Below are 57,671 nucleotides of genomic sequence, written 5' to 3'. Positions count from 1 at the left end.
GACCCGGCCTATCTCAACTACACGCTCGGCAAGCTGATGATCCGCAAGCTGCGCGACGACTGGACCGCGACGCACGGCGGGCGCAAGGCGTGGAAGGCGTTCCACGACCAGTTCCTGTCCTACGGCGGCCCGCCGATCCCGCTGGTGCGCGGCGCGATGATGGGGACCGAGGCGAAGGCGGTTTTCTGACGGCATCCCTCTCCTGCGCACGGGGAGGGTAGTTTACGACGCTCGGTGGAGCGTCGCGCGGAAAGACGAGCGCCGATTTTCCGCCAAACGTCGCCAACGCGATGTTTTGGGGCGAGAGTGCGCGATTCAGAAATCGCGCGTTCCCACTCTAGCCCGCCAACGCCGCCAGCGCGTCGTCGTGCGAGGGGAAGTTCATCGCGCACCGCGCAACGAATTCGTCGATCGATGCCATGTCGGTCGGCGGCCTCGGCACGTCGGCGGATAGTCGCGCGGGGTCCGGAAACAGACCGTATCCCGCCAGCAGGCAATGCCAAGATTGCGGCGGATAATAAGCGGCGATGCCTTGCTCGATGACTTTCTTCTCGAGGTCGTTGCCGGTGAACCAGCAGGTGATGAGGGCCTTGAGCGAGTCCGAAAGGTGATTGTTGGCGGCGTTGTCGCGCCAGTAATCGGTGTCGGTGCGCCGGTTCATGCGAAAATGGCAGACGATATAGTCGCGAATGCCCTCGTAGCGTGCGGCGATCATCCGGTTGAACTCGGTTCGCAGCTTCGGCGTGTAGCCCCCGTCGCGCCACGCGTAGAGGAACCCCTCGACGGTAACCTGGACGATATGGAGCGCGGTCGCCTCGAGCGGCTCGATGAATCCTTGCGCCAGCCCCAACGCGAGGCAGTTTCCGGCCCAGCTGTCGGCGACGCGCCCGACTTTCATCTTCAGGTGCCGCGCCGCGACCGGCGCGTCGAGCAGGCCGAGACGCTTGCGCAGCTCCGCCTCCGCTTCATGCGCCGAGCAATAACCGCTCGCATAGACATAGCCGTTGCCCGTTCGGGTCGTGAGCGGGATGTCCCACGCCCAGCCGTGCCGCATCGCGATCGAGAGGGTCTGGCAATTGGTGCCGCGGGGGTCGGGCTCGGTCGGTATCACCACCGCACTGTCGTTGAACAGATTGTCGGCGAACGACAGGAACTTCACGCCGAGCGCGCCTTGCGAGATGATCGAGCGGAAACCGCTGCAATCGACGAAGAAGTCGCCGGCGATGGAGGTGCCATCGTCGGCGACGCAATGGCTGACATCGCCGTCGACGACCACGACGTCGACGACACGCCGCTGCAGATGACGGACGCCGAGACCGACCGCATGATCGCGGAGGAAGGCGCCGACGAGATGCGCGTCGAAATGATAGCCATAGCCGATGCCGAACGGAAAATGTCGCGGCGCCAGAGGGGCCAGCCGCCGTGCGGCGAGCGTTGCGGGCAGGAAGAAGCGGTCGGGATGCGCCCAGACGTCCGCATCGTGCCGCCGCGCGTAAGCATTGACGAAAAAGGCTGGCGCGGTGAAGCCGTCGAGCTCGGTCGGGAAGGGGTGGAAATAGCTGTCGAACCCCGGCATCTCGGACCAGCCGTGAAATCCGATTCCGGTCTTGTAGGTCGCGTTGCAGCGCGGCATCCAATCGGCCTCGGCGATGCCCAACGTGTCGAAGAACGCCTTCAATTGCGGAGTCGACCCTTCGCCGACACCGACGATCCCGATGTCCGGCGACTCCACCACAGTGACGGCAACGGCCGGTCCCAGATGATGCGCCAACAGATTGGCCGCCATCCATCCGGCTGTGCCGCCGCCAAGGATCACGATGTTGCGCGGTGCTTCGCTCATGCCGCCGTCATGCCGATTTTGGATGAGCGCGCAATGGCCGGGCCGGTCGATCGCGGAGGTGCCGGAGCGGGGATCGCGACGGCTGCCGCTACCGCGTCGTCTTGAGTGTCGGTACGTCCTCGAGCACTTCCTTGCGGCTCGGGTTACGGATCGAGGGACGCAGGCGGGCGACGCTGCACAATCCGGCCAGTACCGCCAGTCCCACCGCGACGAAACACGGGACGCGCCCTGCGCCGATCCCGAGTGCCAGCAGCATCGCGACTAGCGTCGCACCCGTGGTCTGCCCGGTCAGGCGCACGGTCGAGATCAGCCCGCCAGCGGCCGCCGCCCGCTCGCGCGGCGCGCTGCCGATGATCAACCGGGCGTTCGGCGGCAGAAAGGTCCCGAAGCCCGATCCGCACAACGCCATCCGCCAGGCGATGTCGAAATAGCTCGGATGGTCTGGCAGCAAAGCGAGCAACAGCAACGCGGCGATGCTGATGCACATCCCGATCCCGCCGAGCAGGCCGGCCGGGATACGGTCCGACAGCCAGCCGGCCATCGGCGCCACGATCATGTTGGTGAGCGGCCAGGGCGCGATCGCCGCGCCGACCGCCGCCGCGCTGAAGCCGAATTGGCTGGTCAGCCGGAACGGCGTCGAGAGCAGCAAGGTCATCGAGGCGATGAATGCGGTATAGGCCCCAATCACCGACAGCGCGATGACCGGGCGTTCGAGCAGGTCGAGCGGCAGGATGGGATTGGCGTCGTCGCGCTCGCGTCGCACGAAATGATAGCCGATCAGCGCGCCGGCGCCGACGATCGCGGCCGACACCACCGGGCTGTTGCCATGGACAGCGCTTTCCGCGCCGCCGATGACGAGGCCGAACGTCGCGGCGCACATGCCGGCCCCGAGCAGGTCGAAATGCGCGTGGCGCGGCTTGGCGTCGGGCAAGGCGCGCCCGAGCGCCAGGCTGAGCAAGGCGAACGGGATCGCGCACGCGAACACCCAGGGCCAGGGCGCCACCGCCAGCACCAGTCCGCCGATGGTCGGCGCGGCGGCGGCCGAACTCGACACGATGACCGAATTGATACCGAGCCCGCGCCCCAATTGCTGCGACGGATAGGTCGAGCGGATCAGCGCCGACGACACTGCGAGCGCGCCCGCGGCGCCGATCGCCTGCGCCGCGCGTACCACCAGCAGGAAGGGCAGGCTCTTGGCGAAGAAGCACAGGAGCGTGGCGACGGTGAAGATCATCTGCCCGACCTGGTACATCCGCTTGAGCCCGATCCGCTCGCCCAGGCCGGCAAACGGCAGCAACAGCATGACCAACATCAGCTGATAAACAGTGACGATCGAGACCACCGCGCTCGATCCCACGCCGAGATCGTGGGCGATCGAGGGAAGCGCGACATTGGCGATGCCGCCGTCGATGATGACCAGCGCCGTCCCGGCGCACAAGGCGCCGATCGCGAGATAGCGGCGGGGCAGGGGAAGGCCGTCGTTGGGCGCCGGCTCGATCTCGGGATCGCGGAGATCGACCGCTTCGCTCACGCCGGCGTCCATCCTGGCGGCGCCAGCTCGAACCCCGCGAAATCGAAGCCCGGCGTCACCACGCAACTGACCAATGCCCAGCCGTCGCGGGGTTCCGCCGCTTGCCAGGCATGCGCCGGGACGAGCACCTGCGGCGTGTCGAGTCCGAGCCGATGTTCATGCGTGCCGTCCTCCTGGTGGATCAGCAACGTCAGCGGATGCCCGTCGTTCCAGATCCACAATTCGGCGGCGTCGACGCGATGCCAATGCGAGCGCTCGCCGGCATCGAGCAGGAACAGGATCGCGGTGGCGAGATCGCGCCCGCCGCGCGGGTCGCGCTGGCGCAGCGTCTCCCGGAACCACCCACCCTCGGGATGCGGGGCAAGGTCCAGACTGGCGACGAGCGGATGCGGCATGACGGAGGGTCATGCGCCCGAGGATTGGGGCAGGACAACCCTAAAACACGCACGTGCGACATGGACCGAATGCATGCGTGTTTCGGTTCACGCGCAGGCGCGGAGACGCGGAGTCTTTGTTCACGCAAAGGCGCGAAGGCGCGAAGATGAAAGAAGAGAGAAGTCGCGCGTGAACCTTCTTCCCGATATGGTGGGTAATCGAAGGCTGCTGGCGCGGCTAGGCGAGTCACGTCCGCGTCCCCGCGCCGCCGCGTGAATCCAACACTCTTTGCGCCTTCGCGCCTTTGCGTGAACCAAATAAATCCGAACCAGACCAGGCTGGTCGCCAGCGTGACGTGGTACGAAACTCACCCTGATCTGAATTAGCGCGATTCTTTGGAACGGGGAGAAGGATGTGCGGGTTGATCCGATAACGAAACGACCGCGAGAGGAGGGCGACGATGGGCAAGGGCATCCTGCTTTGGCTGCTCGGGATTCCGCTCCCGATCATCATCCTGCTATTGCTTTTCTGGCACTGAGCTTTCCGAGACAACGGCCGCCTTGGCGTGAGGCGGCCGTTGTGCTTTGACGGCGGGCATGTCGATGCTCTTTGCGCGCCGTCTTCTCGCCCTGCTCGCCGCTTCGGGGCTGGTCCTTTCCTCGATCGCCCAGGCCGCGCCCGCCGGCAGTCCCGTCGCCGCGGTCGATCCGTTCATCGGTACGGGCGGAGAGGGGCATACTTTCCCCGGCGCGGTGTCGCCGTTCGGGATGATGCAAGTGTCGCCCGACACCGACGCGACCTGCGTGATCCGCGCCTGTTACAGCCATGCCGCCGGCTATCGCTATGAAGACCCGACCATCCAGGGATTCAGCCAGACGCATTTCTCCGGCTCGGGCCATTCCGACCTCGGCGATTTCCTCGTCATGCCGGTGTCGGGCGATACCGTGCCGCTCGAGCCGGGCGATCCCGCCAAGCCGGGCAGCGGCTATCGGTCGCGCTTCAGCCATCAGGGAGAAATTGCGTCGCCGGGCTATTATGCGGTCAACCTGACCGACGCCGGCGTCCGCGCCGAGCTGACCGCCGGCACGCGGATCGGCATCCATCGCTATACGTTCGCGCGCGACAAGGCCGCGCATCTCGTGCTCGACTTGCGGTCGAGCCTCTACAATTATCCGGGCAAGATTTCCTGGTCGTCGGTCCGGCTGCGTGCCGACGGCACGCTGACCGGCGGCCGCGAGACGCGCGGCTGGGCGCCGGGGCGCAAATTGTTCTTCGCGATGCGCTTCTCTCGGCCGGTCACCGGGCACGATTTCGTCAATCGCGAGACCGACATTCCCTACAAAGGCTTCAAAGGCCCGGGCCGCAGCGGCAGCGATATCGCCGAGATCAAGGGCAGGGCGCTGGTCGCGCGGCTCGACTTCGGCCGGCTCGCTGCGCCGCTCGAGGTCCGTGTCGCCATCTCGAGCGTCGACGAGGATGGCGCGATCCGCAATCTCGACAGCGAGCCCGGCGGGTTCGACGCGATCCGCACCAAGACCCAAGCAGCCTGGGCGAAAGCGCTGGGCGCGGTCGACATCCAGGCCGAGCCGGGGATGCGCACGTCGCTCTACACCGCGCTCTATCACGCGATGATGGCGCCGAGCATCGCCGGCGACGCCGACGGCCGCTATCGCGGGCCCGACGATCAGGTCCACAAAGCCGAGGGCTTCACCTTCCGCTCGACCTTCTCGCTGTGGGATACGTTCCGCGCCGAGCACCCATTGCTGACCATCATCCAGCCGCCGCAGACCTCGACCGACGTGGTCCGCTCGCTGCTCGCGAGCAAGGACGAGAGCCCCTACGGTATCTTGCCAGTCTGGCAATTCCAGGGGCAGGAGACCTGGTGCATGATCGGCTATCACGCCGTGCCGATCATCGCCGACGCTTACCTCAAGGGCATCAAGGGGTTCGATCCCAACAAGGCGCTCGACGCGATGGTCGCGAGCGCGACTTATGCGCCCTATGGCGGCCTCGGCGATTACATGAAGCTCGGCTACGTGCCGATCGACCGCGAGCCCGAGGCGGCGTCGAAGACGGTCGAATATGCGTTCGACGATTGGACCATCGCGCGGATGGCACGCAAGCTCGGCCGCAACGACGTCGCCGCGACGTTCGAGAAGCGCGCGCAATATTGGCGCAACAGCTTCGATAGCCAGACCGGCTGGCTGCGCGCGCGCAAGAGCGACGGCAGCTTCCGCGTGCCGTTCGATCCGACCGCGATCAATTACGGGTCGGATTACACCGAGGGCAATGCCTGGCAATATTCCTGGTTCATGCCGCAGGATGAGGGCGGGCTGATCCGCCTGCTCGGCGGCGACGCCGCGACCGTGAAGAAGCTCGATGCGATGTTCGACTTCGACAATTCGAAGCTCGACTATAGCCATGCCGAGGACATCGCCGGGCTGATCGGCCAATATATCCACGGCAACGAACCGAGCCACCACGTCGCCTATCTCTACGATTATGCCGGTGCGCCGTGGCGGACGCAGGAGCGGCTCAAGCAAATCGTCGACAGCCAGTACAAGCCGACCCCCGAAGGCCTCGCAGGCAATGACGATCTCGGCCAGATGTCGGCCTGGCTGGTGTTCACTGCGCTCGGTTTCTATCCCGTCGCACCGGGCAGCGGACAATATGTCATCGGCCGCCCGTTCGTGGATCGCGCGACGCTCAACCTGCCCAACGGCAAGCGCTTCACGATCGTCGCCGACGGCCTGTCGCCGGCCAATCGCTACGTCGGCTCGGTGATGCTCGACGGCAAGCCGCTCGATCGCGTGTGGATCGGGCATGACGAGATCATGCGCGGCGGCACGCTCCATTTCACGATGTCGGCAAAACCCAACAAGGCCTGGGGAGCGGGCTCCGCGTCGCGGCCGTATTCGATGACCGGTTACTGAGCGCGGTCGAACGCCCATTGAGTGCGGGCGGTCGCGATCCCATCTGACGGGCGATCCCCAGGAGGACTCGCCATGTCCGATACCGCCACCGCCCGCCGCACGCTGATGCCCGGGCCCGACCATCCGTTCACGATCGCGCGCAATCCCAAGCGCGTCGTGGTCACCGCGGGAGATCGGGTCATCGCCGATACGCGCGACGCGCTGACGCTCCAGGAAGCCAATTATCCCGCCGTCCAGTACATCCCGCGCGGCGACGCCGATCTGACGGCACTCGAGCGCACCGCCCATCATAGCTGGTGTCCGTACAAGGGCGAGGCGTCCTATTTCTCGATCCTCGGGCTCGATCGCGGCGAGAATGCGGTCTGGACCTATGAGGAGCCGCACGATGCCGTCGCCGACATCCGCGAGCATCTTGCTTTCTATCCCGACCGCGTGACGATCGAGCAGCGCGACGACTGACGTCTCCGCTTCGCGAAACGCACGGTTTCACCCATTCAATCTTGCTGCAATGCAGCATTTGTATTACTGAAAGCCCATGTACCTGAGCGACAAGCCCGAGTCCGCGCCCAATGGCGGCGCGCCCGTCATCCTGGAAGGGATCGTGCGCAAGAAGTGCATCTCGGCGACGTACAATCGCCTGCACGTCCTGCTCGCGCCGCACGTGCTGTTCACCAAGAACGACGCGCTCTACGTCGCGGCGGTGACGATCGAGCGCGAGGGACAGCGCCCGCGCGAGGAGAAGGTCGGCTTGTTCAAACTCGACGGCCTCGTCGGCCTGCAGCTGGACGATCGCGATTTCGTGACGAGTTCGGTTTACGAGCCCGAGGACGAGCGCTTCGTTTCCTCCAAGCTGATGGCGGTCGAGGCCTGAGCGACCGTCATTTGGTCGCGGCTGCGTCGGATACCTTCTTGGCATAAGCCGTCCACAGATCGGCTTGCTGGTTGCGCAGCGTGGCGATCGCGCCGTCGATCCCGCCGGCTTGAGCCGGGAATTTCTTCTTCTGCGCCTCCAGCGCGGCGATTTGCCGATCGATCGTGTCGGACGCGGTCTGGGTCACGCCGGCCGGCGTCTCGGGCGCCGGCTTCGTCGCGTCGACCGCGTCGTTGACCAGCGAGATCCCGCGATAGAAGGAGCAGATCTGATGATAGGCGTTCACGTCGCGGATCATCTGATCGAGCGTATAGACGCCCACATCCTTGCTCGACAGGTTTTCGCGGATCGAGGCGAGTTGCTTGCCACGCTCGTTCTCGATCGCGCGGGCGATCGCCGTCGCCAGCGCGTTGCGATAGACTTCGGCATTAATATGCGCCCGAGTCGCGTTCGCCGCGCCGGCCAGTCCCGACAGGATACTCTTGGCCTGCTCTCCGGTCACGATCGTCGATGTCGTCGAGAACAACGTGTCGAGCGTCGATAGCGCCGTGTTGGTCGTGCCCTCGTTCGCGACCAGCGCGCCCATCTCGCGCGTGCAAATCGTGTCGGCATGGACGATCAGGATGTCGCCCAACCGATTGCGCAGGATCCTCGCCTTGGCCTGATCCGGTTCCCCCGCGACCCTGGCATAAGCGGTGAGGGGGCGGTCGCCCATCGCGAGCGCCCTGCTGTCTTCCGGGAAATAGAAACAATCCAGATTGACCGCGCCGCCGTTGAAGTCGCCAGGGATTTTCGCCGGACACGCGGTCGACCGCGTCTCGCCTGCCCTGGCCGATGCGGTATCGAATTTGCCGGGATTGTAATAAGCGACCGCTTGCGGATCGACGCGCGATTGCGCCTGCAGCCTCGCACACCCCGATTGTATCGCGCCGATCGCGGCCAGCATCGCGAGCCGCGCGACGACAATTCCGCTACCACGGACCTCGAAAATTGTCATGTGAATCCCCCCGAAGCTCAGCAGACCGGCCCGATGATTCGCGACAATCGCGAGACGAGGCAAATCTTTTCGCGTCCGGATCGGTTCTATTGTTGAACTGGCGTCGATCCTGCACTGGAATCTCTCTATCGACGCCGCAGTTAATCACCGTAACGGTATTATTTTATTGCGCTTGACCTGTCGCAATTGCCTGGACCCGGCGCCACTATGCCGCGCTTGTCTCGGGCGGCCGCATCAGCGACGGCAATAGACGCGCGGGGGGAGGCGGGAAGCTCGCCAAAAAGCTGTGACCCAATCCCCCTCCCGTTTACGGGAGGGGCTGGGGGAGGGCGTGTCGCCCTGACGGGAAGGCACAAGCCCTCCCCCGACCCCTCCCGCAAGCGGGAGGGGAGAACTAGCTCCTACAATTGAATCCCCAGCCGCGGCGCCAGCGCGGTCATCGCGAGGTACAGGATCACGGTCAGCACGCATCCGAGCGCCAGCGCCAGATGGAATTGCACGCCCGCGCGCAACATCGCCGGAATCGCCAGGAACATCGGCAGCGAGGGCAGCACGTACCAGAAGGTCGCCTGAGCATGCGCGGCCATGTTGGCGGCATCGGGCTTCTCGCTCCACAGCCACAGCATGCCGAGCACGGAAACCAGCGGCAGCGACGCGATCAACGCGCCGAACCCGGGATAGCGTTTGGCGAGGGTCGAGGCGGCGGCGATCAGCACGCCGGAGATCGCGGCTTTGAGGGCTAGCTGCAGCATCGTCATCCGTTCCCGGTCATGCGCGGCATCGGTCGCGCAGCAAGGTGAAGGTGTCGCGCACCGTCTGTGCTTCTTCCGGCGTCGCCAGGGTCAATTCGCCATATTCGTCGGGCGTCATGTGCGCGGCGGTGAACTTCACCCGCGAGCCGTTTGAGGAGACGGCGCCGATCAGGGCCCAGTCGATCTCATAGGCCTTGGCGATATCGCCGACGGCGATGCCGCTGTTGGTCAATACGGTCGGTGCGCCAAGCCGGGTGTAGCAGCGCCGCACCGTTACCGCGCCCGACAGGCGTCGCACCATGTCCCACTTGCCCTTGCCGGCATCCCCGCTCCGCCAATTGTGCAGCTGGACCGATTGCGCCGCGTTCAAAAAGGCGTTGAGGGCATTCTGCAGGCTGTCGATCGACGCAGAAGGCGCCGAGGGGGCGTCGTCGGTCGTGCCGTGACGATTCTGTGCGGAGAGCGGCGCGGCCACGATGACGGCGATCAGCAGGGCGACCCCGCCGCGCAAAGAATGAAGCAAAACAGTCCCCCGGGTTCGGTTCGCGATGTCGGCCCAGCCTAACCGACGCGCGAGCGCAAGCAAGCGCTCGCTGAAGCCGCTTGCCGGCCGGACTTGCCACCGGGAGGCAGCGGCGCCGCTTCCTAGCTGCCACGTGCGCGATGTTGCGCGAGGAGCGGCGCCGTCTTTCCTGGCGGAAATTCCCGCGGCGTGTCAGCAGACGCGCATCCAGCGGTGATGGCGCTTCATCATGTGACAGCGGTTGCGCCAGCCATAGTGGTGCCCGCGCCAGCCATTGTTCCAGTCGCGGCCGCGACGGTCGCTGCGATTCCAGTCCCGACCACGGCGGTCGCTACGATTCCAATCGCTGCGGCTGCGGTCGCTGCGGTTCCAGTCGGAGCCGCTCCGGTCGCTGCGATTCCAATCGGCGCCGCTGCGATCGCTACGGTTGGCATCGCGGTCGCCCCGCATCTGATCGCTCCCGCGCATGTCGCGGTTCGTATTGGTCTGGCCGTTGCGCTGCTGCGCGGCGGCAGGGGCGGCGGCGATCGGCGCGGTTCCCAGCATGGCGGCGATCACTCCGGCCGCGATCAACATCTTTTTCATGTCGTCCTCTCCAGGCCCGAAAAGGGCCACGGCGGGGGATACGGTCGAGCGCACCAGATCGTTCCGGAATTGGCGAATTGTAACGTGACGCGCGCGCGGGTCTGGCCCCAACCGGGCAGCCATGCGAGGCTGAGCGCGTTGGAGGACCATGGACGGGACCGAGGCACAGGGAAGAATACGCGCCCAGGCGCGGCGATTCAGCTGGCTATGGCCCGCCGTCGCCTTGTTCGCGGTGTCGCTGGTACTGCTCGGCGCGCATGTCGCCGACGAACTGATCGAGGGCGAGCGCTTTTCGTTCGACGCGCGCCTGCTCCTCGCCTTGCGCGTGCCCGGCCACCCACAGACGCCGGTCGGCCCGGCCTGGCTGCTCCAGTCCGCAGTCGATATCAGCGCGCTCGGCGGCTATACCTTGATGTGGCTATTCGGCATCGCCGGGCTCGCCTGGCTGATCGCGGCGGGCAAGCGCGCGGAGGCCGGTTGGATCGCGGTATCGCTGGTCGGCAGCTCGGTGATCGACGGCCTGCTCAAGAACTGGATCGCGCGACCGCGCCCGGAGCTCGTCCCGCACCTCGTCCAGGTGACCAACGCCAGCTTCCCCAGCGGCCATGCGATGATCTCGTCGGCGGTGTACCTGACGCTCGGCCTGATGCTGGCCGAGGGGATCGACCGCGACGGATGGCGGGGCAGGGCGGGCCGCGTCGCGGTGGTCGCGTTCTTCAGCGGCCTCGCGGTGCTGATCGGCATGAGCCGGGTGTATCTCGGCGTCCACTGGCCGAGCGACGTGCTCGCGGGCTGGTGTTTCGGGACCGCCTGGGCATTGGCGGTGTGGATGGCCGATCGCTGGCTGACGAGGAGGCGATGATAACGTCAACCCCGCCCATGAAGGCACGGAGCGGGTGATGCATAACCGTTGATGTCAGCTTTAACCGTCATGCCGGCCTTGTGCCGGCATCCACCGTGCCGCACGCCCATCGGCCGCTGGTAAAGCTGCAGGGTGGATCCCGGGACGAGCCCAGGATGACGCTGGATGTGGTGGATCAAACACAATTCCAAGGGGCGCCTGGAGGAGTGACGAACAAGCCCCGCCCTACGATGTCGGCGCGTCACCCGAGCGCGGCTCGCCCGCCATCGTCGGATCGACGAGATCAATGCGCTCGCCGGGCTCGATGCCGAACAATGCCTGGAACTGCGCGGGCTCCAGCAGCAACGCCGCCTGATCGAGCAGATGCTGGTTGCGCGCGTTGAGCATCTCGGCGGTCGGCGGGGTGAAGCCGGGGATCGCCGTGGACAGGTAGCTCTGGACGTTGCCCCTCAGCGCCAGCAACGCGCTCAACCGCTCGGGATCATCCCCCAGCACGGTGCGGGCCCGATCGGCAAAATCGTCGCGAAGCTCTGGCATGGGCGGTTCACCCAATCTGGTCTCGCCGAGCTTCATCGGCAAGCCCGACAGCGGCGTCGCCTGCGCAGCGCACCCCTGGATCTTGGCCAGCCAGGCGGCGTGCTGAAGCCCGTAAGTGCCGTACAGGAAGCTGCTGGCGCCATAGCCGCGCGCGTTCTTGACCGTCGCCGGCGCCTGGCTCGCGCTGCCGGTCGCGTACAGCACCTGATTGGCGAGCTGATGACACACGCCGTCGACGCCATAGGTGAAGATCGTCCCCTGGGCCGCCGGATTGCCGTTCGATTCGGCGTTACCCTCGACCAGGCATTGCGCGAGCGTGCCGCTGCCGCTCTGCACCGCGATGGGATCGGGCGGATTGCCGTCGACGTGGAAATCGCCCCAGCAATACCAATTGATCTGGCCCGCGGCGATCACGTCGCCGATGTCGGAATAGGGCGTGGCTCGGCTGTCATAGCTGGTGACCCAGGTATGATCGACCGGCGCATGGCTCCAGAACGCGGGATTGACCCAGGCGCAGAATGTCAGGCTTGCCATCGTCGCTCTCCCCCCGGTGGCGGTTCGGGAAGCGTCAGTGGATGATGACGAACTGGGCCGTCACCGCTTCCGCCCGCCCTGCCCGACACCGAACTTGACCTTGTCATCCTCGATCTCGGCGACGCTACGATAGCCCAATTTTCAGCGGAATACGCGCATTGCTAGGTTCAAATCGGACCGACCTTTTGCCGAGTTGAGCGCATTCGCTCGCTCGTTCCCCGATCTCGTCGGCGGTATACTTGACGCTCGGCGAGATGCTGGGGGAGAGCATCGACCGCGACGGCTGGCAGGGCGCGCCGCGGTAGTCGCGTTCTTCAGCGGCCTCGCGGTCCCGCTCGGAATGAGCCGTGTGTATCTCGGCGTGCATTGGCCAGCGATGTGCCGGCGGGCTGGTGTTTGGGGACAGTCTGGGCGTTGCTGGTGTCGATGGCGGATCGGTGGTTATCGATCCAGCAGCGTTAGAGGAGCGCAGAGGCCAGTCGCAGCGCAAGCTTCACTGACTTAGTTTTGCTTGTCGCGTTCCCTCAAAGACTTCTCAACAGCACGCAGTTCGGCTGATGATAGATGATGCTTGATCAGCGCTTGCAAGGACTCAGTCTCTTCTAACAGACCGGCGAATGTACGAGCCGTAACGGTCCGGTTCACAAGCGATATCGTCTCGTCGGGCGAGAATTTCATCCCATACGACGCAGCAGCCTTCACCATGTCCCCATAGGAAGCCCCCGTCGATGTCACGAGACTGACAGCTGCCTTGATCAACGGGCTCAATAAGCGCTGCACTATCGCAAATGACCGTAAACGACGCTCTTCCTTCGACATCCTGGAGTAAGGCACGATGGCGTCGAATGAGGACGTAATTCTCGCCATGCGCCTTTCGAGTTCGGCTTGAGTGATCGATTTGTGGAGTAGATCGTTAAACTCCCGAAGCTCGCCTCGCACTGGCTTCAATTCTGATCTAAGATCTGTCAGAATGGCCTTGAGGTCTTGGCGGTTGTTCAGTCGGTCTAGTGCGATAGCCAAAAGTGGTGGTAGAGAAAATGTACAGTGGATAGCAGGCTGATCTTTGGTTGCGCTCGACCAGGATTTTCGCATCCTCTGGTAAAATGTTTTTGAGAAATCATCTCCTAAACGAGGATCAGAAAATTTTCTATTTGCTATATATGCCGGTACTGCGTGCATATCGAGACAGACATGTACACTTTCGCAGACTGCTGGTGAAAGATATTCGTCTAGAGAGATATCGAGTCGAGCATTGGTTCCACCAGCATGTGGCGCTCCGTTGATTGCACTACCGACAAGTTTACTGCCCGATATCACCCCATCCCGAACCACTGCATATTCAGGACAGATTATCCATTCTACTCCGCCGACCAACTCAAAGATAGCAAGCGCTGCCGATGAGAGATTTGCGTCGCGAGGCTTGGCATAAGCTAGGAAGTCGTCTTGGTTGAATATTTTTGGCGCCGCGTGAAAAACAGGAACAAAATCATGTAGAAGTACGGCCTGAAGGGCGAGTTCGGCCGCCTCAATATCTTGATAACTTTCGATGCCACCGGAAAGGATTTTTCCTAGTGCATTGGCCGCTTCAATGTCGACTAATGCCGTCCCGATTTCATTGAGGTTGGATTGGGCGATATCAAAAGTACGGTATTGATCGATTGCGGAGCCGCGTACCGGAATTAGAGGTGATGGCTGCCAGTTTGGCTTCTCTTCCGGAACGCCGACATATATTACTCGATCTAGCACTTGTAGTTCCCCATCTGAGCGCAGATTCCGGTGATCATACCGCCGTCACAAAGCTATCCATCACCCGCTTCCGCCCGGCCTGCTCGAAGTCGATCTCGAGCTTGTTGCCCTCGATCTCCGCGATTTCGCCATAGCCGAACTTCTGGTGAAACACGCGCATGCCGACCGACAGGTCACTGCGACCTTTATTCCCCAAGCTCACCGCGCTCGCGCGGCTCTCCACCACCCGCGCTGGCTCGCGCGTGAAAGTGCGGCTCTGCCATTCCCCGCCCGGCTTGGCCGCGTTGAGTGTGCCGGCCGCCCTCTGCCAGCCCGGCCCGCGCCCGGTCCCGCGCCCCACATCCGCGAACGGATCACTCCGTTCGCTCCAGTTCGCACGCCACAGGCTTTCGCCGCCCGACATGCTGCTTTCGCTCTCGATATGCGCGTCGGGCAGTTCGGCGACGAAGCGGCTCGGGATGCTCGAGGTCCATTGGCCGTAGATGCGGCGGTTGGCGGCGTGGATGATGATCGCGCGACGGCGGGCGCGGGTGATCGCGACATAGGCGAGGCGGCGTTCCTCCTCGAGGCTGGTCAGCCCGCCCTCGTCGAGCGCGCGTTGCGAAGGGAACAGGCCTTCTTCCCAGCCGACCAGGAACACGGTGTCAAATTCCAGGCCCTTGGCGGCGTGGATGGTCATGATCGTGACCTTGGCCTCGCTCGCCTGCGCCTCGTTGTCCATGACGAGGCTGACATGTTCGAGGAACGCGCCGAGGGTTTCGTATTCCTCCATCGCGCGGACGAGTTCGCTGAGGTTTTCGAGGCGGCCGGCGGCTTCGGCGGATTTTTCGTTCTGCCACATCGCGGTGTAGCCTGACTCATCGAGAATGACTCGAGCTAGTTCCGAGTGGGGCACGCCCCCTCCACCAGTTAGCTCTGCTAACTGGTCCCCCTCCCCGCTGAGCGGGGAGGAGTTTAGCATGCCGCGCCATCTCGCGATGTCGCCGACGAGGTTGCCGAGCGCGCGCCTCGCCTGGGGCGTCAGTTCGTCGGTGTCGAGAATGCGCGCCGCCGCCGTCGTCAGCGGGACCTGTTCGGCGCGGGCGAGCTGGTGGACCTTGGCCAGCGCCTTGTCGCCCAGGCCGCGCTTGGGGGTGTTGACGATGCGCTCGAACGCGAGGTCGTCGGCCGGCTGCGCGACGACGCGCAGATAGGCGAGCGCGTCGCGGATTTCCTGGCGCTCGTAGAAGCGGAAGCCGCCGACGATGCGATAGGGCAGGCCGATCGAGATGAAGCGGTCTTCGAACTCGCGCGTCTGGTGCTGGGCGCGGACCAGGATGGCGATGTCGTCCAGGCTCGCGTTGCGGATCTGTTGCGCCGCCTCGATCTCGTCGCCGACGCGGCGCGCTTCCTCGGGCCCGTCCCAGACGCCGAGCACCTTCACCTTCTCGCCCTCGTCATGCTGGGTCCACAAGGTCTTGCCAAGCCGGCCCGAATTGTTGGCGATCACGCCCGACGCGGCGGCGAGGATGTGCGGGGTCGAGCGGTAATTCTGTTCGAGCCGGATAACCTTGGCACCGGGGAAGTCCTTTTCGAACTTCAGGATGTTCTCGACCTGCGCGCCGCGCCACGAATAGATCGACTGGTCGTCGTCGCCGACGCAGCAGATGTTCTTGCGCTCCTGGGCGAGCAGCCGGAGCCAGAGATACTGAACGCTGTTGGTGTCCTGATATTCGTCGACCATGATGTAGCGGAACCGCTGCTGGTAATGCTGCAGCACCTCGCGGTCGCTCTTCAGGATGGTCAGCATGTGGAGCAGCAAGTCGCCGAAGTCGCAGGCGTTGAGCGCGCGCAACCGGTCCTGATAGTCGGCATAGAGCTGCGCGCCGCGGCCATTGGCGTAGCGCTCGCCTTCGCCGGCATCGACGTCCTTGGGGGTCAGCCCCTTGTTCTTCCACTCGTCGATCAGCCCGGCGAGCTGGCGCGCCGGCCAGCGTTTCTCGTCGAGATCGGCGGCCTGGATGAGCTGCTTGAGCAGGCGCAATTGGTCGTCGGTGTCGAGGATGGTGAAATTGGGATGCAGCCCGACCAGTTCGGCATGACGGCGCAGCATCTTGGCGCCGATCGCGTGGAAGGTGCCGAGCCACGGCATGCCCTCGACCGCGTCGCCGACCAATTTGCCGACGCGCTCCTTCATCTCGCGCGCCGCCTTGTTGGTGAAGGTGACGCTGAGAATCTCCGACGGATAGGCGCGGCGCGTCCACAACAGGTGCGCGAGCCGCGCGGTCAGCGCCGCGGTCTTGCCCGTGCCCGCGCCGGCCAGCACCAGGACGGGGCCGTCGGTGGTCAGCACGGCTTCACGCTGCGGCGGATTGAGGCCGCGCAGATAGGGGGGATCGTCGGGAAGCGGTACAGGATCGGTCACGCGTGAACACTTAGGGAACGGCGGCCGCAGGGGCAACCGTTTGCGGGGGTGAAACCGGGCGCTCGTTCCTCCCGCTCATCCTCGTGAAAGTGGGGACGAGGGCATGGATCCAGGGGAGTCGCGGGAGCGCTCGCCGGGCGATTGCCCTTCGCGCGCGATGGGCGCATCGTCGCCGCAACGATCGCCGATAGGGGGGCTCGAGATGCGCCGGTTGATACCGCTGACCGCGTTGCTGCTGCTGGGGGCCGCGGCGTCCCCGGCGAAGGTCGACATGGCCGCCGCGATCCTGCCGCTACCCGCCAGCCCAGGCAGGGCGGTGTTGCCGTTCGTCAAGATCGGCGCCGGCAAGATCGCGCTGGTTCATGTCCGGATCATCGACGGCACCGGCGCCCCGGCGCAGGAGGATCGGCTGCTGCTGCTCGATGGCGAACGGATCGCCGGGATGGGGGCGGCGAGCGACGCGGTGCCGGTCGGATATCGCGCGATCGACGCCGCCGGCGCCACGGTGTTGCCCGGGATCGTCGGGATGCACGACCATCAATATTATATCGCGCGGCCCGACCTCGATGCCGACGGCACCAGCGAGCCGCCGGTACTGGTGCCGCAAATGGCGTTCAGTTCTCCGCGCCTGTACCTGGCGGCGGGCGTCACGACGCTGCGCACCACGGGCAGCGTCGAGCCCTATACCGACCTCAACATGAAACACATGATCGACACCGGCGTGCTGCCGGGGCCGCACATGGACGTGACCGGGCCGTATCTGGAAGGCGCGAGCAGCCCGTTCGTGCAGATGCATTTGCTGCGCGACGCCGCCGATGCGCGCGCGATGGTCAATTACTGGGCCGATCAGGGCGTGACCTCGTTCAAGGCCTATATGAACATCACCCGCGACGAGCTGAAGGCGGCGATCGACGCGGCGCATGCGCGCGGCATCAAGATCACCGGCCATTTGTGCGCGGTGACCTATCCCGAAGCGGCGGCGCTGGGGATCGACGACCTCGAGCACGGCTTCTGGGTCAACACCCAGCTCGATCCGGGCAAGAAACCCGACACCTGTTCGGAGTCCGAAGGTTTCGCGACGCTGGCGGCGATGGACGCCGACGGGCCGGAGGCGAAGGCGCTGATCAAGCTGCTGGTCGACCGGCATGTCGCGGTCACCTCGACGCTGCCGGTGTTCGAATCCATGTCGCCGGCTTACCGGCTGCTGCCGCAGAAACAGCTTGACCTGCTCAGCCCCGGCGCGCGCGACGATTACATGACGATCTTCGCCCGCAACGCGCAGCGCCCGGCGGCGCGCAAGGCCGACCAGGCGAAATTGTGGAGCAACGCCTTGCGGCTGGAGCGCGCTTTCGTGGCCGCCGGCGGGCTGCTGCTCGCCGGGCCCGACCCGACCGGCGCGGGCAGCGTGTTGCCCGGATTCGGCGACCAGCGCGCGATCGAATTGCTGGTCGATGCCGGCTTCACCCCGATCGAGGCGATCCGCATCGGGACGTTGAACGGCGCGACCTATCTCGGCCTCGCCGACCGGATCGGCTCGATCGCGGTCGGCAAGCGCGCCGACCTGCTGCTGGTGCGCGGCGACCCGTCGCGGCGGATCGCCGACATCGAGAATGTCGACACGGTGTTCAAGGACGGCGTCGGCTATGACCCGGCGGCGCTCCTCGCGTCGGTACGGGGGCGCTACGGGCAATATTGAAGGCGAAAAATCGGGGCGGCCCAGCGGAGCCGCCCCGCAGTTCGGGAAGAGCCGGCCCATGGGGATGAGACCGGCCACGCGGCGCGCAAGGGGCCTCGCCGCGACGCGCGCTCTGGGCGCGAATTGTAGCGCCGACATGTCAAACTTGTATCAAAGTGTCGCAATTCGACCGGAAGGTCGCCGGACTGATCAGGACCCGCCCGGATTGGGTAGGGTCGCATCAATTCCGTGGCGACGCGCCGACCCACCCTCTCCCGCGAAGCGAGAGAGGGCGACAAGCTGGAGAGGCTAAGTAGCAAGGCCTGACCAGCGAGCATAAAAAAGGGGGCGGTCCGCAGGTGGAACCGCCCCGTAGTTCAGGGAGGACCGGCCACAAGGGGAGCGGCCGGTACAAACCGCGGCAAGCAAGGGGAGAACTCTCCGCGGCAACACCTACGTAGGCATGCTTTGTCGCCGCGCAATGTCGCAATTGTTGCAAATTGTCGCAGCCTGCGTGCAGTGGGCGCATGCATCCCATCGTCGCCAACCGCCGCATCCTGCTCGCAGCACTCGTCGGCACCTCGGTCGAATTCTACGATTTCTACATCTACGCGACCGCGGCGGCGCTGGTGTTCGGACCGCTGTTCTTTCCCTCGAGCTCGGACACCGCGCAGCTCCTGTCGGCTTATGCCAGCTTCGGCCTCGCCTTCGTCGCGCGACCGGTCGGCGCCGCGGCGTTCGGCCATTTCGGCGATCGCATCGGCCGCAAGTCGACGCTCGTTGCCAGCCTGATGCTGATGGGCGGGTCGACGCTGCTGATCGCGTTCCTGCCGACCTATCAGCAGATCGGCTGGTGGGCGCCGTTGCTGCTCTGCATCCTGCGGTTCGGTCAGGGCTTCGGGCTCGGCGGCGAATGGGGCGGGGCGGCGCTGCTCGCGGTCGAGAACGCGCCCGAGGGCTGGCGCGGGCGGTTCGGCACCGCACCGCAAATGGGCGCGCCGATCGGATTCATCGCCGCCAACGGCCTGTATCTGATCCTCGGCCTGACGCTGACGCCCGAGCAATTCCACGACTGGGGATGGCGCCTGCCGTTCCTCGCGAGCGCGGTACTGGTCGGGCTCGGGCTGTGGGTGCGGCTCAAGGTCAGCGAAACCCCGGCGTTCCGCCGCGTGCTCGACGAAGGGCCGCCGCCAAGCGTGCCGCTGGGCGAGATGGCGCGCGATCACCTGGGCGCGGTGGTGCGCGGAACGCTGGCGGTGGTGGCGTGCTTCGCGATCTTCTATATCGCGACCGCCTTCGCGCTCGGCTATGGCACCACCAAGCTCGGCCACCCCAAGCAAGCCTTCCTCGGCGTCCAACTGGTCGCCATCCTGTTCATGGCGGCCGGCATCGCGATCGCCGGTTGGTGGAGCGACCGGGCGAGTCCCCGCGCGGTGCTGATGTGGGGCTGTGCCGGCACCGTGCTGGCGGGAGCGTTGTTGGCGCCCTTGATGGCCGGCCCGCTCGCGTTGGCGGGCCTGTTCCTGGCGATCGCGCTGTTCGTGATGGGATTCGTCTATGGCCCGGTCGGCGCCTGGCTGCCCGATCAATTCCCGGCGCGTGTCCGCTACACCGGCGCGTCGGTCGGGTTCAACGTCGGCGGCGTCATCGGCGGCGCGCTGACGCCGTTCGCGGCGCAGGCATTGTCGGCGGTCAGCCTTGGCTGGGTCGGCCTCTATCTCGCAGCCGCCGGGGTGCTCAGCTGGATCGGGCTCGCGGCGTCGCGCGCGCGCTGACGCGCGACGTCAGACGACCGGCGCCGCGGGGCCGGAGCCGGGCGGTGAGGGCGGGACATTACCCTTGGCGCCGGACGGTTGATATTGCACCGGCGGCGGCGCCGTGGGCGTCGTATCGGATGGCAAGGGCGGCGGCGCCGCCGTCGTCGAGGACGGCGGTGCGGGAGTGGCCGCGTTCGTGTTCGCCACCGGGGCGGCCCCCCCGGCGGTGGCCGACAGGCGCGATGCCATCACGCCGATCACCGTGCCGGCGACGACCACCAACAGCAATGTGATCAGGAATGACCTGTTCTGGTTCATGCGCGTCCCGTCTTGACCCGCTCGCCGGATCGTTCCGCCGGCCTGTAGTCGGTGAGCGTGAAGAAATCGGCAACGCGGCGCGCGCGGCGAAACTTATCTGCAACCCAATTGTAACAGCCGCGTCACACGACCCGTGCAGGGCGGCGTCATCATGGCTACCGATTTGACGGCCGATTCCGGCCAAGTGCCCCTCATGGGCGAGCCTCGCCCGAGCAGCAGCGGGCCGCGGCTCGATCAGCCCAGCCACCCGATCGCCAAATTGGTCTTCGCCGCGCTGATCGTCGGCGCCTTGGGCTATGCCGGCTATTCTATCCTGGTCGACACCCAACATGTCGGCGAACAGATGGCGACGCATGTCTTCGCCTTCCTGATCGTCGCCCTGGTGATCGCGCTCGGGTTCGAGTTCGTGAACGGCTTTCACGATACGGCCAATGCGGTCGCGACGGTGATCTACACCAATTCCATGCCCGCGCCGCTCGCCGTGGTCTGGTCCGGGGCGTTCAATTTCCTCGGCGTGCTGCTGTCGTCAGGGGCGGTGGCCTATACGATCGTCACGCTGTTGCCGGTGGACTTGATCCTGCACGTGGGGTCCGCGGGCGGCTATGCGATGATCTTCGCGTTGTTGTTCGCGGCCGTGCTGTGGAACCTCGCGACCTGGTATATCGGCCTGCCCAATTCTTCCAGCCATACGCTGATCGGCTCGGTGCTGGGTGTCGGGCTCGCCAACCAGCTGATGACCGCCGGGTCCAAGGGCGGCACCGCCGGCGTCGACTGGGGGCAGGCCTATGGCGTGTTTTCGGGACTGTTCTGGAGCCCGCTGATCGGCTTCGTCGGGGCGTTCCTGCTGCTCTTCGTCATGAAGGCGGTAATCCGCACACCGGCTCTGTATCGCGAACCGGAAAGGGATATGCCACCGCCGGCACCGATCCGCGCGCTGCTGGTCCTGACCTGCACCCTGGTCAGCTTCTTTCACGGGTCGAACGATGGGCAGAAAGGGATGGGGCTGATCATGCTCATCCTGATCGGCTGCGCGCCCACCGCCTACGCCCTCAATCGCACGATGCCGGCGAGCGCCACCGCCGCCTTCGTGGAAAGCGCCAAGGTCGGGACGGCGCCGTTCGCCGCCAAGGCAGGTATCATCGACCCCGATACCGCGCACGCCCGTGCGGCGCTGACGACAGCGCTCCAGCAGCGCAAGGCCGACAGCGCGCAAGTCTATGGTGCGATCGCGACGCTGTCGGGCGACGTCAGCCGACGAATCCAGGGCTATGGCGCGATCTCGAACATTCCGGCAGCGGCGACGGCCAATCTGCGCAACGACATGTACCTGGTGCTCGATACGTCGCGTCTGGTCACCAAGGCCAAGGACGTCGGCACGCGCTTCACGCCGGCCGAGGTGAAGGCGATCGGCGCCTATCAAAAGAATCTGGAAAGCGGCACGCGCTACATCCCGCTCTGGGTCAAGCTGGCGGTGGCGGTCGCGCTCGGTCTCGGCACGATGGTCGGTTGGCGCCGCATCGTGAAGACGGTCGGCGAGCGGATCGGCAAGACCCATCTGACCTATGGCATGGGTGCCGCCGCGGAGCTCGTTGCGGCCGCCACCATCGCTTTTGCCGACCGCATGGCGGTCCCGGTATCGACCACCCACATCCTGACGTCCGGAGTCGCGGGATCGAGCCTGGCGAACCGTGCCGGGCTGCAATTCCGTACGATACGGAACATGGTGCTCGCCTGGGTGTTGACGCTTCCGGCCGCAATGGCGCTGTCTGGCGGACTGTACTGGTTATTGCGGCAATTCGTCGGCTGACCGCCGTGCGACCTCGAAGGCTAGGGGGGCGAGCGAGTTTTTTTGCTCGCCCTTTCATTTTCAGGGTTGCTTGTTCGTTCGAACGAACTAATTGCCGGCGGCGTGGTTCAGCAGCGACTCCTCGACATCGCGATCGACGCGTTCGGACAGCATGGGCTCGACGGCGCCAGCACGCGCGAGATCGCGGCAGCGGCGGGGACGGCGATGTCGTCGATCACCTATCATTATGGCGGCAAGGAAGGGCTCTACCTCGCCGCCGCCGAGGAAGTGGCGAAGCAGATGGGCGACGGCCAGTCGCTCGACGACATCGACCGGGTGATCGCTGCCGGCGACCCGCAGGCGGCGCGGCGCGCGATCGAAATGATCCTGCGTAATTTCCTGGAACGCCTGCAGGGAGAGCGGAGCAACAGCTGGGCGCTGTTCATCATGCGCGAGCAGCTCAATCCGACCGGCGCGTTCGAGCGCATCTATGCCGGTCCGATGGGCCATACCGCGCGTGGGCTGGTCGAACTGGTCTGCATCGCCACCGGCGTCGAAGATCGCGCGGCGGCGCGGCTCGCCGCGATCTCGCTGTTCGGTCAGGTGCTGGTGCTCAAGGCGGCGCGCGCGACCTGCCGCAAGCTGCTCGAGCGCGAAACGCTCACCCCCGAATTGATCCGATCCTATGCCGACCGCGTTGCCGCCAATGCCGACGCGATCCTCGACCGAATGATCTCCGAGCGACAGGAGCAAGCATGAGCGACGAAGCCGACGACGCCGCGACCGAGCAGGATGGCGACAAGAGCGAGAACGGTAAGCCGGACGTCGAGGAGAAGCCCTCGGTGCCGCTGTATCGACGGCCCTTCTTCTGGATATTGATCCTGGTGGTCGCCGCCGCGATCGTCGCCGGAACGCTTTACTATCTCCACGCCCGCGAGTTCGAATCGACCGACGACGCATTCGTCGACGCGCATATCGTCCGCATCGCGCCGGAAGTGGCGGGCACGCTGATCGACGTCGCCGATCTCGACAACCGGCACGTCCAGGCGGGCCAGCTTCTCGCGGTGATCAAGCCGACCGGTCCCGAGGCGCAGCTTGCCGAGGCGCGCGCCGGGGTCGACCAGGCGCAGGCGCAATTGCAGCAGGCCCAGGCGCAAGTGGCGAGCGCGGTCGCGACGCGCAACCAGACCGCCGCCGAGGCCCAGGCGCCGCTCGCCGCCGCGGTCAAGGCCGCGCAGGATCTCGCGCGCTACGAAAACCTCGCCAGGATCGACCGCTCGGCGGTCGCCTCGACCCAACTCGACCAGGCGCGCGCCAATGCGAAATCGACCCGCGCGCAAGCCGACGCCGCGCGCCGTCAGGTCGCCAGCGCCGACGCGCAGATCGCGGTCGCGCGCAAGCAGGTCGACGCCGCCGGCGCGGTGATCGCCGCCAAGCGCGCCCAGGTCGCGCAGGCCAATGTCACGCTGGGCAATCTGCGCCTGGTCGCGCCGGTGTCGGGCCAGGTGGTCAATCGCCAGGTCAACAAGGGATCCTATGTCGCGCCGGGCAGCCAGCTCCTCGCGATCGTGCCCGACGAGATGTGGGTCACCGCCAATTTCAAGGAAACCCAGCTCAAGAACATGCGCATCGGCCAGCCGGTGACGATCAAGGTCGACGCCTATCCCGATGTCCAGTTCAAGGGCCGGGTCGATTCGATCCAGCGCGGCGCGGGCCAGGCCTTCGCGATCCTGCCGCCGCAGAATGCCACCGGCAATTACGTCAAGGTGGTGCAGCGCGTGCCGGTGCGTCTGACCTTCGTCCTCGGCAACGGCAATCCCGATCCGCGCAATTACCCGATCGGCCCGGGCATGTCGGTCACGCCGTCGGTCAAGGTTCGCTGAGATGGCGAGCGCCGCGGCGGAGGCCGGCGGCCGGCGAGCCACCAAGCCGGCAGGCGATCAGCAAGGCTGGGACAACAGCAGGTCGGCGGCCGGGCGGTTCAATCCCTGGCTGATCGTCGCGATCATCTCGCTGCCCACCTTCATGGAGGTGCTCGACACCTCGATCGCCAACGTCAGCCTCGATCACATCGCCGGTGGCCTGTCGATCACCGTCGACCAGGCGACCTGGGTGCTGACCAGTTATCTGGTCGCCAATGCGATCGTCATCCCGATCTCGGGCTGGCTGTCCGACGCGATCGGGCGCAAGCGCTATTTCCTGATCTCGATCGGCCTGTTCACGATCTCCTCGTTCGTCTGCGGGATCGCGCCCAATCTCTCGACCCTGGTCATCGCACGCGTGTTCCAGGGGATAGGCGGCGGGGGGCTGGCGCCGGTCGAGCAATCGATGCTGGTCGATACCTTCCCGCCACGTCAGCGCGGCATGGCGATGGCCGCGTTCGCGATCGTCGTGGTGGTCGGGCCGGTGCTCGGTCCCACGCTCGGCGGCTGGATCACCGAGACCGCGAGCTGGCATTGGGTGTTCCTGATCAACGTGCCGATCGGGATCGGCGCCTGGATCCTGGCCGACTTGTTCGTCGACGAACCCGATGCGGTGAAGGACGACCGCGCCAAGCGGATCAAGGGCGGGCTGCGGATCGATTATATCGGGGTGATCCTGGTGGCGCTCGGCCTCGGGTTCTTCGAACTGACGCTCGATCGCGGCGAACGCGAGGATTGGTTCGCCAGCGGCTTCATCATCGCCACCGCCGCGATTTCCGCCATATCGCTGATCACGCTGATCTTCTGGGAATGGCATCACAAGGACCCGGTGATCGATCTCAAGCTGTTCAAGAATCGCAGCTTCGCGATCACGACGGGGATCATGGGGATCACCGGCCTGATCCTGTTCGGCACCACCCAGCTGATCCCGCAGATGCTGCAGCAAGTGATGGGCTACAGCTCGTTCGACGCCGGGCTCGCCTTGACGATGGGCGGGCTGGCGACCCTGGTCGCGGTGCCGTTCGCCGGGCGGCTGGTCGGCAAGGTCGATGCCCGCATCCTGCTCGGCGGCGCGCTGTTCGTGCAGGCGGCGGCCTTGTGGAACATGTCGCATTTCAGCGCGGACATCACCTTCACCGATGCGGCGCTGGGACGCCTCTACCAAGCGATGGCACTGCCGTTCCTGTTCGTGCCGATCAACGCGGTCGCCTATCAGGGACTGCCGCGCGAAAAGACCGCCCAGGCCTCCAGCCTGCTCAACGTCGCGCGCAACCTGGGCGGGTCGATGGGCATCTCGGCGGCGCAGTCGATGCTGGCCGGCGCGATGCAGCGGCATCAATCCGAGCTGGTGCAGAAGCTCAACCCGCTCGACCCCAATTACACCGATTGGCTGGCCAAAGCGAAAGGCGCGTTCGCCGGGGTCGGCGACCCGACCATGCTGCCGCAGGCGGTGCTGTTCCAGCAGGTCCAGCGTCAGGCGGCGATGCTCGGCTTTCTCGACGTCTTTCGCTCGCTGATGATGCTGATCCTCGTGCTCCTGCCGGTCGTCATCTTCATGAATTCGGGTAAGGGCGCCAGCGGCGGAATGGGACATTGATGATGCTTAGGAAACCGATTCTGCTCGTGTCGATGCTGGCGCTCGCCGCCTGCACCGTGGGCCCGAACTACACCAAGCCCGATCTCGCGGTGCCGGCGACCTTCGCCGGGCCCCAGGACGCGCCGCCGCCGGGCCAGGCGATCGATCCCGCGCGCTGGTGGGAAGCTTTCGGCGACGCCAAGCTGACCGAACTGATCGACCGTGCGCTCAGGGACAACCCCGACATGGCGGCCGCCGCCAGCCGGGTGCGACAGGCCCGGCTCGGCGAGATTCAGGCGCGGGCCCAATACAAGCCGGTGGTCAACGCCGACGCCAACGCGACCGACGTCAAGTTCAGCAAGAACGCCGGCTTCGCCACGCTCGCGCGGGCCTTTTCCGGCGGCGGCAACAGCGGGCCGCCATCGGGCGTCGCCCTGCCGGGGGACAGTATCAAGACGTTCGCCGTCGGTTTCGACGCGAGCTGGGAACTCGACATTTTCGGCGGCGGCCGCCGCGGCGTCGAGGCGGCGCTGGCGCGGACCGAAGCGGCCGAATGGAACCGGCGCGACGCAGCGGTGACGCTCGCCGCCGAGGTAGCCGACGCCTATTTCGCACTGCGGCTCGATCAGGAGCAGATCGCGGTGCTCGACAGCGAGATCGAGCGGCAGGCGCGGGCGCTGCAGATCTCCTCCAACATCGCCAAGGTCGGGCTGGCGCCGTCGATCGACGTCACCCGCCAGAACGGCAACATCACCGCGACGCGTGCGCGGCTCGAGCCGCTCAAGGCCGATCTCGACGTCCGCAAGCACGCGCTCGGCATCCTGGTCGGGCAGCCGCCGGAGGCATTGTTAGGCGAATTGTCGGGGCCGATGCCGGCGCTGGCGGCGGCACCGGCGATCCCGGCGGGCTTGCCCAGCGACTTGTTGCGCCGCCGGCCCGACATTCGCGCCGCGGAGCGCAACCTTGCCGCCTCGACCGCCGATATCGGGGTCGCGGTCGCCGACCTCTATCCCAAGTTCAGCCTGACCGGGATGGCGCAATTGATCTCGACCGCACTGGGCAGCCTGTTTTCCGGCGACAGCCTGCAACTGACCGGCACCGGACAGGCGACCTTTCCGTTGTTCGACTGGGGACGCCGCAAGGCGACCGTCGGCATCCGCAAGGAACAGCGCGAACAGGCCTATCAGGACTATCGCACCACCGTGCTCCAGGCGTTGCGAGATGTCGAAGACCCCCTGAGCAAGATCGACGCCGAGCGGCGGCGTAACGCCTTGCTCGGTCAGGCGCTGGCCGACGCCGATCGCACGGCCGCTGCCGACCAGGCGCGCTACCAAGCCGGGCTGGTTGCACAAGATAGCGTGATCAACACGCAGGTCGACGTGCTCCGCGCCCGGGAAAATCTCGCGGCGAGCGACGCGCAATTGCGCCAATTGTCGGTGGCACTGTTCAAGGCGATCGGCGGCGGCTGGTCCGAGCAGACCGGTGCCGCGGGTTAAGATCGATCTAAGCTGCGAACCTCGGTCGTGAGAAAGCTGCGCTAGGTCAGGACGCGACAATGGCGTCCGGCCCGTGCCGGGCGCATGGCATTTCTGGCCGTGCTCCGCTGCTGGCATCATCGGCTAGTCGGCCGATCGAATTGCGCGCTCAGCGTTCCGCGAGCCAGATTTGGTCGCAGCTCATTGCGCAAAAATAACGATCGCTTTGCGCAAGGTTGCGATCGGCGCGCATGGTTAACGCCCGATTCGGAAATCTTAACAAATAGTAAATTTTTCAAGCGTTCCCGGCGGATCGCGCCCGGAAATACGCAACCATGTCGCCCAGATACAGAGCGACCCGCTTCCGCAGGCATCCCGTTGAAATCAACGGCAAAACCGGCGGCAAGCGGGCCGTCTAAAATCGCTTACCAGGGACGAATGAGTTCGCCGTGGACCAGCGCAATGAGAAACGCGAGCATTGTTTTACTCCTAATGCGCCCACCCCGGGCACAAGGAATTTGTTAATGGATTTTTAACCCAAAAGCAATCGAGATTCCCGTTGTTTACGTGTTTCCCCTTAGGTCGCGGGCGATCGGCTTAAGAGTTCCTTCAGGCCCTTGAAGTAACAGGTCGGCGATGGCGCGCGTCCGCACCCCGATCAGCCCGGCCCGGGAGCCGGCAGGCCAATTCGGCCAATTGCCGGTCTCACGCGGCCGCATGCGTGGCGCCGCGACCGCTTTCGCCAATGTTTCCGAGAGCAAGCCATGGGCGGTGCAGGCGCTTGCCCAGATGACCAACCAGGCGTTCCTGCGCCGGCACCTCGGCGTCGCGCGCTCCAATGACATCGCCTTCGATATCGCCGATCGCATCGCGGGCGCGCTGCCCGGCGTGGTGGCGACCGTGATCGGGCGCTGGACGGTCGAAGTCGAAACGTGCGTCGCCGACACCGCCGAGCTCACGCACTTTGCCGATCGCCTGACCGAAGCGCTGGCCGAGCCGTTCGATCTCGACGGCGAGCGCCACCATATCGACATGGCGGTGGGGATCGCCGCCGGCCCTCCGGGAACGCTCGACGATGTCCGTCTCGCCGAGGAGGCGGAGGAGGCACTGGTCCAGTCGCGCAACGATGGCGCGATGGTGCTGCGCGACCTGTCGCGGCTCGATCCGATGGTCGACAAACTGGCGCTGAAACGCGAACTCAAGGGCGCGATCGATCGCGGCGAACTGTTCCTGCAATATCAGCCCAAGGTCCATGTCCGCCGTCAGGAGATCGCCAGCGCCGAGGCGCTGGTGCGGTGGCGTCATCCGACCCGCGGCCTGATCCTGCCGAGCGATTTCATCCCGCTCGCCGAAACCTCGCGCGATATCGATCGGCTCACCTTGTGGACGATCGAGCAGGTCATCGCCGATCAGCATTATCTTCGCGACGACGGCCAGGGTATCACCGTCTTCGTCAACATCTCCGGCCAATTGCTGAGCAATACCGCGTTCGTGAAGCGCGCCTGCGAGATGGTCAGCAACGCCGGCGTCCAGCTCGGTTTCGAGATCACCGAAACGTCGGTCATCCGCGACCCGGTCAGCGCGATCGCCAACCTCAACATCTTCGCCGATCACGGCATCGCCATCGCCATCGACGATTACGGCGCCGGCCTGTCGAGCCTGGCGTATCTGAAGCAATTGCCGGCGCGCGAGCTCAAGATCGACAAGATGTTCGTGCTGCAATTGACGAGCAGCAATCGCGACCCGCTGATCGTCCGCTCGACCATCGACCTTGCCCACGCGCTCGAGATGGAAGTGACCGCCGAGGGCGTCGAGACGCCCGCCGCGCTGGCGCTGCTCAGCGTCATGGGCTGCGACATGATCCAGGGCTATCTGATCAGCCGGCCGGTCGAGATCGAGGCGTTCCGACAGTTCCTGCGCGACCACAAGGATGCCGCGCTGGTGGATTCGGCGAGGGCCAGCTTCCGCGCCGCGGCCTTTCGCCGGCTCGCGTGACACGCTTAAAGCCGTTTTAACGCCGCCAGGCTCATTGCTGTAGCGTCATGACTCGCCGGATCGCCGCGCTGCTGTTGATCGTCGCCGCCCTGCTGGCGGTGCCCATCGCTGCGTCCGCCCGGGGCGATCCCGTCGCGCAATTCGACAGCGTCATCGGGGATGCACGGACGACGATGCTCACCGATCCGGCCAAGACCGTCGGCAAGGCAAGACTGGCACGCGCGATCGCCGAGCGACTGGGTGGGCCGCAGCGGGCGACCGACATCGCCACCGCGCAATGGCTGGAGGGTGAGGCGCATCTCCGCCTCAACGAGATCGCCGCGGCGGGACCGTTGCTCGAAGCGGCCTATGCCGCGCTCAAGAACAGCGGGCCGACCAAATTGAAGGGCGACGTGCTACGCTCGCGGGCCGGCTACCATGCCGCTACCGCGAGCGTCGCGGTGGCGTTGAGCGATTACCAGGCGGCGTTCGAAATCTACCGCGCTGTCGACGACACGCGCAGCCAGTCGATCGCCTTGTTGAGCATCGCCGCGCTCTATCAGGAGGCGAACGATTTCCAGGGTGCGCTCAAATATTACGGCCAGGCGCTCGACGTCTACCAGGGCGATCCTCAATTGCTCCTGTCGACCTACAACAATCGAGCCGACGCGCTGATGGAGCTGGAGCGCTACGGCGACGCGGAGCGCGACTTCCGCGCGGCGCTCAAGATCGCGCGGACGATGGACAGCCCGATGCTCGAGGCGCAGATCCTGCGCAACGCCGCGCGCAACGAATTGCTCGCCGGCGATCTCGACGCCGCCGACCGCTCCATCGCCGAAGGATTCCAGTTGCTGCGCAAGGGCGACAGCGACGGCTCGACCGCGCAATTCTGGGCGGTGGCGGCCCAGGCGGCGTTGCAACGCGGCAAGGTCGATCAGGCGCGGACGATGATCGAACGGGCCTTTGCCGGCGTCGACATCTCCAAACCGACCATGGTGTGGTGGCGGGCGCACAAGACCGCGGTCGACATCTACGAGCGGCTGGGGGATTCGCAGCACGCGCTGATGCACCTCGTCGCGCTTAAGAAGCTCGATGACGACAATGCCAAATTGGTCGCGTCGCACTCGACGGCGTTGATGGCAGCTCGGTTCGATTCCGCCAATCAGGACCTCAAGATCGCCAAGCTCCAGCGCGACGAAGCCAATCGGCGGCTGGAATATGAAAAGGCGCGCGCGCGGACCCAGTTCTGGATCTTCGTCGGATCGGCCGTCACCGCGATCGTGATCGTCGGCATGCTCGGCTTCGGCCTCGTCACCATCCGGCGCAGCCGCAACGAGGTCCGCGCCGCCAATATCGATCTCGAAGCGAGCAACACCGCTTTGGGCAAGGCGCTCGCCGCCAAGACCGAGTTCCTGGCGACGACCAGTCACGAGATTCGCACGCCGCTCAACGGCATCCTCGGCATGACCCAGGTGATGCTGGCTGACCGCCGGCTCGACCCGGCGATGCGCGATCGCATCAACGTGGTGCATGGCGCGGGCGTATCGATGCGCGCGCTGGTCGACGACATCCTCGACGTCGCCAAGATGGAAACCGGTAATCTGTCGATCGAGCGGGCGCCGGTCGACTTGCCCGCGATGCTCAAGGACGTGTCGCGACTGTGGCAGGAACAGGCCGCCGCGAAGGGGATCGGATTCGACCTCGACGTGACGCAGGCGCCTCCCTGCATCGAAAGCGATCCCGCGCGTTTGCGACAGATCGTGTTCAACCTACTTTCCAACGCACTGAAATTCACCCAAAATGGACATATTCACGTCCGCTCGGGGGTGATTCAGGGGGCCGACGGCGAACACGTGACGATCGAAATCCGCGATACCGGGATCGGCATCCCGCCGGAGAAGCTCGACCTCATCTTCGAATCGTTCCGCCAGGCGGACGCGGGGACGACGCGCCAGTTCGGCGGGACCGGGCTCGGCCTGGCGATCTGTCGCAACATCGCCCGGGCGATGCAGGGCGATGTGACGGTGGCGAGCGTGGAAGGGCAGGGGTCCACCTTCACGTTGGATTTCCCGCTGGTCCGTGCCGAGCAGGACAATGCGGCGCCGGCCGGGGACGAGGACAAGGCGCTGCTGATCATCGACAAGAACCCGATCAGCCGCGCGATGCTGAAGACGCTGTTCGCGCCGCGGTTTCCGTCGCTCAAGGTTGCCGGGTCGCTCGACGATGCGGCGGCGATCGTCGCGGGCGGCGGGGTCCAGCGGATCGTCACCGACGAAATCACGATCGCGATGGACGGCGACGCCGAAGCGGGGATCGCCCGGCTGGCCGGTGCGCCGTTGTCGCTGCTCTGGACCAACCCGGACGCCGGCGATCGCGAACGCCTGACCACGGCCGGGGTCGACCAGTTGATCGCCAAGCCGATCGCCGGAGCCGCTTTGGTCCAGACGATCGTTTCGGTGGCGCAAAATGAAGATGTTGATACTCGGGCTGCATAGGCAGATAGGGGAACCGACCATGCTATCTGATACCCTTTGCCCAACGGCCGGGACCGGCTGGTAGCGATGAACGTGCTCTTCATCGAAGACGACCCGATGAATCGCCGGGTCGTGGCGGACATGCTCGATGTCGCGGGTGCGGCGATGACCGAGGCGGAAAGCGCCGAAATCGGCCTGAAGCTGATCGCCGAACGGGATTTCGACATGGCGCTGGTCGACCTGCGCATGCCGGGGATGGACGGTATCACCGCCATTCGCGAGATTCGCGCGCGGAGCGATGCCAAGGCCAGACTGCCGATCATCGTCGTCACTGCCGACACCGCGCTAGACCTGCGCGAACGCTGCCTCGCGGCCGGTGCCAACGAAGTGCTGTTCAAACCGGTGGCGATGGACGCGCTGTTCGAGGCGATGGGCCGCATTCTCGCGGGCGGCGAGGACGGGGTCATTCTCTGAGATTTGCCTGCGGCTCCAATGAGCCGCGCGTCCATCGGCGCGGCGTACCCGACTTGTCGTACATCGCCGCAGGAAGATGGAGGCCCGTGCCGGAATCGAACCGGCGTATACGGATTTGCAGTCCGCTGCGTCACCACTCCGCCAACGGGCCCCGCTGGGTGGCAAGGCGCGGGGCTTTGCGCATCGCACGGCCTCAAGTCAACAGCCGCTTTATATGATGCATGTAATTTGATCGCTATTGCGGGTTGGCGTGCGGCGCGCCGCACCATATAGCAGCCGAGCGGCACGAAGTGTGTTGCATAAGTAAAACAGTTATGCGATTGGGCGGGTTATGAACGGATTGGCGGCCAATACGACCAGCTTCGAGGCGATGCGTCACGCGATGGTGCAGAGCCAGCTGAGGACCAATGCGGTCAACGACCCGCGGGTCGTGACCGCGATGGCCAAGGTCGCGCGCGAAGCGTTCGTGCCCGAAAGCGCGCGCCGGCTGGCCTATCGCGATACTGCGGTGGCGATCGGCAACGGCCGCTATCTCAATCTGCCGATCGCGACCGGCAAGCTGTTGACCGAGGCCTATCTCGAGCCGACCGACAAGGTGCTGCTGATCGGCGCCGCCGGCGGCTATACCGCCGCCGTGCTGGCGGAGCTGGTCGGATCGGTGGTCGCGGTCGAAAGCGATGCCGATCTCGCCGCGCATGCCCGCGCGGCGCTGGCCGGCTATGGCAATGTCGACCTGGTCGAAGGCCCGCTCGACAAGGGGCACTCCGACAGGGCGCCCTATGACGTGCTCGTGGTCGACGGCGCGGTCGAGGCGTTGCCCGAATCGCTGGTCAGCCAGGTCGTCGCCGGCGGCCGCGTGGTGACCGGGCTGATCGAGCGCGGCGTGCCGCGCCTCGCGTCGGGCCGCACGATCAAGAGCGGGTTCGGGCTGCGCGCCTTTGCCGATATCGACTGCGTTCCGTTGCCCGGCTTCGCGGTGCCGCGGGGCTTTGCCTTTTGAAAGATGGGGATTTGATGCGCGTTTCCGTTCTGCTCGCTGGTGCAGCCCTGGTCGCCATGGCGACCGCGCCGGCCGTTGCCGACACGCTGCGCGAGGCGCTCGTCAAGGCGTATAACACCAATCCGGGTCTTGCCGCCGAGCGCGCCAATGTGCGCGCCGCGGACGAGAACGTGCCGATCGCCAAGGCGCAGGGGCGTCCCAATGTCGCGGTCAACGGCAGCTACACCGAGAATGCGCTGAACAGCAGCCAGAACACCTTGCTGTCGCCCGACCGCGAATTGCAGGGCAATGCCCAGCTGTCGGTCCCGGTCTATAGCGGTGGCCGTGTGCGCAACAACATCAAGGGCGCCGAAACGCGGGTCGAGGCGAGCCGCATGCAATTGCGCGGCACCGAATCGGATACGTTCGTCGGCGTCGTCGGCGCCTATATGGACGTCATCCGCGACGAGGCGATCGTCGGCCTCAACAAGGAGAACGTGAAGGTGCTGGAGGTCAACCTCCAGGCCGCCAAGGATCGTTTTCAGGTCGGCGACCTGACCCGAACCGACGTCGCCCAGTCGGACGCGCGCCTGTCGGTCGCGCGCGGCCAGCTCGAACAGGCCGAGGCACAGCTCATCTCGAGCAAGGAAAGCTATATCCGGGTGGTCGGCTCGCCCCCGGGCAAGCTCGAGGACCCGCCCGCGCTGCCCAATCTGCCCGCGTCGCCCGACGCTGCGGTGGACGTCGCGCTCAAGAACAACCCCGTGCTGCTTGCTGCGCAACGCAACAGCGACGCGACCCGTTTCGACATCAACGCCGCCAAAGGCCAGCGTCTGCCGACGCTGAGCGGCGTGGTCGGGGGCAATTACTTCAATTATCTCGGATCGTTCGGCACGGGGACCAATCCCAAGCCGGGCCAGACCGGATCGGCGGGCACCGTCGGACTGCAATTCACGGTGCCTATCTATCAGGGCGGCGGTCCCTCGGCGCAAGTTCGCCAGGCGCAGGCGCGGCGGGCGCAGGCGCTCGAACAGGCGACCGACACCGAACGCGGCGTGATAGCGCAGACGCGGTCGGCCTATGCGATCTGGAAGTCGTCGCTCGAGGTCATCGCCTCCTCGCAGCGCGCGGTCGAAGCCAACAAGCTCAGCCTCGAAGGCGTGCGGGCCGAGAACAGCGTCGGCAACCGTACGATCCTCGACATCCTCAACGCCGAGCAGGAATTGCTCAACAGCCAGGTGACGCTGGTGACCGCGCAGCGCGACGCCTATGTCGCCGGTTTCGCGCTGCTGGCGGCGATGGGCCAGGCGGAAGCGCGCGATCTCGGGCTCGACGGCGGTGCGCTCTACGATCCGCTGACCAATTACAACCGCGTCAAGGGCAAGTGGAACGATTGGGACACCGATCCGTCTTACAAACCGATCGGCACCAGCACGCGCGATACGCCGCCGCAGGACTCGTCGCAAAAGCGCCCATTGGACCCTCAGTTGAATGCCCCAGTTGACACGACACCGGATCGTCCCGCAATCGAGGCAAAATAGCCCGCGATTTGCGCGGGTTCTTGCGTCGTCAGGGAAAGCAGGCTGCATATGGGGGATGTAAGCGCCGAACCGTCGATGGAGGACATTCTGTCCTCGATCAAACGGATCATCGCCGAGGATGTCGAAACCGGCGGGCCGGCGCGTGCGCGCCGCCGCGCTGCGCCGCCTCAGCCCGCGCCGATCGAGGCCGAGGATGAGGACGACGTGCTCGAACTGAGCGAAACCGTGCCGGATTCCGCACCGGCGCCCGTCGCCGCGGCGCAGACGCCGACCGCGCCCGCCGAAAAGATCCTGTCCGACGAGGCCGCCGAGGCGAGCCGCGCGCGACTGGCCAGCCTGTCGCGGCTGGTCGTCAAGCCGGAAGTCGCGGGCAGCGACACGCTCGAGGGCATGGTCCGCGAGATGCTCAAGCCGATGCTGCGCGACTGGCTCGACGCCAATCTGCCCGACCTCGTCGAGACGATGGTCGCCAAGGAAATCGCCCGGATCACCGGCCAGCGCTGAGCGCGCCGGCTTTCCGTCGTCCCGGCGAAAGCGGGGATGACGAGCTGGGCGGCACCTCCCTCGGGCGCGACGAAGCGAGTTTTCGACGCGACCGGTGGTTGCTCGCGTAACCACCTTCTGCTCTACCTCCGGTCATGAAGAAGCTTCTCCTCGCGAGCGTCGCGCTCGCTTCGTTCGCCTTGCCTGCCACTGCGCGCCAACTCACCATCGAGGACGTGACGATGCTCAGCCGCGTCTCGTCGCCGGCAGTATCGCCTGATGGGCATTGGCTCGTCTGGCAGCAGCGTGAGACCGACCTGGCCGGCGACCGGGGGCGCTACGACCTTTGGCGGCTCGATCTGACCGCGAAGGGCGCCAAGCCCGAGAAACTGCTCGGCGAATGGGCGGTCAACGAGACCAGCCCGCAATTCTCGCGCGACGGCAAGACCGTGTGGTTTCAGTCGGACAAGGGTGGCGAGGACAATGTCTGGTCGATCGCGATCACGGGCGGTGCCGCGACCCAGGTCACCGATCTGAAGGGCGGCCTCGGCGGCTTCAAGGTCGCGCCGACCGAGGACAAGTTGCTGATCTGGGCCGATCGCCTGCCCGGCGCGCCGACCAGCGAGCCAGCGATGATCAAGAAAAGCGACGATACCGGCAACGGGCGTGTCTTCGACAAGATGTTCATCCGTCACTGGGCGAGCTGGTCCGACGGCACGCGCTCGCAATTGTTCGTGCTGCCGATGGCGAACGGCAAGGCGAGCGGCTATGGCAAGGCGATCGAGGGCGGCCTGGTCGGCGACACGCCGTCCAAGCCGTTCGGCGGCGGCGAGGAAGTGTCGTGGTCGGCTGACGGCAAGACCGTGTATTTCGCGCTGCGTGAGGCGGGGCGGATCGAACCGCTGTCGGTCAATCTCGACATCTTCGCGGCGCCCGCCGACGGATCGGCGGCGCCGGTCAACCTGACCGACGCCAACGACGCGATGGACAATCTCCCGACCGCGTCGCCCGACGGCAAATATCTCGCCTGGTTCGCAATGAAACGCCCGGGTTACGAAGCCGACCGCCAGGTGTTGATGCTGCGCGATCTCGCCAGCGGCCGGGTCCGCGCGCTGACCGAAAACTGGGATCGCTCGGTCGGCTCGATCGCGTGGAGCGAGGATAGCAAGACCATCTACGTCACCGCCGAGGACACGCAGGAAGTCCCGATCTTCGCGATCGATCTCAAATCCGGCAAGCCGACCCGGTTGACGCAGGAGGGCGACGTTTCCGCGGTCGTGCCGACCACCAAGGGCCTGGTCTATTCGACGAACTCGCTGACCGCGCCCGACGATTTCTACTGGCTGTCGGGCAAGAAGAGCGCGCGGCTGACCAGCGTCAATGCCGACAAGCTCGCCGGTATCGACATGCCGACGGTCACGCGATTCAGCTTCACCGGAGCGAATAACGACAAGGTCTGGGGCTATGCGGTCAAGCCTGCCGGGCTGGCCGAGGGCGCCAAGGTACCGATCGCCTTCATGGTCCATGGCGGCCCGCAGGGATCGAGCAACAACAGCTGGTCGTATCGCTGGAACCCGGCATTGTTCGCCGGCGCGGGCTATGGCCTGGTCGCGGTCGATTTCCACGGCTCGACCGGCTACGGCCAGGCCTTCACCGACGCGATCCGCAACAATTGGGGCGGTTGGCCGCTCGAGGACCTCAAGAAGGGGCTCGACGCCGCGACCAGCAAGTTCGCCTGGCTCGACGCCGACAACGCCTGCGCGCTCGGCGCTTCCTACGGCGGCTATATGATGAACTGGATCGAGGGCAATTGGCCCGATCGCTTCAAGTGCATCGTTCAGCATGACGGCGTGTTCGACGCCCGCGCCATGGCCTATGAGACCGAGGAACTCTGGTTCGACGAATGGGAGCATGGCGGGCATCCTTATTACGAGGACCCGGCCGCGTTCGAAAAATGGAACCCGGTCAATCACGTCGCCAAGTGGAAGACCCCGCAACTCGTGATCACCAGCGAGGGCGATTACCGCATCCCGTACACCCAGGGCATCGCCGCCTTCACGTCGCTGCAACGGCGCGACATTCCGTCGCGACTGATCGTCTTCCCGGGCGGCAGCCATTGGGTGCTCAATCCCAAGGAAAGCCGGCAATGGTATCGCGAGGTACTCGGCTGGATGGGCAAGTGGACGGGGAAGGACGCCGCCGCGAAGTAAACCGAACATCCTAATTCGTCATGCCAGGCTTGTCCCGGCATCCACAGTTCAGCAGAGCGGGGGGCTAGAGCTCATGTCCGGTGTTCGCGGCCCGGTGGACCCCGGCACAAGGCCGGGGTGACGGTCGGAGCCATTCGAGATTGCCGGCAGCATTTTCGGGTGAATTCCGGCCCGAGCAACGATCGTGAGCGCTGACGCGGCGCAACCCTGGTCGACCTGTCTTCCAATCAGCGCAGCGGCACCGCCTGCAAGGTCATCGTCCTGAAGTCGATCGTCAGCAATTTGAGCTGGACGATCATGTCGCTGCCGACGCGGCCGGCACCCGTCTCGTTGTCGTCGATGTTGAGCTTGAGCGCGGTCAGCGGCACGCCGTCGATCGTATAGTCGAGCCGCGGCAGGACGCGGACCTTGGTGGTGACGAAGCCGCCGGCGCCGCCGACCGTGGCGTTGCGTTCCTCGGCGCTCGCGATCTGATCCCTGGTCAGCAATTTCAGGCCCGGCTTGCGCAAGTCGGTCGAATCGGCGCCGCTGTCGAATTGCGCGCCGGCGGTGCCGAGCGGCGTGGCGATCGGGATGCCCAGGCCGTCCTCGTGCCAATAGACGCGCACGGTCTTGCCCTTCGGTATCGGCGCATCCTTGCCGAGCGCCAGCTTGGCCCCGCCGTCGAGCCAGGCGACGCGGCCCAGCGCGGCGAAGGCGGGCAGGCCGAAGATCGCGGGGATCGTATAATCCTTGCCGAGCTGGAGCATAGCGTCGGGCAGAATCAGCACGGGCAGGTTTTCAACCGTCGCGCCGCCGATCACCGCTTTGTCGATCATCCCCATCTTGCCGGTCACGCGATTGCTGGTCGAGGTGCCGACGTCGCTCGACCCGGGCAGGACGCGCACGCCGAGCTTGGCGGCCGTACTCTCGGTCACCACGGAGATTTCGGCGCCGGTGTCTATGAACCAGGGCAAGGTGATGCCGTTGACGGTGATGTCGGCGCTCTTGCTGCCGAGCGGATTGGCGATGGTGGGGACGGTCGCGCCGCCGAAAGCGCGGATCGGCGGCGCGGCGCGAAACGCTTCGGCGATCTTTTCGTCGCTGGCGTCCTCACCATCTGGCGCGAGCTTGTTCGACGCCGCGCAGGCGATCACCCGCTTCTCGCCGCCCATGGTCACGCCATAATCGTTGCACAAGCGATGGAGCAGCATCGCGCGCGCCGGGGCGGGCGCATCGGGATGCGCCTTGAGCCACGCCTCGATCGCCGCGTCCTCGGCCGCGCCGCCGAATTGGGCGTCGTAGGCCAGGCGCTCGGGCGTGCCGGCCGGCGGGGGCGGCGCATAGGGATCGGGCTGGGGCAGGGCGGCCTGGGCGAGCAGGAGAGCGATCATCGGAATCATGCCGCGACTGTATCGACTGTCCTAGTAGAGCGCTACACTGCTTGTCTCGGCGTCCGCAGCCGGTAAAGGCACGCTCATGACCACCGAATTGCCCAAGACCTTCGACCCCGCCGAGATCGAGACGCGCTGGTACCAGCATTGGGAAACGAACGGCCAGTTCCACCCCGATCGCCCGGGCGCCGAGCGCTGGACGATCGTCAACCCGCCGCCCAACGTGACGGGATCGCTGCACATCGGCCACGCGCTCGACAACACGTTGCAGGACGTGCTGGTCCGCCATGCGCGGCTCAAGGGCAAGGATGCGCTATGGGTGGTCGGCACCGACCATGCCGGCATCGCCACCCAGATGGTGGTCGAGCGCCAGATGGCGGAGAAGCAGCAGAAGCGCACCGATTTCACGCGCGACGAGTTCGTCGCCAAGGTGTGGGAATGGAAGGCCGAGAGCGGCGGCGAGATCACCCAGCAGCTCCGCCGGCTCGGCTGTTCGATGGACTGGGCAAACGAGCGCTTCACGATGGACGAGGGCTTTTCCAAAGCCGTCCTCAAGGTATTCGTCGACCTCTACAATCAGGGCCTGATCTATCGCGACAAGCGCCTGGTGAACTGGGATCCGGGCCTCGGCACCGCGATCAGCGATCTCGAGGTCGAGACCAAGGAAGTGAAAGGCAGCTTCTGGCAGATCCGCTACCCGCTGGCGGACGGTTCGGGCTCGATCACCGTCGCGACGACGCGACCCGAGACGATGCTCGCCGACATGGCGGTGGCGGTCCATCCCGAGGATGAGCGCTACAAGGCGATGATCGGCAAGCAGGTGAAGCTGCCGATCACCGGGCGCCTGATCCCGGTGATCGCCGACGAACATGCCGACCCGACGCTTGGCACCGGCGCGGTCAAGATCACGCCGGGACACGATTTCAACGACTTCGAGGTGGGCAAGCGCGCCGGGATGAAGGCGGGCGAGATGCTCAACATGCTCGACGCCAAGGCGCAGGTCACGCAGACCGCCGACCGGCTGATCCCCGAGGATCTGCTAGGTATCGATCGCTTCTGGGCGCGCAAGCAGGTGGTCGAGCGGCTAAAGCTGGGCGGCTTCCTCGTCCCGCATGTCGACAAGGACGGCAACGAGCACGACGCCGAGCCGCGCACGATCCAGACGCCGTACGGCGACCGTTCGGGGGACGTGATCGAGCCGTGGCTGACCGACCAATGGTATGTCGACGCCGAAACCCTGGCCAAACGCCCGATCGAGGCAGTCCAGTCGGGTGCGATCAAGATCGTGCCGAAGAGCTGGGAGAAGACCTTCTTTAACTGGATGGAGAATATCCAGCCCTGGTGCGTGAGCCGCCAGCTTTGGTGGGGGCATCGCATCCCGGCTTGGTTCGCCGAGGACGGCAAGATCTTCGTCGCGCTAACCGAGGAAGAAGCGCAGGCACAGGCCGGTGCCGGCGTCGCGTTGAAGCAGGATCCCGACGTCCTCGACACCTGGTTCTCCTCCGCGCTCTGGCCGTTCGCGACGATGGGTTGGCCCGAGGAAACCGATCCGACGCTCCACGGCCGCTACCCCAATGACGTGTTGATCTCCGGCTTCGACATCCTGTTCTTCTGGGATGCGCGGATGATGATGCAGGGCATGCATTTCATGGGCCAGAGCGGGACGCGGAAACTAGAAGACTCCGTGCCGTTCCGCACGCTCTATCTGCACGGCCTGGTGCGCGCCGCCGACGGGCAGAAGATGTCCAAGTCGAAGGGCAATGTCGTCAACCCGCTCGGGCTGATCGACCAGTACGGCGCCGACGCGCTGCGCTTCTTCATGGCGGCGATGGAAAGCCAGGGCCGCGACATCAAGATGGATGAGAAGCGGGTCGAGGGCTATCGCAACTTCGCGACCAAGCTGTGGAACGCGGCGCGTTTCTGCCAGTCGAACGGGATCGGCGCGTCGAAGACCCTCGATGCGCCCGAGGCGACACTCGCGGTCAACAAATGGATCATCGGCGAGACGATCCGGACGGTGCAGGCGGTCGACCTTGCGCTCGCCGATTATCGCTTCGACGGCGCGGCCAACGCGATCTACCAATTCGCCTGGAGCCGCTTTTGCGACTGGTATCTCGAACTGATCAAGCCTGTCGCGAGCGGAGACGAGCGAGGCGCGATCGACGAGGAGACCAAGGCGGTCGCGGGCTGGGTGCTCGATCAGATCCTGGTCATGCTTCATCCCTTCATGCCGTTCGTGACCGAGGAATTGTGGTCGAAGCTCGGGAAGCGCGACTATGACCTGATCGTCGCCAAATGGCCGATCGCCGATGCGCGCGCGATCGATCCAGAGGCGGGCAAGGAGATCGACTGGCTGATCCGGCTGGTCAGCGAAGTGCGGTCGAGCCGCACCGAGCTCAACGTGCCCCCGGGCGCGCGGCTGGCGGTGCATCTGCGCGATGCGTCGGCCGAGACGCAGGCGCGGTTCGAGCGGCTGGCGCCGGCGATCGCGCGGATGGCGCGGATCGACCGTGCCGAGGGCGAGGCGTCGGGCGGAGCGGCGCAAGTCGTCGTGGATGAGGCGACTTTCGTGCTCCCGCTCGAAGGTGTTATCGACCTCACCGCCGAACGCACTCGATTGACCAAGGCGATCGAGGCCGCGTCGAAGGAGCGCGACGGCTTGGCCGGACGGCTCAACAATCCGAGCTTCGTCGAACGCGCCAAGCCCGAAGCGGTGGAGAAGGCGCGCGCGGACCATGCCGAGAAATCGGCCGAGGCCGGACGGCTGACAGCGGCGCTGGCGCGGCTGGGCTGAACCATTCCCCTCCCGCTTGCGGGAGGGGTTAGGAGAGGGCGTGTCTTCAATCGCGAGGTGGATTCAACAGTCCCTCCCCCCCGACCCCTCCCGCAAGCGGGAGGGGCGGAGAGATTGTGTGGCATTCCCGGTCTAACCCATGACCGCGCGCTTCATCGTTGCCGCCCGGACCGGCGACCATGTCCGGAACATCTGGACCCCGCGCGGATTATGTTGCGCCTTGGGCTAGGCGAACCCGCGCTCATTCCTTATCGGGTCGCACGACAGCGAAACGATCCAGCGATTCCGGCCATCCGGGCCGAGGGAAAGGCAAGCAGCACGTGGCGCAGCCGCCGCAACAGGCCCGGCAAGGGGGCTCCGGAGGGCGCAAGGACCTGACCGTCGGACCGATCGGCTCGACCCTGCTCGCGTTCGCGCTTCCCACGCTCGCTTCGAACATCCTCCAGTCGCTCAACGGCTCGATCAATTCGATCTGGGTCGGTCGTTTCCTCGGCGAAAGCGCGCTGGCGGCGACGTCCAACGCCAATATCATCATGTTCCTGATGTTCTCCGCGGTGTTCGGCTTCGGCATGGCGGCGACGATCCTGATCGGCCAGTCGGTCGGGCGCCACGATATCGAAGCGGCGCGCCGCGCATTCGGATCGGCGATCGGGTTGGTGATGGGCGGCGCGGTCGTGATCGCCATTCTTGGCTGGCTGTTCGCGCCGCAGATCCTCCGCTTGCTGGCGACGCCGGGCGAGGCGCAGAACATGGCGCGCGATTATCTGCGGGTCATCTTTCTTGGCCTGCCGTTCTCGATGCTCGGCGTGCTCATCCAGATGAGCCTGCGCGGCACCGGCGATTCGGTGACGCCTTTGTGGTTCATGGCGCTCAGCGTAGCGATCGACAGCAGCTTCAACCCGCTGCTGATCGACGGCATCGGGCCATTCCCGAAGATGGGCATCGCCGGCTCGGCGACCGCGACCCTGCTGGCCGGCATCGTGTCCTCGGCCGGCCTGTTAATCTACGTCTATTGGCGCGACCTGCCGATCCGGCTGCGCGGGCACGAGCTCCGCTACCTGATCCCCGAAAAGGCGCTGGTGAAGACGATCGTCGCCAAGGGCCTGCCGATGGGCGCGCAGATGCTGGTGATGTCGACCGCGGGCCTGACGATGATCGGCCTGGTCAATCGCGAAGGCGTGGAGACCGCCGCGGCCTATGCGGTGTCGCAGCAGCTCTGGACCTATATCCAGATGCCGGCGATGGCGATCGGCGTCGCGGTCAGCTCGATGGCGGCGCAGAATATCGGCGCGGGCAAGTGGGACCGCGTCAACGCGATCACGCGGTCGGGCATCGTCTACAACACCATCATCACATTGGTCGTGATCACGGCGATCATCCTGTTCGACCGCCCGGTCATGACGCTGTTCGTCAGCAGTACCAGTCCGGCGATTCCGATTGCCCGGCACATCCAGTTGATCGCGAGCTGGACCTTCGTGATGTTCGGCGCGACCATGGTGTTGTTCTCGACGGTGCGCGCCAACGGCGCGACGGTGCCGCCTTTGATCATCCTGATCGTCGCTTTCTACCCGATCCGACTCGGCTTCGCGATCTTCGGGCAGCGACTGATCGGCGCGGACGCCTTGTGGTACGCCTTTCCGCTGGGCTCGCTGGTCTCGCTGGGGCTCGCCGTGTGGTATTTTATCAACGGCCATTGGCGAGAGCAGGTGCTGATCGTGCCGCCCGAGGCGGAGGAGCAAACCCAACCCACCGGCGAGCCGGCGGGCCGGCTTCACCCCACCGGCTGATCGCCGTTATTTGCCCAGGGCGAACGTGACGACCAGGCGCGCGTTGGTCGTGACCGGCTTGGGCGCGATGTCGACGGCGACCGGCGGTGGTGATGCGGGGGCGACTTCGTAGGCGTTGAGGACCGGCGCCAGTTTCTCCATGACCAGCCCACCTTCGCCGGTCCCGTCCGTCACCGAGACGATCCCGCCCAGCTTCATGCCCGATCCAGCGGCGATCGCCTGTGCCTGGGCTCGCGCATTGGCGATCGCGGCCGCCGTCGCGCGCGATCGAGCATCGTCATCCGCACTCAGGTCGAAAGACTCCAGCGCGGCGCTCGACGCGCCCAATCGGCCGGCGAGGCCGACGGCGGTTCCCGCGTCGTGGACCTTTCTCATTTTGACGCTGGCTTCGCTCCGCGCGGTATAGCCGGTCACGGCGCAGGGATTTGCGACTTTGGGTGACGTTCGACGTGCGCCAGCGGCGAGCCGATCGGCCTCGTCCGCCAGCGCGTCGGCCGCCATGGAAACCTCGGCATCGGTGCTTTGAGACAAGCCGGCATCGCGATTGCAATCACCCGCATAGACTTCGCCGATCGCGACCGCGTTGGTCTGTATCTCGATCTGTGGATCGATCGATCGCAGTCCGCTGGTGATCGCCTTGATCTTGGCCGCCAGGGCGCGCGTCGCGTCGTCGGGTGCCTTGCCCTCGCCGCGAATGACGACGGACAGCAGCGCGGTGTCAGGCTGCGTTTCGACCGATCCGCTCGCAGCGACCATGATCGTATTGGGTTGCGATTTGAATGACTGGGCGGTGGCGGGAAATATCGGAATCATGCCGAAACCGCAGGCCATGAGCGATAGAATAGGCCGCAATGTCGCCTCCTGTATTGTAATGGAATAACATATCATAGCCGTGATGTCGGGTTGGGCGTCAAGTCCTTGCGTTACCGCACACGCAGGACCATTAGCCGTGCCATGTCGAGCTATCCCGCGATCCGTCTCCGTCGTCCCCGCGCTTCGGCATGGAGCCGGCGGATGCATGCCGAAACCACGCTGTCTGCGGCCGATCTGATCTGGCCTTTGTTCATCGCGGAAGGCGAGGGCGTCGAGGAGCCGATTTCGAGCCTGCCCGGCGTCTCGCGCTGGTCGGTCGACGGCATCGTTGCGCGAGCGAGGGAAGCGCGCGATTTCGGCATTCCGTGCATCGCGTTGTTTCCCAATACCCAGCCCGATCGCCGCACCGACGACGGCAAGGAAGCGCTCAACCCCGACAATCTGATGTGCCGCGCGATCCGCGCGCTGAAGCACGCGGTGCCGGAAGTGGGTGTGCTGACCGACGTCGCGCTCGATCCTTACACCAGCCACGGCCATGACGGCCTGCTCGACGAGAGCGGCTATGTGCTCAACGACGCGACCGTCGAGATGCTGGTCGGCCAGGCGCTCAACCAGGCCGCGGCGGGCGCCGACATCATCGCGCCGTCGGACATGATGGATGGCCGCGTCGGCCTGATCCGCGACGCGCTCGAGGGCGCGGGGCATGTCAACGTCCAGATCATGTCCTATGCCGCCAAATATGCCAGCGGCTTCTACGGTCCGTTCCGCGACGCGGTCGGCTCGCGCGGCCTGTTGAAGGGCGACAAGAAGACCTATCAGATGGATCCGGCCAATGCCGAGGAAGCGTTGCGCGAAGTCGCGCTAGACCTCGCCGAGGGCGCCGACAGCGTGATGGTCAAGCCCGGCCTGCCTTATCTCGACATCATCCTTCGTGTGAAGGACCGGTTCGAAGTGCCTGTCTTCGCGTATCAAGTCTCCGGCGAATACGCGATGATCGAGGCGGCGGTCGCGGCCGGCGCCGCCGATCGCGACGCGGTGGTGCTCGAGACGCTGATGGCGTTCAAGCGCGCCGGTTGTTCGGGCGTGCTGACCTATCACGCGCTCCACGCGGCCAGATTGCTCGCGAAATGATCGAAACGCCGCGCCTGATCCTCCGCCCGTGGCGAGAGGACGACAAACCCGCGTTCGACGCGATCATCAACACGCCCGCGATGATGAAGCATTTCGGCGGGGTCGCGCCGCGCGACAAGATCGATGGCCTGATCGATCGCCAGATGGAGAAACAGGCCGCCGACGGCCATTGCATGTGGGCGGTCGAGACCAAGGTGGATGGTGCATTGGCGGGGATCTGCGGGCTGCGCCTCGGCGGCCATCCCGACACGCCGGTCGACGGCATGTACGAACTCGGCTGGCGCATCGCCGAAAAACATTGGGGGCAGGGGATCGCGCGCGAGGCGGCGGAAGCCAGCCGCGACTGGGGCTGGGCGAACACGCCGGCCGACACGATCGCGGCCTGGACCAATCCCGATAACGCGCCGTCCTGGGGCCTGATGCTGCGGATCGGCATGACGCGCCGGCCCGACCTCGATTTCCGCCATCCCTTCTATCTCGATAGCGACGACGTGATCGGCGACATGATCGTCTATGCGATCGACCGCCCGGGGAGGGGATGATGATCGAGACCGACCGCCTGATCCTGCGCGGCTGGCGCGACAGCGACGTCGCGCCGTTTCACGCGATGTGCAACGACCCCGAGGTGATGCGCTATCTCGGTCCGCTGATGAGCCGTGAGGTCGCCGAAGAGAGCGCCGCGCGGCAGAACGCGCTGATCGACAGCCATGGCTATTGCTTCTGGGCGGTCGAACGGAAGGCCGGCGGCGCATTCCTGGGGTTCTGCGGCCTCAAGCCCGGACCGGCCGGGACGCCGATCGCCGACCGGATGGAGATCGGCTGGCGCCTCGCGCGCGACGCCTGGGGCAAAGGCTATGCCCGCGAGGCGGCCGAGGCGTCGATCGCCTGGGGCTGGGCCAATACCGGCACGCCCGACATCGCGGCGATGACCAATATCGAAAATGTGCGCAGTTGGGGATTGATGGAACGGCTCGGCATGACGCGCGATCATGCCGCTGATTTCGACCATCCGGCGGTGGCCGAAGGCGATCCGTTGCGACCGCATATCCTGTATCGGATCGAGCGGCCGTAACCGTTCTGTTTATCTTGCCCTCTCCCGCGAGCGGGAGAGGGTTGGGTGAGGGTCTTCTTTCTTCTCCGCGCGTCTGTCGAGGTAGAAGAAGGAAGAAGACCCTCACCTTCCCACCGCCTCCGGCGGCGGGCCCCTCCCTCTCCCGCAAGCGGGAGAGGGGAATGAATCGGCGGCTTTCCATCGCGCATCTTCACCCCCAGCAGATCGAAAGGGGCGGCAGCAATCTCTACTTCTCTCCCAGGATCGCCTTGATCGCCGCGATTCGCTTCTGCTGCTCGTCGAGCTGCGCCTGTGCCTTGGCGCGCGCGTCGTCGAGTTCGGGATAGGGCGGGTCGCCGGCGATGCCGCGCTCGGCCGAGAGCTGGTCGATGTCGGTGACCGCGCCCAACGTGTCGACGCGCAGCGAAACGAGATCGGCGAGCGCCGATTCGGCGCGGACCCATTCGTTGCTGCCCACCGCTTGCGCCGCCGGCGTGCGCGCGGCGGCCTCCGCGGTGGCGGCGCTGGCCGAAAACGCGGCGTCGGATGCCGCCAGCTTGGCGGCGATCGCCTTGATCTTGGCATCGAGCGCCGCGTCGGGCGCGGCGACCGGCGTCACCACTTCCGGTTCGGCGTCGGTACGCGATTCGATCGGGCGTCGCGCCAGCGAGGGATAGGCCCCTGGCGCTTCGGTACAGCCGGCCAGCGCGATGGTGGTGGCGAGGAACAGGGCGATCCGCTTTGACATGCTTTCGATCTAGGCGGCGAAAAAGTGTCGCGCAACGCACTTGCGCTTCCCGAAACACCTCTCTAAAGGCCGCCTCTCCCAAGCGCCCGTAGCTCAGCTGGATAGAGCATCAGACTACGAATCTGAGGGTCGGACGTTCGAATCGTTCCGGGCGCGCCATTTTCCCCCAAGCGGGGTTTTCCATGCACGATGACGACAAGCGACTGGCGGCGGAGGCGGCGGTGGCGGAAATCCGCGACTCGATGCTGGTCGGGATCGGCACCGGCTCGACCGTGGCCTTCGCGATTCGCGCGATCGCCGCGCGGCTTGGCGACTTGCGCCGCTGCGTCTTCTTCTCGACCTCGATCGCGACCGACCAGGAAGCGCGCGATGCCGGCATTCCGATCGGGCGGTTCGCGCTTGCCTCGCGGCTCGACCTGACGATCGACGGCGCCGACGAGATCGATCCCGGGCTGCGCGTGATCAAGGGAGCAGGGGGGGCCTTGCTGCGCGAGAAGATCGTCGCCGAGGCATCGGACCGGATGGTGGTGATCGCCGACGGGTCGAAGCGCGCCGAACGGCTGGGCGCGGCGGCGTTGCCGGTCGAAGTGCTTCCTTTCGCACGGAGTTTCGTCGCGGCGCGGCTCGCCGCCCTGGGCGCGGAACCGGTGCTACGGATGGCGGAAGAAGGCGCCTGGCGGAGCGATCAGGGTAATATCATCCTCGATTGCCATTTCGTGTCCTTTCCCGACCCGGGGGACCTCGCTGTCCAGCTCCAGGCGATCCCCGGCGTGATGGGACACGGGCTGTTCGTGCGCGAAGTCGACGCCGCTTATGTCGCCGACCGCGGCGTCGTTACGAAAATGGAACGCAATCCCGACTGACGGGTGGCATGCCGGCGACGCTCCCCATATAGGGCGGGGAACCCGCGCAACCGCCATGCGGTCCTGCGCGTTCCATGACCCGAGCCGGGAGCCCGTAACACGATGTCCGATACCCAGACCGCCGACGTGGATCAGTTGAAGGAAGACGGTTCAATTGAGCGTCTGACGATCGACACGATCCGCACCCTGTCGATGGACGCGGTGCAGAAGGCGAATTCGGGGCATCCCGGCACGCCGATGGCGCTGGCCCCGGTCGGCTATACGCTCTGGTCGCAATTCCTGCGCTACGATCCCTCGACGCCGACCTGGCCCAATCGCGACCGCTTCGTGCTGTCGGTCGGCCATGCGTCGATGCTGCTCTATTCGCTGATCCATCTCGCCGGGATCGAAGAGGTCGACGGCACCGGCAAGAAGACCGGCAAGGAAGCGGTCAGCCTGAACGATATCGAGAATTTCCGCCAGCTCGGCTCGAAGACCCCCGGCCATCCCGAATATCGCCACACCACCGGCGTCGAGACCACCACCGGCCCGCTCGGCCAGGGCTGCGGCAATTCGGTCGGCATGGCGATCGCCGAGCGCTGGTTCGCGGCGCGCTACAACCGCGACGGCTTCACCCTGTTCGACCATGACGTCTACGCGTTGTGCGGTGACGGCGATATGATGGAAGGCGTGTCGGCCGAGGCGGCGTCGGTCGCCGGGCATCTCAAGCTCTCCAACCTCTGCTGGATCTATGATTCGAACCACATCTCGATCGAGGGCGACACCGCGCTCGCGTTCGACGAGGATGTCGGCAAGCGCTTCGAGGCCTATGGCTGGAACGTCATCCATGTGAACGACGCCAATGATTGCGAGGCGATGGCGCAAGCGCTCGCGGCGTTCCGCAAGACCGACGATCGGCCGACCTTCATCGTCGTGCATTCGGTGATCGGCTGGGGCTCTCCTCGCGCCGGTAGCGAAAAGGCGCATGGCGAGCCGCTCGGCGTCGACAACGTCCGGGTCACCAAGGAAGCCTATGGCTGGCCGCTGAAGGATTTCTACGTTCCCGATGGCGTCGAGCAGCATTTCAACGACGCGATCGCCGGTCGCGGCCGCCCGCTGCGCGAGGAATGGGAAGCCAATTTCGCCAAATACAAAGAGGCCTATCCGGATCTCGGCAAGGAACTCGATCTGATCCTGGCGGACAAATTGCCCGAGGGCTGGGATACCGACATCCCGACCTTCGACGCCGACGAAAAGGGTCTCGCGACGCGCGATTCGGCGGGCAAGGTGCTCAACGCGATCGTCCCCAAGGTGCCGTGGCTGCTCGGTGGCTCGGCCGATCTCGCGCCCTCGACCAAGACCGATATCAAGGGCGCGGCGTCGTTCGAGCCGAACAATTACGGCGGCACCAATTTCCATTTCGGCGTGCGCGAGCACGGCATGGGCGCGATCGTCAACGGCATGACGCTGTCGCATCTGCGCGGCTATGGTTCGACCTTCTTCGTGTTCCTCGACTATATGCGCCCGCCGGTGCGCCTGTCGGCGCTGATGCAGATCGGCGCGGTCTGGGTGTTCACGCACGATTCGATCGGCGTCGGCGAGGACGGCCCGACCCACCAGCCGATCGAGCAACTGGCGATGCTGCGCGCTACGCCGGGGATCGATACCATCCGCCCGGGCGACGCCAATGAAGCTGCCGAGGCGTGGCGGGCGCTGATGAGCGACGGCAAGCATCCGACCGCGCTCGTTTTGTCGCGCCAGGCGATGCCGACACTCGACCGCTCGAAATATGCCAGCGCCAAAGGCGTCGCGAAGGGGGCTTATGTCCTGGCGGACAGCGACAGCCCGGACGTCATCCTGATCGCCAGCGGCTCCGAGGTTAGCCTCGTCACCCGTGCGTACGAACAACTCAAGGCCGAGGGTATCGCCGCGCGCGTCGTGTCGATGCCGAGCTGGTTCCGCTTCGAGAAGCAGGACGACGCCTACAAGGAAAGCGTGCTGCCGGCCGGCGTCACCGCGCGCCTCGCGGTCGAGATGGGCGGCGAAATGGGCTGGGATCGCTATGTCGGGCCGAAGGGTACGACGATCACCATGTCGACCTTCGGCGCGTCGGCCCCGCTCAAGGGCCTGGAGGACAAGTTCGGCTATACGGTCGAGAATGTGGTGAAGACCGCGAAGGCGCTGATCGGCAAATAACGGGCCGTCGTCCCAGCGAAAGCTGGGATCTCGTGCCGCATGAGACCCCAGCTTTCGCTGGGGTGACGTAGAAGGAAGTGCAGATGGGACGGATCAACGATCTGGAAAAACTCGGCCAGTCGATCTGGCTCGACTTCATCGACCGCAAATTGCTTGCCGAAGGCGGGCTGAAGAAGCTGGTCGAGGAGGACGGCGTCACCGGCGTGACCTCCAACCCGTCGATCTTCGAGAAGGCGATGGGCCATGGCGACGCCTATGATTCCGAACTCGCCGCGTTCGACAAGGCCAATCCCGACGCGTCGGCGATGGCGCGCTATGAGCATCTCGCGATCCAGGACATTCGGGACGCCGCCGACACGCTGCGCCCGGTCTATGACCGGCTGAACGGCAAGGACGGCTATGTCTCGATGGAAGTGTCGCCCTATCTCGCCAACGACACCGACGAGACGGCGGCCGAGGCCGAACGGCTGTGGAAGGCGGTCGACCGGCCCAATCTGATGGTCAAGATTCCCGGCACCGCCGCCGGCGTGCCCGCGATCGCGACGGCGATCGACAAGGGCGTCAACATCAACGTCACGCTGCTGTTCTCGATCGAGTCGTACAAGGCCGTCGCGATGGCGTTCGTCGAGGGGCTGGAAGCGCGCGTCGGCCGCGGCGAGCCGATCGACCGCATCGCCAGCGTGGCGAGCTTCTTCGTCAGCCGCATCGACACCAAGATCGACGATGCGATCGACGCCGGCACCGGTGGCGACGAGGCCAAGGCGCTCAAGGGCAAGGTCGCGATCGCCAACGCCAAGGCGGCCTATGCCTGGTACCAGGACTTCATCAAGTCCGATCGCTGGCAGGCCCTCGCCGCCAAGGGCGCGATGCCGCAGCGGCTGTTGTGGGCGTCGACCGGGACCAAGAATCCCGATTATTCCGACGTGCTCTATCTCGACACGCTGATCGGACCCGACACGGTCAACACCGTGCCGCCGAAGACACTCGACGCGTTCCGCGATCATGGTACCGCGGCGGTGACGCTGACCCAGGATGTCGACGGCGCGAAGAAAGTGCTGGCCGATGCCGAGCGGTTGGGCCTCGACCTGCAGGGGGTGACCGAGACGCTGGTCGAGGAAGGAGTGATCTCCTTCTCCAAGGCGTTCGACGACCTGCTCGGTTCGATCCAGGCCAAGCATCCCGCCGAAGCGACCTGATCTTTCGCCATGCCGGGGCTTCTCCCGGCATCCACGGTGCCGCGAGCCCTGGGGCTTGGGGCACGGTGGACCCCGGCACAGGGCCGGGGTGACGGTGGGATGGATCAGGCCTTTCGGAGACTCACATGAAAATCGGAATCATCGGCCTCGGCCGCATGGGCGGCAACATCGCGCGGCGGCTGATGCGCGGCGATCATCAGACGGTGGTCTATGACCGCGCGCCCGAGGCGGTGAAGGAAATCGTCGCCGATGGCGGCATCGGTGCCGGGTCGCTCGAGGAACTGGCCGGCAAGCTCCATACGCCGCGCATCTTTTGGGTGATGCTGCCCGCCGGCGATCCGACCGAAAGCACGATCGAAGCGTTGACCGGGCTGTGCTCGCCCGGCGACATCATCATCGACGGCGGCAACACCTTCTACAAGGACGATATCCGCCGCGCCAAGGCGCTGGCGCAGAAGGGGCTGAAGTATGTCGACGTCGGCACGTCAGGCGGCGTGTGGGGGCTCGAGCGCGGTTATTGCATGATGATCGGCGGCGACGACGACACGATGCGCCATCTCGACCCGATCTTCGACACGCTGGCGCCGGGCCTCGGCACCATCCCGCGCACGCCCGACCGGATGGAACAGGAAGGCGAGGATCCGCGCGCCGAGAAGGGCTATATCCATGCCGGCCCGGCCGGCGCCGGGCATTTCGTCAAGATGGTGCACAACGGCATCGAATACGGCCTGATGCAGGCCTATGCCGAGGGCTTCGACGTGCTCAAGGGCAAGAGCTCGGACAAACTGCCCGAGGACGAGCGCTTCGACCTCAACCTGACCGACATCGCCGAAGTTTGGCGCCGCGGCTCGGTGATCTCGTCCTGGCTGCTCGACCTTTGCGCCTCGGCATTGGCCAAGGACATGGCGCTCGATCAATTCTCCGGCCGCGTCGCCGATTCGGGCGAGGGGCATTGGACGATCGAGGCGGCGATGGAGGAAGCCGTGCCCGCGCACGTGCTGACCGCCGCTCTGTTCGCGCGCTACCGCAGCCGCGTCGACCATACTTACGGCGACAAATTGCTGTCGGCGATGCGCTTCGGCTTCGGCGGCCATGTCGAGATGCCGCAATGAGCGAGCCGAAGGCGGCGATCCGGCTGGTCATTTCGGACGTCGACGGCACGCTGGTTCGCAAGGACAAGTCGCTCAGCCCGCAAGTCATCGCCTCGGTGCACCGGCTGCGCCAGGCGGGTATCGCCTTCACCCTGATCAGCGCGCGACCGGTATCGGGCGTGATGCCGCTGATCGCGCCGCTCGGCATCGACATCCCGCTCGCGGCGATCAACGGCGGGATCCTCTTCCGCCCCGACGGCAGCGTCATCGCCGAGCATCGCATCGATCCCGAGGTGGTGAGGGGCATGTTCGACCTCGCGGCGGACTCGGCGGTCGATCGCTGGGTGTTCGCCGACGGCCAATGGTATGCGTCGAGCCTCGCGGGCGTGCACGTAGAGCATGAACGCGTCGCCTCGAACCAGGAACCGGTGCTGCGCGACGATTTCAGCGATCTCTATGATCGCGCCGACAAGGTGACGTTCGTCAGCGACGATGCGCCGGTGTTGAAGGATCTCGCGGCGCGCGGCATTGCCAAATTCGGCCAGCGCGCGACGATCGGGCAGAGCCAGATCTATTATCTCGACGTCACCGACTCCCGCGCCAACAAGGGTGACGGCGTGGCCGAACTGGCGCGACTGCTCGGCGTCAACCTGGCGGACGTCGCGGTGTTCGGCGACATGGACAACGATCTCGCGATGTTCGCGCGGGCGGGCACATCGGTGGCGATGGGACAGGCGCCCGAGGCAGTGCGCGCCGCCGCCGATTTCGTCTCGTCGAGCAACGAGCAGGACGGCTGCGCGCACGCGATCGACGCCTTCGTGCTGAAGGCTGCGCGATGAAGAAGCTGGTCGCGTTCGATCTCGACGGGACGCTAGCGCTCAGCAAGCAGGCGCTCGACGACGACATGGCGTCGCGGCTCGCCGATCTGCTCGACGTCTGCATGGTCGACATCATCTCGGGCGGCGACTGGCCGCAATTCGAGAAACAGGTCGTCTCGAAACTGCCGCCGCGGGCGAATCTCGGCAATTTGTTCATCCAGCCGACCACCGGGACCAAACTCTATCGCTGGTCGGGTGAATGGAAACCGGTCTACGCCGAATTGTTCTCCGACGAAGAGCGCCGGAAGATCGAGGCGGCGCTCGACGACGCGGTGACGGCGGAAGGGTTGGACCAAGGCGAAACCTGGGGCGATCGAATCGAGGATCGCGGCAGCCAGATCACCTTCTCCGGGCTCGGCCAGCAGGCACCGCTAGAGGCGAAGAACGCCTGGGATGCCGATCGTTCGAAGCGCGAGGCCTTGCAAAAGCGGCTACGTGCGGCACTGCCTGGTCTGTCGATCAACATCGGCGGATCGACCTCGATCGACATCACGCGCGATGGCGTCGACAAGCAATATGGCTTGCGGAAGCTGCTGCCGGCGGCGGGCGTCGACAAGAGCGAAGTGCTGTTCGTCGGCGACGCGATCTATCCGGGCGGGAACGACTATCCGGCCAAGGAAATGGGGCTCGACACGATCAAGGTCGACGAGATCGAGCAGACCCGACTGGTGATCTCGACCGTGGTGGCGGTCCTGAAGGACTGAGGTTCGCTCGGTAGCACCAGCGGCTTCCACTACCGTCTCATCCCGGCCTGTGCCGGGATCCGCCGGGCGGCAGGCGTTGCGGCTAGAGGCTCGAAGGTCATGACTTGCGGCATGGCGGATCCGGCACAAGGTCGGGGTGACGGAGGGAGATCGGCGAGGAAGGACCCACAATTTCCGGCCGCCTAGCAACACCCATTACCCCGCCAACGCCTTCTCCACCGCATTGTGGAACACGCGAATGCCGCCCTCCAAACTTCCCAGCGTCAGCCGCTCGAGCGCACCCGACATCAGGCCTTCCTGGCACAGCGCCGCAGCGCGGAAATCCTCCGAGCCGAACACGCCGCCGTCGAGCAAATTCCAGCTCTTCTCCCAATGCGCCAGCGCCTTCTCGGTCGCGGGCGGTTCTGGGATCAACATGAAATCCTCGACCAGCACGCGGTCGACACCGCGGGGCATCATCGTCATCAGGTTCATGTAATCGGGGCTGACCACGAGCACGGTCGCCGGGAACATCTGGTAGGTATAAGTGATCGCGCGCCGCAGCGTCGGCCAGTCCTCCGCCGCGCAATCGTCCGCCGACACGTCGCGCCCGACCGCCGAGCGCTGGTGCGCGCCGATCGTGTCGGCCGACGCCACGCCGTCCTTGAAGAACGGGCCGATCGTCGCCGCGTGCAGGCGCTGGACGTGATAGCTTTCGAGAAACGCGCCCATGATCTGCTTCCAGTTCGCCGCGACGTCGTGCGTGCGGCGGCGGAACAGGTGCTGGCCGGCGAGATCGAAGGCGTCGAAATCGTGGCCTAGCGTTTCCGGCTCGGCGAAATCGGCATTGTCGTCGAACGCGAACCAGATCAGCCCGCCGGCCTCGCACGTCGGCAGGCGGCGCAGGCCGTAGTCGCTCTTGTCGAGATCGGGAAAGGCGTCGGTGCGCGGCAGCGCGAGGAGCTTGCCGTCGAGGCCATAGGTCCAGGCGTGATAGGGACACACCAGCCGCGCGGCGCACACCGCATCCTGCCCCTCGACCAGCCGCGTGCCGCGATGGCGGCAGACGTTCATGAAGACGTGCGCATTGCCCTCGCGATCGCGCGTGATCAGGAGCGGCTTGCCATAACCGTCGTGCGGCACCGCCATGCCGCGGTCGGGGAGCAGCGCGGAAGGCGCGATGACCAACGGACGCTTGGTGAAGATCCGCGCCCATTCCGCCTCGAACCGCGCCGGGTCGGTATAGGCCGCGGCATCGATATGGGTGATGCCGTTGCCCCGCGGTTCGCCGCCTTCGGCCAGCTTCTTCGCCAGCGCGAGTTGCCCCGCGGTCGGGGCGATTGTCGTCGCCACGTTCATGGCTTCCTCTCCCGATTTTTGAAGCTAGTGTCTGCTCTAAGAGCAAGGGGAGCAAGCCTGAATGAGCGGAACCGCGGTGACACGGCCCAAGGGGTGGCGGTTGTTCGTCGCCGCGCTGGGCACGCGCAAGTCGGCGTCGATGCTCGCGTTCGGCTTTTCCTCTGGGCTGCCCAACGCGCTCTTGATCGGGACGCTCACCGCCTGGCTGGGCGAGGTCAAGATCACGATGGCGACGATCGGCGTGCTGTCGTGGATCGGGCTGACCTATGCCTTCAAGTTCCTGTGGTCGCCGCTGGTCGATCGCCTGCATCTGCCGGTGCTCGGCAAGCTCGGGCGGCGCAAGAGCTGGATCGTCCTGTGCCAGGCGCTGATGATCGTGGCGCTGCTCGGCCTCGTTGTCACCGATCCGGTGGCGCAGATCGGCACCTTCGCGTTGTTCGCCTTTTTCGGCTCGCTCGGTTCGGCGACGCAGGACGTGGCGATCGACGGCTGGCGGATCGACGTCGCCGACGAGGACGCGCCGGTCGAATTGCTCTCCGCGGTCAATCAGCTCGGCTATCGCGTCGCCAGCATCGTCGGCGGGGCGATCGCGCTCTACATGGCGGCGCGCATGCCGTGGCCGACCGTCTATCTGGTGATGGCCGGAGTCATGGTGGCGATGCTGCTGATCGCGCTGGTCGCGCCCGATACCCAGCGGGCGCCGAGCGAAGCGGTGCAGGCGCTGGCCGAGCCGGGCGAGATCGAGCCGCGGACCCGAGCGATCGCCTTGCTGGTGGTTGCGGCGAGCTGGCTATGGGCGATTGGCTCGCTGGTCTCGTTCATGATTTCGATGCTGGGCGACACGCCGCCGGGCACGCCCAAGCCGTCACCCGCCGATTTCCTCAAATATCACGGTCCGGCGATCGTGTTCGCGACGGTGCTGGTGCCGATCGGCATCGCCGCCTTGCTCAATTGGCTGAAAGGGCACGGACGGAACGTCCAGACCGAGCGTGACACGACACTGTCGCCCGCGCGCAGCGTTGCCAATCACCTTTATGGCGCGTTGATCGCGCCGCTCGCCGATCTCGCCGCGCGGCTCGGCTGGGGCGTGCTGATCGTGATCGGGCTGATCCTGACCTATGCCCTATGCTACAATGTCTGGGGGTCGTTCGCTTACCCCTTCTACCTCGACTTCATGCATTATTCGAAGGACGAGGTGGCGTTCGCGTCCAAGGTATTCGGCATCATCATGTCGATCCTAGGCGTCAGCCTGGGCGGCTATCTGTTCACCCGGATCGGACGCTTTCCAACTGTCTTGATCGGGGCGATCCTGCCGATCTTCGGCAATTTCGTGTACGCCGACCTGGCCGACGGATCGCCGCATATCGATCCGGTGATGCATTTCCTGCATCTCGACACGCTCGCCGTTTCGCTGGGCAGCGACGAACGCATGGCGCGGCTGCTGCTGACGATCTGCTACGAGAATATCTCGACCGGGCTCGCGCTCGCCGCTTTCGTCGCCTTCCTGTCGGGGATCGTCAGCAAGAAGTTCGCCGCCGTCCAATATGCGGTGCTGTCGTCGCTGACCTTCCTGATCGGCTCGCTCGGCAAGGGACTGGCGGGGGAGATGATCGACAAGCTCGGCTACGCCACGGTGTTCCGCTATGTCGCCGCGGTCGGGCTGCTGGCGATCCTGTTCGTGCTGCTCGAATGGTGGCGCGCGACGCGCGTGCCGACCGTGGTCGAGGCCGGCAACACCGGCGAGCCGGCCTGATGCTCTACCTCCCGTTCCTGGCGACGATCGCCTGCCAGGTCGCGTGCGTCGTGCATTGCGTGCGCAACGGCCGCAACCAGTTCTGGATCTGGCCCCTGGTGTTCTTTCCGCTGGTCGGCTGCATCGCCTATTTCATCGTCGAGGTGATGCCGGGCATGCGCGGCAATCGTCACGTGCGCACGATGCGTGCCCAGGCGGTGAAGGCGATCGATCCGCAGCGCGAAGTGCGTGCCGCGCGCGACGCGCTCGGGCTGGCCGACACGATCGCCAATCGCATCCGCCTGGCCGATGCCCTGGCGGCGGTCGAACGACCGGCCGAGGCGGTGCCGCTCTATCGCGAGGCGATCGCCGCGCAGCCGCTGCCCGACGCGCGGACCGAGACCAAGCTGGCGCGTGCGCTGTTCGAGGACGGCAAGATCGAGGATGCGCAACAGGTCATCGATGCGATCGCCAAGCCCTCGGGGCAGAGCGACCGCGACCGGCTCGATCTGCTCCGCGCGCGGATCTACGATCATCTCGGGCGCCAGGATGACGCGCTGGCGATCTATCGCGACATCGTCACGCGGATGCCTGGCGAGGAAGCGCGCTGTCGCTATGCCGCCTTGCTGATCGAGACGGGGCGCAAGCGCGAGGCGCTTGGCGTGCTCGAGGAAGTCGAGGACCGGATGAAACGCCTCGACCGCCACCAGCGGCAGGCCGAGGGCGACATGTATCGTTGGGCGACCGACAAGCTGCGCGAGTTGCGGGCGGCGGGGTAGGGGCACTCTTCTCAATCCTCCCCCGCCAGGGGGCGTTCGTGATTTGGGCGTCCCCCCGCCGGGCCACATAGCCGCCGGGGGGCC

Annotated in this window: 47 protein-coding genes and 2 tRNA genes (1 of these 49 running past the window's edge); 34 read left to right on the top strand and 15 right to left on the bottom strand. The window is 65.7% G+C overall.

Annotated elements, in window-relative coordinates; genetic code table 11:
* Window positions 1-189 carry the end of a DUF885 domain-containing protein gene (locus tag ACTHJR_RS19590; RefSeq protein ID WP_440525101.1) on the top strand. 1,572 nt of this gene lie to the left of the window's left edge, so only the last 189 of its 1,761 coding nucleotides appear in the window; the start codon falls outside the window, past its left edge; the stop codon is at window positions 187-189.
* A gap of 148 nt (window positions 190-337) precedes the next feature.
* Here the strand turns inward: ACTHJR_RS19590 and ACTHJR_RS19585 are convergent, their stop codons facing one another.
* The 3 genes from ACTHJR_RS19585 to ACTHJR_RS19575 form a co-directional block, all read right to left on the bottom strand.
* Window positions 338-1,840, bottom strand: a complete 1,503-nt coding sequence (locus ACTHJR_RS19585; RefSeq protein WP_440525100.1) for a tryptophan halogenase family protein — start codon at window positions 1,838-1,840, stop codon at window positions 338-340.
* An 88-nt stretch (window positions 1,841-1,928) separates the two neighbouring features.
* Window positions 1,929-3,371 carry an MFS transporter gene (locus tag ACTHJR_RS19580; RefSeq protein WP_440525099.1) on the bottom strand — a complete coding sequence of 481 codons (1,443 nt, stop codon included), beginning with the start codon at window positions 3,369-3,371 and terminating at the stop codon, window positions 1,929-1,931.
* Entirely contained in the window at window positions 3,368-3,766 is a 399-nt protein-coding gene (locus ACTHJR_RS19575; protein WP_440525098.1) for a cupin domain-containing protein, read from the bottom strand. The genes ACTHJR_RS19580 and ACTHJR_RS19575 overlap by 4 nt, the downstream gene beginning before the upstream one ends.
* Before the next feature lie 582 nt (window positions 3,767-4,348).
* Between ACTHJR_RS19575 and ACTHJR_RS19570 the strand changes: the two genes are divergently transcribed.
* The 3 genes from ACTHJR_RS19570 (at window position 4,349) to ACTHJR_RS19560 (ending at window position 7,550) form a co-directional block, all read left to right on the top strand.
* Entirely contained in the window at window positions 4,349-6,679 is a 2,331-nt protein-coding gene (locus tag ACTHJR_RS19570) for a GH92 family glycosyl hydrolase (protein ID WP_440525113.1), read from the top strand.
* A 72-nt stretch (window positions 6,680-6,751) separates the two neighbouring features.
* Window positions 6,752-7,138 carry a DUF427 domain-containing protein gene (locus ACTHJR_RS19565; RefSeq protein WP_440525097.1) on the top strand — a complete coding sequence of 129 codons (387 nt, stop codon included), beginning with the start codon at window positions 6,752-6,754 and terminating at the stop codon, window positions 7,136-7,138.
* Window positions 7,139-7,214: 76 nt separating this feature from the next.
* Window positions 7,215-7,550 carry a hypothetical protein gene (locus ACTHJR_RS19560; protein ID WP_440525096.1) on the top strand — a complete coding sequence of 112 codons (336 nt, stop codon included), beginning with the start codon at window positions 7,215-7,217 and terminating at the stop codon, window positions 7,548-7,550.
* A gap of 7 nt (window positions 7,551-7,557) precedes the next feature.
* Here ACTHJR_RS19560 and ACTHJR_RS19555 read toward each other — a convergent pair whose 3' ends face one another.
* The 4 genes from ACTHJR_RS19555 to ACTHJR_RS19540 form a co-directional block, all read right to left on the bottom strand.
* Entirely contained in the window at window positions 7,558-8,547 is a 990-nt protein-coding gene (locus ACTHJR_RS19555; RefSeq protein WP_440525095.1) for a hypothetical protein, read from the bottom strand.
* Between the two features lie 401 nt (window positions 8,548-8,948).
* Window positions 8,949-9,299: a DUF3147 family protein gene (locus ACTHJR_RS19550; RefSeq protein ID WP_440525112.1), complete on the bottom strand. Its 351-nt coding sequence runs from the start codon at window positions 9,297-9,299 to the stop codon at window positions 8,949-8,951.
* 16 nt (window positions 9,300-9,315) lie between these two features.
* On the bottom strand, window positions 9,316-9,822 hold the full coding sequence (locus tag ACTHJR_RS19545) for a hypothetical protein (protein ID WP_440525094.1): 507 nt from the start codon (window positions 9,820-9,822) through the stop codon (window positions 9,316-9,318).
* 192 nt (window positions 9,823-10,014) lie between these two features.
* On the bottom strand, window positions 10,015-10,407 hold the full coding sequence (locus ACTHJR_RS19540; protein WP_440525093.1) for a hypothetical protein: 393 nt from the start codon (window positions 10,405-10,407) through the stop codon (window positions 10,015-10,017).
* Window positions 10,408-10,555: 148 nt separating this feature from the next.
* On the opposite strand from ACTHJR_RS19540, the gene ACTHJR_RS19535 reads away from it, so the two are divergent.
* Window positions 10,556-11,269: a phosphatase PAP2 family protein gene (locus ACTHJR_RS19535; protein WP_440525092.1), complete on the top strand. Its 714-nt coding sequence runs from the start codon at window positions 10,556-10,558 to the stop codon at window positions 11,267-11,269.
* A gap of 225 nt (window positions 11,270-11,494) precedes the next feature.
* Here ACTHJR_RS19535 and ACTHJR_RS19530 read toward each other — a convergent pair whose 3' ends face one another.
* From ACTHJR_RS19530 to ACTHJR_RS19520, 3 genes are all read right to left on the bottom strand, one after another.
* A complete protein-coding gene (locus tag ACTHJR_RS19530) occupies window positions 11,495-12,340 on the bottom strand; it encodes a hypothetical protein (protein ID WP_440525091.1) in 846 nt (281 codons plus the stop codon).
* A gap of 501 nt (window positions 12,341-12,841) precedes the next feature.
* Window positions 12,842-14,086, bottom strand: coding sequence for a hypothetical protein (locus ACTHJR_RS19525; protein ID WP_440525090.1), 1,245 nt, complete (start codon window positions 14,084-14,086; stop codon window positions 12,842-12,844).
* A gap of 34 nt (window positions 14,087-14,120) precedes the next feature.
* Entirely contained in the window at window positions 14,121-16,490 is a 2,370-nt protein-coding gene (locus tag ACTHJR_RS19520) for an ATP-dependent helicase (protein WP_440525089.1), read from the bottom strand.
* A gap of 202 nt (window positions 16,491-16,692) precedes the next feature.
* Between ACTHJR_RS19520 and ACTHJR_RS19515 the strand changes: the two genes are divergently transcribed.
* The 11 genes from ACTHJR_RS19515 to ACTHJR_RS19465 all read left to right on the top strand — a co-directional run bounded on the left by ACTHJR_RS19515 (window position 16,693) and on the right by ACTHJR_RS19465 (window position 31,921).
* On the top strand, window positions 16,693-18,186 hold the full coding sequence (locus ACTHJR_RS19515) for an amidohydrolase family protein (RefSeq protein WP_440525088.1): 1,494 nt from the start codon (window positions 16,693-16,695) through the stop codon (window positions 18,184-18,186).
* 506 nt (window positions 18,187-18,692) lie between these two features.
* Window positions 18,693-19,940: an MFS transporter gene (locus ACTHJR_RS19510; protein WP_440525087.1), complete on the top strand. Its 1,248-nt coding sequence runs from the start codon at window positions 18,693-18,695 to the stop codon at window positions 19,938-19,940.
* A 103-nt stretch (window positions 19,941-20,043) separates the two neighbouring features.
* Window positions 20,044-20,256 (top strand): hypothetical protein, encoded by a 213-nt coding sequence (locus ACTHJR_RS19505; protein ID WP_440525086.1) that lies wholly within the window; start codon window positions 20,044-20,046, stop codon window positions 20,254-20,256.
* A 177-nt stretch (window positions 20,257-20,433) separates the two neighbouring features.
* A complete protein-coding gene (locus ACTHJR_RS19500; RefSeq protein ID WP_440525085.1) occupies window positions 20,434-22,047 on the top strand; it encodes an inorganic phosphate transporter in 1,614 nt (537 codons plus the stop codon).
* Window positions 22,048-22,149: 102 nt separating this feature from the next.
* The gene (locus ACTHJR_RS19495) at window positions 22,150-22,785 is read left to right on the top strand and encodes a CerR family C-terminal domain-containing protein (protein WP_440525084.1); all 636 of its coding nucleotides are present in this window, start codon (window positions 22,150-22,152) and stop codon (window positions 22,783-22,785) included.
* Complete coding sequence (locus ACTHJR_RS19490) at window positions 22,782-23,909, top strand: HlyD family secretion protein (RefSeq protein ID WP_440525083.1); 1,128 nt, start codon at window positions 22,782-22,784, stop codon at window positions 23,907-23,909. Before ACTHJR_RS19495 ends, ACTHJR_RS19490 begins: the two co-directional genes overlap by 4 nt.
* A 1-nt stretch (window position 23,910) precedes the next feature.
* Window positions 23,911-25,545 carry a DHA2 family efflux MFS transporter permease subunit gene (locus tag ACTHJR_RS19485; RefSeq protein WP_440525082.1) on the top strand — a complete coding sequence of 545 codons (1,635 nt, stop codon included), beginning with the start codon at window positions 23,911-23,913 and terminating at the stop codon, window positions 25,543-25,545.
* On the top strand, window positions 25,545-27,020 hold the full coding sequence (locus ACTHJR_RS19480; RefSeq protein ID WP_440525081.1) for an efflux transporter outer membrane subunit: 1,476 nt from the start codon (window positions 25,545-25,547) through the stop codon (window positions 27,018-27,020). Before ACTHJR_RS19485 ends, ACTHJR_RS19480 begins: the two co-directional genes overlap by 1 nt.
* Before the next feature lie 696 nt (window positions 27,021-27,716).
* The gene (locus ACTHJR_RS19475) at window positions 27,717-28,994 is read left to right on the top strand and encodes a putative bifunctional diguanylate cyclase/phosphodiesterase (RefSeq protein WP_440525080.1); all 1,278 of its coding nucleotides are present in this window, start codon (window positions 27,717-27,719) and stop codon (window positions 28,992-28,994) included.
* A gap of 47 nt (window positions 28,995-29,041) precedes the next feature.
* On the top strand, window positions 29,042-31,468 hold the full coding sequence (locus ACTHJR_RS19470) for an ATP-binding protein (RefSeq protein WP_440525079.1): 2,427 nt from the start codon (window positions 29,042-29,044) through the stop codon (window positions 31,466-31,468).
* Window positions 31,469-31,534: 66 nt separating this feature from the next.
* On the top strand, window positions 31,535-31,921 hold the full coding sequence (locus ACTHJR_RS19465) for a response regulator (protein WP_440525078.1): 387 nt from the start codon (window positions 31,535-31,537) through the stop codon (window positions 31,919-31,921).
* 77 nt (window positions 31,922-31,998) lie between these two features.
* Here ACTHJR_RS19465 and ACTHJR_RS19460 read toward each other — a convergent pair.
* Window positions 31,999-32,072: transfer RNA gene (locus ACTHJR_RS19460), tRNA-Cys, on the bottom strand.
* 180 nt (window positions 32,073-32,252) lie between these two features.
* On the opposite strand from ACTHJR_RS19460, the gene ACTHJR_RS19455 reads away from it, so the two are divergent.
* The 4 genes from ACTHJR_RS19455 (at window position 32,253) to ACTHJR_RS19440 (ending at window position 37,134) form a co-directional block, all read left to right on the top strand.
* The gene (locus ACTHJR_RS19455; RefSeq protein ID WP_440525077.1) at window positions 32,253-32,921 is read left to right on the top strand and encodes a protein-L-isoaspartate O-methyltransferase family protein; all 669 of its coding nucleotides are present in this window, start codon (window positions 32,253-32,255) and stop codon (window positions 32,919-32,921) included.
* Window positions 32,922-32,935: 14 nt separating this feature from the next.
* Window positions 32,936-34,441 (top strand): TolC family outer membrane protein, encoded by a 1,506-nt coding sequence (locus ACTHJR_RS19450; protein WP_440525076.1) that lies wholly within the window; start codon window positions 32,936-32,938, stop codon window positions 34,439-34,441.
* Between the two features lie 48 nt (window positions 34,442-34,489).
* Window positions 34,490-34,945, top strand: coding sequence for a DUF2497 domain-containing protein (locus ACTHJR_RS19445; RefSeq protein ID WP_440525075.1), 456 nt, complete (start codon window positions 34,490-34,492; stop codon window positions 34,943-34,945).
* A 134-nt stretch (window positions 34,946-35,079) separates the two neighbouring features.
* Entirely contained in the window at window positions 35,080-37,134 is a 2,055-nt protein-coding gene (locus tag ACTHJR_RS19440) for a prolyl oligopeptidase family serine peptidase (RefSeq protein ID WP_440525074.1), read from the top strand.
* Window positions 37,135-37,361: 227 nt separating this feature from the next.
* On the opposite strand, the gene ACTHJR_RS19435 is transcribed toward ACTHJR_RS19440, so the two are convergent.
* Window positions 37,362-38,507, bottom strand: a complete 1,146-nt coding sequence (locus tag ACTHJR_RS19435) for a retropepsin-like aspartic protease (RefSeq protein ID WP_440525073.1) — start codon at window positions 38,505-38,507, stop codon at window positions 37,362-37,364.
* An 85-nt stretch (window positions 38,508-38,592) separates the two neighbouring features.
* Between ACTHJR_RS19435 and ACTHJR_RS19430 the strand changes: the two genes are divergently transcribed.
* Complete coding sequence (locus tag ACTHJR_RS19430) at window positions 38,593-41,301, top strand: valine--tRNA ligase (RefSeq protein WP_440525072.1); 2,709 nt, start codon at window positions 38,593-38,595, stop codon at window positions 41,299-41,301.
* A 320-nt stretch (window positions 41,302-41,621) separates the two neighbouring features.
* The gene (locus ACTHJR_RS19425) at window positions 41,622-43,088 is read left to right on the top strand and encodes an MATE family efflux transporter (protein WP_440525071.1); all 1,467 of its coding nucleotides are present in this window, start codon (window positions 41,622-41,624) and stop codon (window positions 43,086-43,088) included.
* A 6-nt stretch (window positions 43,089-43,094) separates the two neighbouring features.
* Here ACTHJR_RS19425 and ACTHJR_RS19420 read toward each other — a convergent pair whose 3' ends face one another.
* Window positions 43,095-43,901 carry an SIMPL domain-containing protein gene (locus ACTHJR_RS19420; protein WP_440525070.1) on the bottom strand — a complete coding sequence of 269 codons (807 nt, stop codon included), beginning with the start codon at window positions 43,899-43,901 and terminating at the stop codon, window positions 43,095-43,097.
* 141 nt (window positions 43,902-44,042) lie between these two features.
* Here ACTHJR_RS19420 and hemB point away from each other — a divergent pair, with 141 nt between their 5' ends.
* Genes hemB through ACTHJR_RS19405 form a run of 3 tightly spaced genes read left to right on the top strand, consistent with a single transcriptional unit; the run spans window position 44,043 to window position 46,104 of the window.
* Entirely contained in the window at window positions 44,043-45,032 is a 990-nt protein-coding gene (gene hemB / locus ACTHJR_RS19415; RefSeq protein ID WP_440525069.1) for a porphobilinogen synthase, read from the top strand.
* The gene (locus tag ACTHJR_RS19410) at window positions 45,029-45,574 is read left to right on the top strand and encodes a GNAT family N-acetyltransferase (protein ID WP_440525068.1); all 546 of its coding nucleotides are present in this window, start codon (window positions 45,029-45,031) and stop codon (window positions 45,572-45,574) included. Before hemB ends, ACTHJR_RS19410 begins: the two co-directional genes overlap by 4 nt.
* Entirely contained in the window at window positions 45,574-46,104 is a 531-nt protein-coding gene (locus ACTHJR_RS19405) for a GNAT family N-acetyltransferase (protein ID WP_440525067.1), read from the top strand. The genes ACTHJR_RS19410 and ACTHJR_RS19405 overlap by 1 nt, the downstream gene beginning before the upstream one ends.
* Window positions 46,105-46,330: 226 nt before the next feature.
* Here ACTHJR_RS19405 and ACTHJR_RS19400 read toward each other — a convergent pair whose 3' ends face one another.
* A complete protein-coding gene (locus ACTHJR_RS19400) occupies window positions 46,331-46,831 on the bottom strand; it encodes a hypothetical protein (RefSeq protein ID WP_440525066.1) in 501 nt (166 codons plus the stop codon).
* A gap of 82 nt (window positions 46,832-46,913) precedes the next feature.
* On the opposite strand from ACTHJR_RS19400, the gene ACTHJR_RS19395 reads away from it, so the two are divergent.
* From ACTHJR_RS19395 to ACTHJR_RS19365, 7 genes are all read left to right on the top strand, one after another.
* A tRNA-Arg gene (locus ACTHJR_RS19395) sits at window positions 46,914-46,990 on the top strand.
* Between the two features lie 23 nt (window positions 46,991-47,013).
* Window positions 47,014-47,694: a ribose-5-phosphate isomerase RpiA gene (gene rpiA, locus ACTHJR_RS19390; RefSeq protein WP_440525065.1), complete on the top strand. Its 681-nt coding sequence runs from the start codon at window positions 47,014-47,016 to the stop codon at window positions 47,692-47,694.
* A 102-nt stretch (window positions 47,695-47,796) separates the two neighbouring features.
* Window positions 47,797-49,869: a transketolase gene (gene tkt, locus ACTHJR_RS19385; RefSeq protein WP_440525064.1), complete on the top strand. Its 2,073-nt coding sequence runs from the start codon at window positions 47,797-47,799 to the stop codon at window positions 49,867-49,869.
* Between the two features lie 83 nt (window positions 49,870-49,952).
* Window positions 49,953-51,065, top strand: coding sequence for a transaldolase (gene tal / locus ACTHJR_RS19380; RefSeq protein WP_440525063.1), 1,113 nt, complete (start codon window positions 49,953-49,955; stop codon window positions 51,063-51,065).
* A gap of 125 nt (window positions 51,066-51,190) precedes the next feature.
* The gene (gene gnd / locus ACTHJR_RS19375; RefSeq protein ID WP_440525062.1) at window positions 51,191-52,177 is read left to right on the top strand and encodes a phosphogluconate dehydrogenase (NAD(+)-dependent, decarboxylating); all 987 of its coding nucleotides are present in this window, start codon (window positions 51,191-51,193) and stop codon (window positions 52,175-52,177) included.
* Complete coding sequence (locus ACTHJR_RS19370; RefSeq protein WP_440525061.1) at window positions 52,174-52,995, top strand: Cof-type HAD-IIB family hydrolase; 822 nt, start codon at window positions 52,174-52,176, stop codon at window positions 52,993-52,995. The genes gnd and ACTHJR_RS19370 overlap by 4 nt, the downstream gene beginning before the upstream one ends.
* Entirely contained in the window at window positions 52,992-53,738 is a 747-nt protein-coding gene (locus tag ACTHJR_RS19365; protein WP_440525060.1) for an HAD-IIB family hydrolase, read from the top strand. Before ACTHJR_RS19370 ends, ACTHJR_RS19365 begins: the two co-directional genes overlap by 4 nt.
* Window positions 53,739-53,933: 195 nt before the next feature.
* Here ACTHJR_RS19365 and ACTHJR_RS19360 read toward each other — a convergent pair whose 3' ends face one another.
* Window positions 53,934-55,076, bottom strand: coding sequence for an aromatic ring-hydroxylating oxygenase subunit alpha (locus ACTHJR_RS19360; protein WP_440525059.1), 1,143 nt, complete (start codon window positions 55,074-55,076; stop codon window positions 53,934-53,936).
* A 61-nt stretch (window positions 55,077-55,137) separates the two neighbouring features.
* On the opposite strand from ACTHJR_RS19360, the gene ACTHJR_RS19355 reads away from it, so the two are divergent.
* Together ACTHJR_RS19355 and ACTHJR_RS19350 are read left to right on the top strand one after the other, a co-directional pair.
* On the top strand, window positions 55,138-56,829 hold the full coding sequence (locus tag ACTHJR_RS19355) for an AmpG family muropeptide MFS transporter (protein WP_440525058.1): 1,692 nt from the start codon (window positions 55,138-55,140) through the stop codon (window positions 56,827-56,829).
* Window positions 56,829-57,587 (top strand): tetratricopeptide repeat protein, encoded by a 759-nt coding sequence (locus tag ACTHJR_RS19350; RefSeq protein WP_440525057.1) that lies wholly within the window; start codon window positions 56,829-56,831, stop codon window positions 57,585-57,587. The genes ACTHJR_RS19355 and ACTHJR_RS19350 overlap by 1 nt, the downstream gene beginning before the upstream one ends.
* Window positions 57,588-57,671: the final 84 nt, after the last annotated feature.

This window comes from Sphingomonas sp. (assembly GCF_051962185.1).
GTDB lineage: Bacteria > Pseudomonadota > Alphaproteobacteria > Sphingomonadales > Sphingomonadaceae > Sphingomonas.
This window is presented reverse-complemented; position numbering and strand designations above follow the sequence as displayed.

Coding starts and splice junctions, on each gene's coding strand:
- ACTHJR_RS19585 (WP_440525100.1), bottom strand. CDS start 1,840: ATGAGCGAAGCACCGCGCAACATCGTGATCCTTGGCGGCGGCACAGCC.
- ACTHJR_RS19575 (WP_440525098.1), bottom strand. CDS start 3,766: ATGCCGCATCCGCTCGTCGCCAGTCTGGACCTTGCCCCGCATCCCGAG.
- ACTHJR_RS19570 (WP_440525113.1), top strand. CDS start 4,349: ATGCTCTTTGCGCGCCGTCTTCTCGCCCTGCTCGCCGCTTCGGGGCTG.
- ACTHJR_RS19565 (WP_440525097.1), top strand. CDS start 6,752: ATGTCCGATACCGCCACCGCCCGCCGCACGCTGATGCCCGGGCCCGAC.
- ACTHJR_RS19560 (WP_440525096.1), top strand. CDS start 7,215: ATGTACCTGAGCGACAAGCCCGAGTCCGCGCCCAATGGCGGCGCGCCC.
- ACTHJR_RS19555 (WP_440525095.1), bottom strand. CDS start 8,547: ATGACAATTTTCGAGGTCCGTGGTAGCGGAATTGTCGTCGCGCGGCTC.
- ACTHJR_RS19550 (WP_440525112.1), bottom strand. CDS start 9,299: ATGCTGCAGCTAGCCCTCAAAGCCGCGATCTCCGGCGTGCTGATCGCC.
- ACTHJR_RS19540 (WP_440525093.1), bottom strand. CDS start 10,407: ATGAAAAAGATGTTGATCGCGGCCGGAGTGATCGCCGCCATGCTGGGA.
- ACTHJR_RS19535 (WP_440525092.1), top strand. CDS start 10,556: ATGGACGGGACCGAGGCACAGGGAAGAATACGCGCCCAGGCGCGGCGA.
- ACTHJR_RS19530 (WP_440525091.1), bottom strand. CDS start 12,340: ATGGCAAGCCTGACATTCTGCGCCTGGGTCAATCCCGCGTTCTGGAGC.
- ACTHJR_RS19515 (WP_440525088.1), top strand. CDS start 16,693: ATGCGCCGGTTGATACCGCTGACCGCGTTGCTGCTGCTGGGGGCCGCG.
- ACTHJR_RS19510 (WP_440525087.1), top strand. CDS start 18,693: ATGCATCCCATCGTCGCCAACCGCCGCATCCTGCTCGCAGCACTCGTC.
- ACTHJR_RS19500 (WP_440525085.1), top strand. CDS start 20,434: ATGGGCGAGCCTCGCCCGAGCAGCAGCGGGCCGCGGCTCGATCAGCCC.
- ACTHJR_RS19490 (WP_440525083.1), top strand. CDS start 22,782: ATGAGCGACGAAGCCGACGACGCCGCGACCGAGCAGGATGGCGACAAG.
- ACTHJR_RS19485 (WP_440525082.1), top strand. CDS start 23,911: ATGGCGAGCGCCGCGGCGGAGGCCGGCGGCCGGCGAGCCACCAAGCCG.
- ACTHJR_RS19480 (WP_440525081.1), top strand. CDS start 25,545: ATGATGCTTAGGAAACCGATTCTGCTCGTGTCGATGCTGGCGCTCGCC.
- ACTHJR_RS19475 (WP_440525080.1), top strand. CDS start 27,717: ATGCGTGGCGCCGCGACCGCTTTCGCCAATGTTTCCGAGAGCAAGCCA.
- ACTHJR_RS19470 (WP_440525079.1), top strand. CDS start 29,042: ATGACTCGCCGGATCGCCGCGCTGCTGTTGATCGTCGCCGCCCTGCTG.
- ACTHJR_RS19465 (WP_440525078.1), top strand. CDS start 31,535: ATGAACGTGCTCTTCATCGAAGACGACCCGATGAATCGCCGGGTCGTG.
- ACTHJR_RS19455 (WP_440525077.1), top strand. CDS start 32,253: ATGAACGGATTGGCGGCCAATACGACCAGCTTCGAGGCGATGCGTCAC.
- ACTHJR_RS19450 (WP_440525076.1), top strand. CDS start 32,936: ATGCGCGTTTCCGTTCTGCTCGCTGGTGCAGCCCTGGTCGCCATGGCG.
- ACTHJR_RS19445 (WP_440525075.1), top strand. CDS start 34,490: ATGGGGGATGTAAGCGCCGAACCGTCGATGGAGGACATTCTGTCCTCG.
- ACTHJR_RS19440 (WP_440525074.1), top strand. CDS start 35,080: ATGAAGAAGCTTCTCCTCGCGAGCGTCGCGCTCGCTTCGTTCGCCTTG.
- ACTHJR_RS19435 (WP_440525073.1), bottom strand. CDS start 38,507: ATGATCGCTCTCCTGCTCGCCCAGGCCGCCCTGCCCCAGCCCGATCCC.
- ACTHJR_RS19430 (WP_440525072.1), top strand. CDS start 38,593: ATGACCACCGAATTGCCCAAGACCTTCGACCCCGCCGAGATCGAGACG.
- ACTHJR_RS19420 (WP_440525070.1), bottom strand. CDS start 43,901: ATGATTCCGATATTTCCCGCCACCGCCCAGTCATTCAAATCGCAACCC.
- hemB (WP_440525069.1), top strand. CDS start 44,043: ATGTCGAGCTATCCCGCGATCCGTCTCCGTCGTCCCCGCGCTTCGGCA.
- ACTHJR_RS19410 (WP_440525068.1), top strand. CDS start 45,029: ATGATCGAAACGCCGCGCCTGATCCTCCGCCCGTGGCGAGAGGACGAC.
- ACTHJR_RS19405 (WP_440525067.1), top strand. CDS start 45,574: ATGATCGAGACCGACCGCCTGATCCTGCGCGGCTGGCGCGACAGCGAC.
- ACTHJR_RS19400 (WP_440525066.1), bottom strand. CDS start 46,831: ATGTCAAAGCGGATCGCCCTGTTCCTCGCCACCACCATCGCGCTGGCC.
- rpiA (WP_440525065.1), top strand. CDS start 47,014: ATGCACGATGACGACAAGCGACTGGCGGCGGAGGCGGCGGTGGCGGAA.
- tkt (WP_440525064.1), top strand. CDS start 47,797: ATGTCCGATACCCAGACCGCCGACGTGGATCAGTTGAAGGAAGACGGT.
- tal (WP_440525063.1), top strand. CDS start 49,953: ATGGGACGGATCAACGATCTGGAAAAACTCGGCCAGTCGATCTGGCTC.
- gnd (WP_440525062.1), top strand. CDS start 51,191: ATGAAAATCGGAATCATCGGCCTCGGCCGCATGGGCGGCAACATCGCG.
- ACTHJR_RS19370 (WP_440525061.1), top strand. CDS start 52,174: ATGAGCGAGCCGAAGGCGGCGATCCGGCTGGTCATTTCGGACGTCGAC.
- ACTHJR_RS19365 (WP_440525060.1), top strand. CDS start 52,992: ATGAAGAAGCTGGTCGCGTTCGATCTCGACGGGACGCTAGCGCTCAGC.
- ACTHJR_RS19360 (WP_440525059.1), bottom strand. CDS start 55,076: ATGAACGTGGCGACGACAATCGCCCCGACCGCGGGGCAACTCGCGCTG.
- ACTHJR_RS19355 (WP_440525058.1), top strand. CDS start 55,138: ATGAGCGGAACCGCGGTGACACGGCCCAAGGGGTGGCGGTTGTTCGTC.
- ACTHJR_RS19350 (WP_440525057.1), top strand. CDS start 56,829: ATGCTCTACCTCCCGTTCCTGGCGACGATCGCCTGCCAGGTCGCGTGC.